58 protein-coding genes and 2 tRNA genes (2 of these 60 cut by a window edge) are annotated in these 55,022 nt (G+C 59.3%); 25 read left to right on the top strand and 35 right to left on the bottom strand.

Annotated elements, in window-relative coordinates:
- The 8 genes in view from QMZ29_RS22265 to phnP are tightly spaced (at most 16 nt apart) and all read left to right on the top strand, a layout consistent with a single transcriptional unit that may run on beyond the window.
- Positions 1-959: the 3' portion of a carbon-phosphorus lyase complex subunit gene (locus tag QMZ29_RS22265; protein WP_060419620.1), read on the top strand. 127 nt of this gene lie to the left of the window's left edge; only the last 959 of its 1,086 coding nucleotides appear in the window; the start codon falls outside the window, past its left edge; its stop codon occupies positions 957-959.
- Complete coding sequence (locus QMZ29_RS22260) at positions 952-1,812, top strand: alpha-D-ribose 1-methylphosphonate 5-phosphate C-P-lyase PhnJ (protein WP_019453317.1); 861 nt, start codon at positions 952-954, stop codon at positions 1,810-1,812. Before QMZ29_RS22265 ends, QMZ29_RS22260 begins: the two co-directional genes overlap by 8 nt.
- Positions 1,812-2,600, top strand: coding sequence for a phosphonate C-P lyase system protein PhnK (gene phnK / locus QMZ29_RS22255; protein ID WP_147823148.1), 789 nt, complete (start codon positions 1,812-1,814; stop codon positions 2,598-2,600). Before QMZ29_RS22260 ends, phnK begins: the two co-directional genes overlap by 1 nt.
- A gap of 16 nt (positions 2,601-2,616) precedes the next feature.
- On the top strand, positions 2,617-3,321 hold the full coding sequence (gene phnL / locus QMZ29_RS22250; RefSeq protein WP_261425358.1) for a phosphonate C-P lyase system protein PhnL: 705 nt from the start codon (positions 2,617-2,619) through the stop codon (positions 3,319-3,321).
- Entirely contained in the window at positions 3,321-4,457 is a 1,137-nt protein-coding gene (gene phnM, locus QMZ29_RS22245) for an alpha-D-ribose 1-methylphosphonate 5-triphosphate diphosphatase (protein ID WP_261425361.1), read from the top strand. Before phnL ends, phnM begins: the two co-directional genes overlap by 1 nt.
- Positions 4,457-5,026 carry a ribose 1,5-bisphosphokinase gene (phnN, locus tag QMZ29_RS22240; protein ID WP_049294738.1) on the top strand — a complete coding sequence of 190 codons (570 nt, stop codon included), beginning with the start codon at positions 4,457-4,459 and terminating at the stop codon, positions 5,024-5,026. Before phnM ends, phnN begins: the two co-directional genes overlap by 1 nt.
- Positions 5,023-5,625, top strand: coding sequence for a DapH/DapD/GlmU-related protein (locus tag QMZ29_RS22235; protein WP_049294737.1), 603 nt, complete (start codon positions 5,023-5,025; stop codon positions 5,623-5,625). Before phnN ends, QMZ29_RS22235 begins: the two co-directional genes overlap by 4 nt.
- A gap of 14 nt (positions 5,626-5,639) precedes the next feature.
- The gene (gene phnP, locus QMZ29_RS22230) at positions 5,640-6,422 is read left to right on the top strand and encodes a phosphonate metabolism protein PhnP (RefSeq protein ID WP_089181578.1); all 783 of its coding nucleotides are present in this window, start codon (positions 5,640-5,642) and stop codon (positions 6,420-6,422) included.
- Here phnP and QMZ29_RS22225 read toward each other — a convergent pair.
- Both QMZ29_RS22225 and QMZ29_RS22220 read right to left on the bottom strand, forming a co-directional pair.
- A complete protein-coding gene (locus tag QMZ29_RS22225; protein ID WP_099817052.1) occupies positions 6,379-7,011 on the bottom strand; it encodes an NAD(P)H-binding protein in 633 nt (210 codons plus the stop codon). The genes phnP and QMZ29_RS22225 overlap by 44 nt on opposite strands.
- Before the next feature lie 30 nt (positions 7,012-7,041).
- Positions 7,042-7,482 (bottom strand): YhbP family protein, encoded by a 441-nt coding sequence (locus tag QMZ29_RS22220; protein WP_025305087.1) that lies wholly within the window; start codon positions 7,480-7,482, stop codon positions 7,042-7,044.
- Between the two features lie 433 nt (positions 7,483-7,915).
- On the opposite strand from QMZ29_RS22220, the gene speFL reads away from it, so the two are divergent.
- The 4 genes from speFL (at position 7,916) to QMZ29_RS22200 (ending at position 12,226) form a co-directional block, all read left to right on the top strand.
- On the top strand, positions 7,916-8,020 hold the full coding sequence (speFL, locus tag QMZ29_RS22215) for a leader peptide SpeFL (RefSeq protein ID WP_004933443.1): 105 nt from the start codon (positions 7,916-7,918) through the stop codon (positions 8,018-8,020).
- A 272-nt stretch (positions 8,021-8,292) separates the two neighbouring features.
- Positions 8,293-10,455, top strand: coding sequence for an ornithine decarboxylase SpeF (gene speF, locus QMZ29_RS22210; RefSeq protein ID WP_060448244.1), 2,163 nt, complete (start codon positions 8,293-8,295; stop codon positions 10,453-10,455).
- A gap of 62 nt (positions 10,456-10,517) precedes the next feature.
- Positions 10,518-11,834 carry a putrescine-ornithine antiporter gene (gene potE / locus QMZ29_RS22205; RefSeq protein WP_025305085.1) on the top strand — a complete coding sequence of 439 codons (1,317 nt, stop codon included), beginning with the start codon at positions 10,518-10,520 and terminating at the stop codon, positions 11,832-11,834.
- A gap of 86 nt (positions 11,835-11,920) precedes the next feature.
- Positions 11,921-12,226 (top strand): GIY-YIG nuclease family protein, encoded by a 306-nt coding sequence (locus tag QMZ29_RS22200; RefSeq protein ID WP_025305084.1) that lies wholly within the window; start codon positions 11,921-11,923, stop codon positions 12,224-12,226.
- On the opposite strand, the gene QMZ29_RS22195 is transcribed toward QMZ29_RS22200, so the two are convergent.
- Both QMZ29_RS22195 and ubiT read right to left on the bottom strand, forming a co-directional pair.
- Entirely contained in the window at positions 12,213-12,716 is a 504-nt protein-coding gene (locus tag QMZ29_RS22195; protein WP_043139248.1) for a GNAT family N-acetyltransferase, read from the bottom strand. The genes QMZ29_RS22200 and QMZ29_RS22195 overlap by 14 nt on opposite strands.
- The gene (ubiT, locus tag QMZ29_RS22190) at positions 12,710-13,231 is read right to left on the bottom strand and encodes a ubiquinone anaerobic biosynthesis accessory factor UbiT (protein ID WP_025305082.1); all 522 of its coding nucleotides are present in this window, start codon (positions 13,229-13,231) and stop codon (positions 12,710-12,712) included. Before ubiT ends, QMZ29_RS22195 begins: the two co-directional genes overlap by 7 nt.
- A gap of 258 nt (positions 13,232-13,489) precedes the next feature.
- Between ubiT and ubiU the strand changes: the two genes are divergently transcribed.
- Positions 13,490-14,485 carry a ubiquinone anaerobic biosynthesis protein UbiU gene (ubiU, locus tag QMZ29_RS22185; RefSeq protein ID WP_015376422.1) on the top strand — a complete coding sequence of 332 codons (996 nt, stop codon included), beginning with the start codon at positions 13,490-13,492 and terminating at the stop codon, positions 14,483-14,485.
- An 11-nt stretch (positions 14,486-14,496) separates the two neighbouring features.
- A complete protein-coding gene (locus tag QMZ29_RS22180; protein WP_099817053.1) occupies positions 14,497-15,375 on the top strand; it encodes a U32 family peptidase in 879 nt (292 codons plus the stop codon).
- Positions 15,376-15,410: 35 nt separating this feature from the next.
- On the opposite strand, the gene QMZ29_RS22175 is transcribed toward QMZ29_RS22180, so the two are convergent.
- The 3 genes from QMZ29_RS22175 to QMZ29_RS22165 are packed head-to-tail and all read right to left on the bottom strand — an operon-like array spanning position 15,411 to position 18,657.
- Positions 15,411-16,553 carry an ABC transporter permease gene (locus tag QMZ29_RS22175; RefSeq protein ID WP_143779113.1) on the bottom strand — a complete coding sequence of 381 codons (1,143 nt, stop codon included), beginning with the start codon at positions 16,551-16,553 and terminating at the stop codon, positions 15,411-15,413.
- Positions 16,550-17,704: an ABC transporter permease gene (locus tag QMZ29_RS22170; protein ID WP_147823151.1), complete on the bottom strand. Its 1,155-nt coding sequence runs from the start codon at positions 17,702-17,704 to the stop codon at positions 16,550-16,552. The genes QMZ29_RS22175 and QMZ29_RS22170 overlap by 4 nt, the downstream gene beginning before the upstream one ends.
- Positions 17,686-18,657, bottom strand: coding sequence for an HlyD family secretion protein (locus QMZ29_RS22165; protein WP_025305060.1), 972 nt, complete (start codon positions 18,655-18,657; stop codon positions 17,686-17,688). Before QMZ29_RS22165 ends, QMZ29_RS22170 begins: the two co-directional genes overlap by 19 nt.
- 231 nt (positions 18,658-18,888) lie before the next feature.
- Between QMZ29_RS22165 and QMZ29_RS22160 the strand changes: the two genes are divergently transcribed.
- The gene (locus QMZ29_RS22160; RefSeq protein WP_060434461.1) at positions 18,889-19,902 is read left to right on the top strand and encodes a luciferase-like monooxygenase; all 1,014 of its coding nucleotides are present in this window, start codon (positions 18,889-18,891) and stop codon (positions 19,900-19,902) included.
- 38 nt (positions 19,903-19,940) lie between these two features.
- Here QMZ29_RS22160 and yedF read toward each other — a convergent pair whose 3' ends face one another.
- The 19 genes from yedF to rlmE form a co-directional block, all read right to left on the bottom strand.
- The gene (gene yedF, locus QMZ29_RS22155) at positions 19,941-20,180 is read right to left on the bottom strand and encodes a sulfurtransferase-like selenium metabolism protein YedF (RefSeq protein ID WP_033641662.1); all 240 of its coding nucleotides are present in this window, start codon (positions 20,178-20,180) and stop codon (positions 19,941-19,943) included.
- Positions 20,177-21,391 (bottom strand): selenium metabolism membrane protein YedE/FdhT, encoded by a 1,215-nt coding sequence (gene yedE, locus QMZ29_RS22150; protein ID WP_049208590.1) that lies wholly within the window; start codon positions 21,389-21,391, stop codon positions 20,177-20,179. The genes yedF and yedE overlap by 4 nt, the downstream gene beginning before the upstream one ends.
- 146 nt (positions 21,392-21,537) lie before the next feature.
- Positions 21,538-23,466, bottom strand: a complete 1,929-nt coding sequence (locus QMZ29_RS22145) for a DEAD/DEAH family ATP-dependent RNA helicase (protein WP_049208592.1) — start codon at positions 23,464-23,466, stop codon at positions 21,538-21,540.
- Positions 23,456-23,530, bottom strand: a complete 75-nt coding sequence (gene yrbN / locus QMZ29_RS25865; RefSeq protein ID WP_223182019.1) for a protein YrbN — start codon at positions 23,528-23,530, stop codon at positions 23,456-23,458. Before yrbN ends, QMZ29_RS22145 begins: the two co-directional genes overlap by 11 nt.
- A 122-nt stretch (positions 23,531-23,652) precedes the next feature.
- The gene (gene nlpI / locus QMZ29_RS22140) at positions 23,653-24,537 is read right to left on the bottom strand and encodes a lipoprotein NlpI (protein WP_025305056.1); all 885 of its coding nucleotides are present in this window, start codon (positions 24,535-24,537) and stop codon (positions 23,653-23,655) included.
- A gap of 128 nt (positions 24,538-24,665) precedes the next feature.
- On the bottom strand, positions 24,666-26,783 hold the full coding sequence (gene pnp, locus QMZ29_RS22135) for a polyribonucleotide nucleotidyltransferase (protein WP_025305055.1): 2,118 nt from the start codon (positions 26,781-26,783) through the stop codon (positions 24,666-24,668).
- A 256-nt stretch (positions 26,784-27,039) separates the two neighbouring features.
- A complete protein-coding gene (gene rpsO / locus QMZ29_RS22130; RefSeq protein WP_004933502.1) occupies positions 27,040-27,309 on the bottom strand; it encodes a 30S ribosomal protein S15 in 270 nt (89 codons plus the stop codon).
- 124 nt (positions 27,310-27,433) lie between these two features.
- Positions 27,434-28,378, bottom strand: coding sequence for a tRNA pseudouridine(55) synthase TruB (gene truB, locus QMZ29_RS22125; protein WP_039567792.1), 945 nt, complete (start codon positions 28,376-28,378; stop codon positions 27,434-27,436).
- Positions 28,378-28,788 carry a 30S ribosome-binding factor RbfA gene (rbfA, locus tag QMZ29_RS22120; RefSeq protein WP_004933508.1) on the bottom strand — a complete coding sequence of 137 codons (411 nt, stop codon included), beginning with the start codon at positions 28,786-28,788 and terminating at the stop codon, positions 28,378-28,380. Before rbfA ends, truB begins: the two co-directional genes overlap by 1 nt.
- 70 nt (positions 28,789-28,858) lie before the next feature.
- Positions 28,859-31,546: a translation initiation factor IF-2 gene (infB, locus tag QMZ29_RS22115; protein ID WP_004933511.1), complete on the bottom strand. Its 2,688-nt coding sequence runs from the start codon at positions 31,544-31,546 to the stop codon at positions 28,859-28,861.
- 23 nt (positions 31,547-31,569) lie between these two features.
- Positions 31,570-33,078 (bottom strand): transcription termination factor NusA, encoded by a 1,509-nt coding sequence (gene nusA, locus QMZ29_RS22110; protein ID WP_019453340.1) that lies wholly within the window; start codon positions 33,076-33,078, stop codon positions 31,570-31,572.
- 21 nt (positions 33,079-33,099) lie between these two features.
- Entirely contained in the window at positions 33,100-33,552 is a 453-nt protein-coding gene (rimP, locus tag QMZ29_RS22105; RefSeq protein ID WP_004933515.1) for a ribosome maturation factor RimP, read from the bottom strand.
- A gap of 217 nt (positions 33,553-33,769) precedes the next feature.
- Positions 33,770-33,846, bottom strand: a tRNA-Met gene (locus QMZ29_RS22100).
- A 59-nt stretch (positions 33,847-33,905) separates the two neighbouring features.
- Positions 33,906-33,992 (bottom strand) — tRNA-Leu (locus tag QMZ29_RS22095).
- A gap of 69 nt (positions 33,993-34,061) precedes the next feature.
- Positions 34,062-34,397, bottom strand: coding sequence for a preprotein translocase subunit SecG (gene secG, locus QMZ29_RS22090; RefSeq protein ID WP_004933519.1), 336 nt, complete (start codon positions 34,395-34,397; stop codon positions 34,062-34,064).
- Positions 34,398-34,617: 220 nt separating this feature from the next.
- A complete protein-coding gene (gene glmM / locus QMZ29_RS22085) occupies positions 34,618-35,955 on the bottom strand; it encodes a phosphoglucosamine mutase (RefSeq protein ID WP_025305053.1) in 1,338 nt (445 codons plus the stop codon).
- A 4-nt stretch (positions 35,956-35,959) separates the two neighbouring features.
- Entirely contained in the window at positions 35,960-36,796 is an 837-nt protein-coding gene (gene folP / locus QMZ29_RS22080; RefSeq protein ID WP_025305052.1) for a dihydropteroate synthase, read from the bottom strand.
- 92 nt (positions 36,797-36,888) lie between these two features.
- Positions 36,889-38,820 (bottom strand): ATP-dependent zinc metalloprotease FtsH, encoded by a 1,932-nt coding sequence (ftsH, locus tag QMZ29_RS22075; protein ID WP_004933529.1) that lies wholly within the window; start codon positions 38,818-38,820, stop codon positions 36,889-36,891.
- A gap of 56 nt (positions 38,821-38,876) precedes the next feature.
- Positions 38,877-39,506, bottom strand: coding sequence for a 23S rRNA (uridine(2552)-2'-O)-methyltransferase RlmE (gene rlmE / locus QMZ29_RS22070; protein ID WP_004933533.1), 630 nt, complete (start codon positions 39,504-39,506; stop codon positions 38,877-38,879).
- A gap of 143 nt (positions 39,507-39,649) precedes the next feature.
- On the opposite strand from rlmE, the gene yhbY reads away from it, so the two are divergent.
- Positions 39,650-39,943 (top strand): ribosome assembly RNA-binding protein YhbY, encoded by a 294-nt coding sequence (gene yhbY, locus QMZ29_RS22065; RefSeq protein ID WP_004933536.1) that lies wholly within the window; start codon positions 39,650-39,652, stop codon positions 39,941-39,943.
- 112 nt (positions 39,944-40,055) lie between these two features.
- On the opposite strand, the gene greA is transcribed toward yhbY, so the two are convergent.
- A complete protein-coding gene (gene greA / locus QMZ29_RS22060; RefSeq protein WP_025305051.1) occupies positions 40,056-40,532 on the bottom strand; it encodes a transcription elongation factor GreA in 477 nt (158 codons plus the stop codon).
- 256 nt (positions 40,533-40,788) lie between these two features.
- Between greA and dacB the strand changes: the two genes are divergently transcribed.
- The 3 genes from dacB to pmrB are packed head-to-tail and all read left to right on the top strand — an operon-like array spanning position 40,789 to position 43,951.
- Positions 40,789-42,222: a serine-type D-Ala-D-Ala carboxypeptidase gene (dacB, locus tag QMZ29_RS22055; RefSeq protein ID WP_282981166.1), complete on the top strand. Its 1,434-nt coding sequence runs from the start codon at positions 40,789-40,791 to the stop codon at positions 42,220-42,222.
- Between the two features lie 8 nt (positions 42,223-42,230).
- Complete coding sequence (gene pmrA / locus QMZ29_RS22050; protein WP_019453348.1) at positions 42,231-42,893, top strand: two-component system response regulator PmrA; 663 nt, start codon at positions 42,231-42,233, stop codon at positions 42,891-42,893.
- Complete coding sequence (gene pmrB / locus QMZ29_RS22045) at positions 42,890-43,951, top strand: two-component system sensor histidine kinase PmrB (protein WP_025305048.1); 1,062 nt, start codon at positions 42,890-42,892, stop codon at positions 43,949-43,951. The genes pmrA and pmrB overlap by 4 nt, the downstream gene beginning before the upstream one ends.
- 36 nt (positions 43,952-43,987) lie before the next feature.
- Here the strand turns inward: pmrB and cgtA are convergent, their stop codons facing one another.
- The 4 genes from cgtA to rplU all read right to left on the bottom strand — a co-directional run bounded on the left by cgtA (position 43,988) and on the right by rplU (position 46,840).
- Positions 43,988-45,160 carry an Obg family GTPase CgtA gene (gene cgtA, locus QMZ29_RS22040; RefSeq protein WP_025305047.1) on the bottom strand — a complete coding sequence of 391 codons (1,173 nt, stop codon included), beginning with the start codon at positions 45,158-45,160 and terminating at the stop codon, positions 43,988-43,990.
- Positions 45,161-45,176: 16 nt separating this feature from the next.
- The gene (locus QMZ29_RS22035) at positions 45,177-46,148 is read right to left on the bottom strand and encodes a DMT family transporter (RefSeq protein WP_043139276.1); all 972 of its coding nucleotides are present in this window, start codon (positions 46,146-46,148) and stop codon (positions 45,177-45,179) included.
- 105 nt (positions 46,149-46,253) lie between these two features.
- Positions 46,254-46,511: a 50S ribosomal protein L27 gene (gene rpmA / locus QMZ29_RS22030; protein ID WP_004933559.1), complete on the bottom strand. Its 258-nt coding sequence runs from the start codon at positions 46,509-46,511 to the stop codon at positions 46,254-46,256.
- A 17-nt stretch (positions 46,512-46,528) separates the two neighbouring features.
- Complete coding sequence (rplU, locus tag QMZ29_RS22025) at positions 46,529-46,840, bottom strand: 50S ribosomal protein L21 (protein WP_004933561.1); 312 nt, start codon at positions 46,838-46,840, stop codon at positions 46,529-46,531.
- Positions 46,841-47,110: 270 nt separating this feature from the next.
- Between rplU and ispB the strand changes: the two genes are divergently transcribed.
- Complete coding sequence (ispB, locus tag QMZ29_RS22020; protein ID WP_025305045.1) at positions 47,111-48,082, top strand: octaprenyl diphosphate synthase; 972 nt, start codon at positions 47,111-47,113, stop codon at positions 48,080-48,082.
- Between the two features lie 50 nt (positions 48,083-48,132).
- Here ispB and QMZ29_RS22015 read toward each other — a convergent pair whose 3' ends face one another.
- Positions 48,133-48,489: a DNA-binding protein gene (locus tag QMZ29_RS22015; RefSeq protein ID WP_025305044.1), complete on the bottom strand. Its 357-nt coding sequence runs from the start codon at positions 48,487-48,489 to the stop codon at positions 48,133-48,135.
- Between the two features lie 180 nt (positions 48,490-48,669).
- Here QMZ29_RS22015 and QMZ29_RS22010 point away from each other — a divergent pair, with 180 nt between their 5' ends.
- On the top strand, positions 48,670-48,930 hold the full coding sequence (locus QMZ29_RS22010) for a helix-turn-helix domain-containing protein (protein ID WP_004933567.1): 261 nt from the start codon (positions 48,670-48,672) through the stop codon (positions 48,928-48,930).
- A 67-nt stretch (positions 48,931-48,997) separates the two neighbouring features.
- Here the strand turns inward: QMZ29_RS22010 and mdh are convergent, their stop codons facing one another.
- Positions 48,998-49,936 (bottom strand): malate dehydrogenase, encoded by a 939-nt coding sequence (gene mdh, locus QMZ29_RS22005; RefSeq protein ID WP_004933569.1) that lies wholly within the window; start codon positions 49,934-49,936, stop codon positions 48,998-49,000.
- Between the two features lie 464 nt (positions 49,937-50,400).
- Here mdh and argR point away from each other — a divergent pair, with 464 nt between their 5' ends.
- The 3 genes from argR to yhcN (QMZ29_RS21990) all read left to right on the top strand — a co-directional run bounded on the left by argR (position 50,401) and on the right by yhcN (QMZ29_RS21990) (position 51,922).
- The gene (argR, locus tag QMZ29_RS22000) at positions 50,401-50,871 is read left to right on the top strand and encodes a transcriptional regulator ArgR (RefSeq protein ID WP_016929335.1); all 471 of its coding nucleotides are present in this window, start codon (positions 50,401-50,403) and stop codon (positions 50,869-50,871) included.
- 403 nt (positions 50,872-51,274) lie between these two features.
- Positions 51,275-51,538: a peroxide/acid stress response protein YhcN gene (gene yhcN / locus QMZ29_RS21995; protein WP_025305043.1), complete on the top strand. Its 264-nt coding sequence runs from the start codon at positions 51,275-51,277 to the stop codon at positions 51,536-51,538.
- A 120-nt stretch (positions 51,539-51,658) separates the two neighbouring features.
- Positions 51,659-51,922, top strand: coding sequence for a peroxide/acid stress response protein YhcN (yhcN, locus tag QMZ29_RS21990; RefSeq protein WP_025305042.1), 264 nt, complete (start codon positions 51,659-51,661; stop codon positions 51,920-51,922).
- A 197-nt stretch (positions 51,923-52,119) separates the two neighbouring features.
- On the opposite strand, the gene mpl is transcribed toward yhcN (QMZ29_RS21990), so the two are convergent.
- Positions 52,120-53,499, bottom strand: a complete 1,380-nt coding sequence (mpl, locus tag QMZ29_RS21985; protein WP_033636810.1) for a UDP-N-acetylmuramate:L-alanyl-gamma-D-glutamyl-meso-diaminopimelate ligase — start codon at positions 53,497-53,499, stop codon at positions 52,120-52,122.
- A gap of 169 nt (positions 53,500-53,668) precedes the next feature.
- On the opposite strand from mpl, the gene fbp reads away from it, so the two are divergent.
- The gene (gene fbp, locus QMZ29_RS21980) at positions 53,669-54,673 is read left to right on the top strand and encodes a class 1 fructose-bisphosphatase (protein ID WP_004933587.1); all 1,005 of its coding nucleotides are present in this window, start codon (positions 53,669-53,671) and stop codon (positions 54,671-54,673) included.
- A gap of 45 nt (positions 54,674-54,718) precedes the next feature.
- On the opposite strand, the gene QMZ29_RS21975 is transcribed toward fbp, so the two are convergent.
- Positions 54,719-55,022, bottom strand: partial view of a methyl-accepting chemotaxis protein gene (locus tag QMZ29_RS21975; RefSeq protein ID WP_282981000.1) — the 3' portion only. It continues 1,250 nt past the right edge of the window; only the last 304 of its 1,554 coding nucleotides appear in the window; the start codon falls outside the window, past its right edge — the gene reads right to left on this strand; its stop codon occupies positions 54,719-54,721.

Here is a 55,022-nt window from a genome sequence, read left to right as displayed (position 1 = left end):
TGGCGGTGGATCGGGTGATGACCGAAGGCGGCATCTACGATCGCGAGCTGGCGGCGCTGGCCATCAAACAGGCCAGCGGCGATCTGGTGGAGGCGATCTTCCTGCTGCGCGCCTATCGCACCACCCTGCCGCGCCTGGCGGTCAGCGAGCCGCTGGCCAGCGAAAACATGCGGCTGGAGCGGCGCATCTCGGCGGTTTACAAGGACTTGCCCGGCGGGCAGGTGCTGGGGCCGACCTACGACTACACCCACCGGCTGCTGGACTTCGCGCTGCTGGCGGAAGGCGAGGCGCCGCGCGCGCCGCAGGCCGACGAACCGCTGCCGGACAACTGCAGCCACGTGTTCGATCTATTGTGTCGCCAGCAGCTGGCGCGGGAGGAACAGGACGACGGCAGCGCGCCGGACGACATCACCCGCAACCCGCCGGTCTACCCATGCTCGCGCTCGGCGCGCCTGCAGCAGCTGGTGCGCGGCGACGAAGGTTTTCTGCTGGCGCTCGGCTACGCCACCCAGCGCGGCTACGGCCGCAACCACCCGTTCGCCGGCGAGATCCGCACCGGCCACGTTTCGGTGGAGATCGTGCCTGAAGAGCTCGGTTTCGCCATCGATATCGGCGAAATCCTGCTGACCGAGTGCGAAATGGTCAACGGCTTCGTCGATCCAAAGGACCATCCGCCGCACTTCACCCGCGGCTACGGGCTGGTGTTCGGCCGCGCCGAACGCAAGGCGATGGCAATGGCGTTGGTGGATCGCGCATTGCAAAGCCCCGACTACGGCGAAGGCGTCGCCGGCCCGGCGCAGGACGAAGAGTTCGTGCTGGCCCACGCCGACAACGTCGAGGCCGCCGGCTTCGTCTCCCATCTCAAGCTGCCGCACTACGTCGACTTCCAGGCCGAATTGGAACTGCTCAAGCGGCTGCGGCAGGAATACAGCGAGCGTCAGGAGGCCCGCGATGAGTGAAGTATTGACCGGCTATAACCTCGGTTATCTGGACGAACAGACCAAGCGCATGATCCGCCGCGCCATCCTCAAAGCGGTGGCGATCCCCGGCTATCAGGTGCCGTTCGGCGGCCGCGAGATGCCGATGCCCTACGGCTGGGGCACCGGCGGCATCCAGCTCACCGCCAGCGTTATCGGCCGCGCCGACGTGCTGAAGGTGATCGACCAGGGCGCCGACGACACCACCAACGCGGTGTCGATCCGCCGCTTCTTCCAGCGCGTCGCCGGGGTGGAAACCACCGAACGCACGCCGGAGGCCACGCTGATCCAAACCCGTCACCGCATTCCGGAAACCGCGCTGCGCGAAGACCAGATCCTGATCTATCAGGTGCCGATCCCGGAGCCGCTGCGCTTTATCGAACCGCGCGAAACCGAGACCCGCAAGATGCACGCGCTGGAGGAGTACGGCGTGATGCAGGTGAAGCTGTATGAAGACATCGCGCGCTACGGCCATATCGCCACCACCTACGCCTACCCGGTGAAGGTCAACGATCGCTACGTGATGGATCCGTCGCCGATCCCGAAATTCGACAACCCGAAAATGCACATGATGCCGGCGCTGCAGCTGTTCGGCGCCGGGCGCGAGAAACGCATCTACGCCCTGCCGCCGTTCACCAAGGTGGAAAGCCTGGACTTCGACGACCATCCGTTCAGCGTGCAGCAGTGGGACGAACCCTGCGCGCTGTGCGGCTCGCGCCACAGCTACCTGGACGAGGTGGTGCTCGACGATCAAGGCAACCGCATGTTCGTCTGTTCGGACACCGACTACTGCCGGCAGCAGCTGGCGCAATCTTCGCAAGAGGCGCAGCACTGATGACTTCCACCCCTTTGAGCACCACCCCGCTGCTGTCGGTGAACCGGCTCACCCACCTGTACGCCCCCGGCAAGGGCTTCAGCGACGTGTCGTTCGACATCTACCCCGGTGAAGTGCTGGGCATCGTCGGCGAATCCGGCTCCGGCAAAACCACGCTGCTGAAGTCGATCTCCGCGCGGCTGGCGCCGCAGCGCGGGCAGATCCTTTACCGCCCGCAGGCGGACCGGGAACAGGATCTGTACGCCATGGCGGAGAGCGATCGCCGCCGCCTGCTGCGCACCGACTGGGGCGTGGTGCACCAGCACCCGCTCGACGGGCTGCGGCCGCAGGTCTCCGCCGGCGGCAACATCGGCGAGCGGCTGATGGCCATCGGCCAGCGCCACTATGGCGACATTCGCCGCCAGGCTGGCCAATGGCTGGAAGACGTCGAAATCCCGCTGTCGCGCCTCGACGATCTGCCGACCACCTTCTCCGGCGGCATGCAGCAGCGGCTGCAGATCGCCCGCAATCTGGTCACCCACCCCAAGCTGGTGTTTATGGACGAGCCGACCGGCGGGCTGGACGTATCGGTGCAGGCGCGCCTGCTCGATCTGCTGCGCAATCTGGTGGTGGAAATGCAGCTGGCGGCGGTGATCGTCACCCACGATCTCGGCGTGGCGCGGCTGCTGGCCCACCGCCTGCTGGTGATGAAACAGGGCGAAGTGGTGGAGAGCGGCCTGACCGATCGGGTGCTCGACGATCCGCACCATCCTTACACCCAGCTGCTGGTTTCTTCGGTGCTGTCGTAACCCAAGGCGATAACAGATGACTATGCAAATCCGAGTTGAACATCTCAGTAAAACCTTTGTGCTGCATCAGCAGTACGGCACCCGCCTACCGGTGCTGCACGACGCCAACCTGACGGTCCACGGCGGCGAATGCGTGGTGCTGCATGGCCACTCCGGCAGCGGCAAATCCACCCTGCTGCGCTCGCTGTACGCCAACTACCTGCCGGACAGCGGCCATATCTGGATCCACCACCAGGGCGACTGGCTGGACATGGTCAGCGCCGATGCGCGCCAGATTCTGGCGGTGCGCCGCCATACGCTGGGCTGGGTCAGCCAGTTCCTGCGGGTGATCCCACGCATCAGCGCGCTGGAGGTGGTGATGCAGCCGCTGCTGGAACAGGGCGTCGAGCGCGCCGAGTGCCGCGACCGCGCCGAAGCGCTGCTCGCAACGCTCAACGTGCCGCAGCGCCTGTGGCCGCTGGCGCCGTCCACCTTCTCCGGCGGCGAGCAGCAGCGGGTGAACATCGCGCGCGGCTTTATCGTCGATTACCCCATTCTGTTGCTGGACGAACCGACCGCCTCGCTCGACAGCCGCAACAGCGCGGCGGTGGTGCAGCTTATCGAATGCGCCAAGGCGCGCGGCGCGGCGATCGTCGGCATTTTCCACGATGAAGGCGTTCGCCAACAGGTCGCCGACCGGCTTTATGACATGCAGGCGCCGCAGGCGCTGGAGGCCCTCTGATGATCGTCAATAACGTTAAGCTGGTGCTGGATGACCAGGTGGTGCAAGGCTCGCTGGAGATGCAGGACGGCGTGATCCGCAGCTTCGCCGACGGCCCGAGCCGGCTGCCGCAGGCGCTGGACGGCGACGGCGGCTGGCTGCTGCCGGGGCTGATCGAGCTGCATACCGACAACCTGGACAAGTTCTTCACCCCGCGCCCGAACGTCGACTGGCCGGCCCATTCGGCGATGAGCAGCCACGATGCGCTGATGGTGGCCAACGGCATCACCACGGTGCTGGACGCGGTGGCGATCGGCGACGTGCGCGACGGCGGCCACCGGCTGGAAAACCTGCAGAAGATGATCGACGCGGTGATCCACAGCCAGCGCGCCGGGGTGAACCGCGCCGAGCACCGGCTGCATCTGCGCTGCGAGCTGCCGCACGAGAGCACCCTGTCGCTGTTCGAACAGCTGATGGACAAGCCGGGCGTGTCGCTGGTGTCGCTGATGGACCATTCGCCGGGCCAGCGCCAGTTCGCCTCGCGCGAAAAATACCGCGAATATTATCAGGGCAAATACCACCTCAACGACCAGCAGATGAGCGAGTACGAGGAGCAGCAGGTCGCCCTGTCCGCCCGCTGGGCCGCGCCGAACCGCGAGGCGATCGCCGCCCACTGTCGCGCGCGCCGCATCTCGCTGGCCAGCCATGACGACGCCACCGCCGCGCATGTGGCCGAATCCTGCGCGCTGGGCAGCGCCATTGCCGAGTTCCCCACCACCGAGGCGGCCGCCCGCGCCTCGCACCAGCAGGGCCTGCAGGTGCTGATGGGCGCGCCGAACATCGTGCGCGGCGGTTCCCACTCCGGCAACGTGGCGGCGCACCACCTGGCGGCGCTGGGGGTGTTGGACATTCTCTCTTCCGATTATTACCCGGCCAGCCTGCTGGATGCGGCGTTTCGCCTCGCGGCGGACGAACGCAACGCCTACGATCTGCCCCAGGCGGTGCGCATGATCACCCGCAACCCGGCGCGGGCGCTGGATCTGCAGGATCGCGGCACCCTCGCCGAAGGGCTGCGGGCGGATCTGGTGCTGGCACGGCCGCACGGCGAGCACGTTTATGTGCAGAACGTGTGGCGCCAGGGCAGGCAGGTGTTCTGATGGCGCGGCTCATCTACCTGATGGGGCCTTCCGGCGCAGGCAAGGACAGCCTGCTGGCCGCACTGCGGGCCGACGCCGACCGCGCGCCGCTGGTGGCGCACCGTTACATCACCCGGCCGGCGGACGCCGGCTGCGAGAATCACATCGCGCTGAGCGAACCGGAATTTCTGCGCCGCCGCGCCAAGGGGCTGTTCGCGCTCGACTGGCAGGCCCACCAGCAGCGCTACGCGTTCGGGATCGAAGTGGATCTTTGGTTGCTGCAGGGGATCGACGTGGCGGTCAACGGTTCGCGCGCCCACCTGCCGCAGGCGCAGCAGCGCTACGGTGCGCAGCTGCTGCCGGTGTGCCTGCAGGTCAACGCCGCGATCCTGCGCCGGCGCCTGCAGGATCGGGGGCGAGAAAGCGCCGAACAGATCGAGCAGCGGCTGGCGCGGGCGGCGGAATATCAGCAGAGTCTGCCCGCCGGCTGCCGGGTGCTGCACAACGACGGCCTACTCGACGATACCCTGGCGGCGCTGCTGGCGCTGCTGCCCACCCCTACCCGACAAGCTCAGGATGCGACGCCATGAACGACTTTGCCCAGCCGAAAATCGGCGACAACGTGACCCTTAACCGCACCCGGCTCGGCCAGTATGTGCACCTGGCCGACGATGCGATCCTGGAAGAGGTGGAGATGGGGGATTACTCCTACACCGCCGGGCACAACCAGATCTTTTACGCCACTATCGGCAAGTTCGTCTCCATCGCCTCCTATGCGCGCATCAATCCCGGCAACCACCCGACCTACCAGCGCATTGCGCAGCACCACTTCACCTATCGCGCTTCCGAATACGGGCTGGGGGAAGACGACGCAGCATTCTTCGACTGGCGGCGCGAGCACCACGTCACCGTCGGCCACGACGTGTGGATCGGCCATAACGCCATTCTGATGCCGGGCGTCAGCGTCGGCAACGGCGCAGTGATCGGCAGCGCGGCGGTGGTCACCAAGGACGTGGAACCTTACAGCATCGTCGCCGGCGTGGCGGCCAAAAAGATCGGCATGCGCTTCGACGATGCGCTGATCGAGCGTATCGAACGCAGCCAGTGGTGGCACTGGGATCACGCTACGCTGCAGGCGCGGCTGGCGGATTTTCGCGACATCCACCGCTTTGCGCAGAAGTACCTTTAATGGAGAGGGAAGCGATGCAACTGACCTTTCTCGGCACCGGCGGCGCGCAGCAGGTGCCGGTGTTCGGCTGCGACTGCCTGAGCTGCCAACGGGCGCGGCGCGAGCCGGCATTTCGGCGGCGAGCGTGCAGCGCCATGCTCAACTATCAGGGGGAAACGACCTTATTGGATGCGGGATTGCCGGCTTTGGAGCGGCGATTTTCGGCGGGGCAAATTCAACGTTTTTTACTGACACATTACCACATGGATCACGTTCAGGGGTTATTTCCTTTGCGTTGGGGGTGCGGAAATTCCATTCCGGTGTATGGCCCACCGGATGAACAGGGCTGCGACGACCTGTTCAAACACCCGGGCATTCTGGCGTTTCAGCCGCCGCTGGCGCCCTTCGCCACCGTCGAACTGGGCGGCATGCGCATCACCCCGCTGCCGCTGCAACACTCCAAACTGACCCACGGCTACCTGATCCAGGCGGCGGGCGCTGCGCTGGCCTACCTGACCGACACCGTCGGCCTGCCGCCGGCCACCGCCGACTATCTGCAGAACGTGGCGCTGGATCTGCTGGTGCTCGATTGCAGCCTGCCGCCTCAGCCGCAGGCGCCGCGCAACCACAACGACCTGACCCGCGCGCAGGAGACGCAGCAGTTGCTGCAGCCCAAGCGCACGCTGCTGACGCACATCAGCCATCATCTCGATCTGTGGCTGCTGGACAACGAGCTGCCCGCCGGGCTGGAGCTGGCGTTCGACCACCTCAGCGTCAGTCTCGGTAGCAGTGCAGCCGATCCGACTCCAGCACCCTGACCCCTTCGCCCGGCGTGAACGCCTGCTGCAGCAGCGTCTGCGCCACGTCTTTGGCGGAGACGGCGCGCCATTTGCCGGGCAACAGCCTGAACAGCGGCAGCGTGAGGCGCTCCATCAGGCGCGGCGCAGGGCGCTCCCCTACCAGCATGGAAGGCCGCACCAGCGTCAGGCGCGGCCAGCGCTGTTCGCGCAGCGCTTGCTCCATTTCGCCTTTGGTGCGGTTATACAGGAAGGTGGAATCCGCGTTGGCGCCCAACGCACTCACCACCAGACAGTGCTGTGCCCCCAACCGGCGGCCGGTCAGCGCGCTCTCCACCACCAGTTGGTAATCGACGTAGCGGAAGGCATCGGCGCTGCCCGCCGCCTGGCGGGTGGTGCCCAGGCAGCAGAACACCAGATCGACCGGCTGCTGCAGGCCGCTCAGCAGCTCGAACAGCGCATCGCCGACCGGGTTGGTCAGCTTGCCGTGCGGCGGCAGCGGCGCACGCGTCGGCGCCACGATGGCCGTTATCTGCGGATCGCTTTGCAACAGCTGCAGCAACTCGCGCCCCACCAGCCCGGTTGCGCCGACTAACAGTGCTCGCGCCATGCAATCTCCCGTTGTAATCAATAGGTCGACTTAAAGTATAGACCGCGCCCAGTGCAGCTTCTTGCCGAAGCCGAGGGTGTTGTCGGTCATCTTCACCTCGTGCAGATCCAGCCGCCATACCGAGGCCTTCATCGCCCTGGCGATCGGGAAGCGCTTGCAGTAACGCGCGCGCGCCGCCTCGGCTTCTTCACCGCTCAGCAGCACCGCCTCGGCGCGGTATTGCACGCCGCGGATCAGCGCGATGCTTTTCGGTTTCGGCGCGATGGTGCCGACCACCCGGCCGTTGTTCAGCATCAGCCCGCCGTGGCGGGTGTGCGGTTCGGTCATCAGCCACAGCGCCATCGTCGCGGCGTCGAACACGTAAAAACAGTTGGCGCACCACATGTCGAGGCCGTCGCCAGCGCACAGCGTTAAGACATGTTGCTTGCCGATGAAATCCGCAATCTGTTGCCGTTGTTCTGAGGTATTCAAGGTTACTCGCCTCCCGGTTCACTCACTTCATCTTACCCTGCGTTGTTGAGGCGAGTCACAAATAACGATAATCATCAAAAATCACACATGAATATAAACACAACAATAATGAATTTTTATTTATTTTTGCATAAAGCAGATTGATAACATAAAAAACACAAGGCGGATTTATTTGATCGTCATGTAGCCGGTTATTTGACCGCTTTTTTTATTCCTTTCCGAGCGCCATTGAAATTAAGCGCTTAAGGGCCGCGAGCATTAGCAATTCATTTACATGCCAACCTCTGGACCCGGATGATACTTATGCAATTCATTGCATAACAGGTGAATAGTTATTTATAAACACCGGCATTTATGTGACTTTAATCACGATTTTTAGCCCACCTTGCGTTAAAATAGCGCCATCTTTTCACTCAGCAAGGTGGATTAGAAAATGGAAAACAATAACCGAAAAATGGCGCACATCAGGCGCACAACCCATATTATGATGATGGCTCATCGCAGCTGCTTTAGTTTCGCATTCTTCAACTACAGATAACCCTCCCCCTCGCTCTTACGCCGTTGATAAGAGTGTCATTGCGTTTTATTTATTCTCCGCACGCCGGTGATAATATCTCTTTCTCGCTAACCGGGAAGGACACGCAATTGATTTTTAATTTCGGCCAAGCGCATCCAAGCTAAATAAAACAGCGAACACAGTTAATGCCTTTCGGCATCACTGGGTTCTCGCACACATTTATTTTCGTGAAGGCGTTAACGGCAAATGGAATTATTTGCCGGCGGAATGCCTTTGCCTGAAGAATGAGAAAAATGAAAAAATTAAAAATTGCCGCCAACACCCAAACCCTCGGCTGCTTTGAAACCGAACGCGACATCGTCGATGTGCACCACAGCGATTTCAATGACGTCGCCGCCATTGTGCTGTCGGTAGACGACGTCACGCAAGGCATGGTGGCGCGCATAGAAGAACACGGCCTGAACATTCCGCTGTTCGTCGCCGTCTGCTGCGAAGAAGAGCTGGATAACGCCGTCTTGCCGGCGCTGCACGGTGTGTTTGAGCTGTGCGGCAAGAATACCCAGTTCTACGGCAAACAGCTGGAGGCCGCCGCCGCCAAGTATGAAAGCGAGCTGCTGCCGCCGTTCTTCAACACGCTGACGCAATACGTAGAAATGGGCAACGCCACCTTCGCCTGCCCCGGCCACCAGGGCGGCGAGTTCTTCCGCAAACATCCGGCGGGCCGCCAGTTCTTCGACTTCTACGGCGAAACGCTTTTCCGCTCCGACATGTGCAACGCCGACGTCAAACTGGGCGATCTGTTGATCCACGAAGGCGCGCCTTGCGCGGCGCAGCAGCACGCCGCCAAGGTGTTCAACGCCGACAAGACCTACTTCGTGCTCAACGGCACCTCGGCCTCGAACAAGGTGGCGACCAATGCCCTGCTGACGCGCGGCGATCTGGTGCTGTTTGACCGCAACAACCATAAATCCAACCACCACGGCGCGTTGATCCAGGCCGGCGCCACGCCGGTGTATCTGGAAACTGCCCGCAACCCGTTCGGCTTTATCGGCGGCATCGACGCGCACTGCTTCGACGAACGCTACCTGCGCCAACAGATCCGCGAAGTGGCGCCGGAACGCGCCAACGAAGCCCGCCCGTTCCGCCTGGCGATCATCCAGCTCGGCACCTACGACGGCACCATCTACAACGCCCGCCAGGTGGTCGACAAGATTGGCCACCTGTGCGATTACATCCTGTTCGACTCCGCCTGGGTGGGCTATGAGCAGTTCATTCCGATGATGAAAGACTGCTCGCCGCTGCTGCTGGAGCTGAACGAGAACGATCCCGGCATCATCGTCACCCAGTCGGTGCACAAACAGCAGGCCGGCTTCTCGCAAACCTCGCAGATCCACAAAAAAGACAAGCATATCAAGGGGCAGAGCCGCTACTGCAACCACAAGCGCTTCAACAACGCCTTTATGCTGCACGCCTCCACCAGCCCGTTCTATCCGCTGTTCGCCGCGCTGGACGTCAACGCCAAGATGCACGAGGGCAAGAGCGGCCAGCGCCTGTGGCAAGAATGTGTGCGCGTGGGCATCGAAGCGCGCAAAATGCTGCTGGACACCTGCACGATGATCAAACCGTTCGTGCCGGATCAGATCGACGGCAAGCCGTGGCAGGCCTATGACACCGCGGCGATGGCCAACGATCTGCGCTTCTTCAACTTCGTGCCCGGCGAGAAGTGGCACGCCTTTGAGGGCTATGCCGAGTCGCAGTACTTCGTCGATCCGTGCAAGCTGCTGCTCACCACGCCGGGTATCGATACCGCCACCGGCAGCTACAGCGAGTTCGGCATCCCGGCGACCATTCTGGCCAACTACCTGCGCGAAAACGGCATCGTGCCGGAAAAATGCGATCTCAACTCGATCCTGTTCCTGCTGACGCCGGCGGAAGACATCGCCAAGATGCAGCACCTGGTGGCCCTGATCGCCCGCTTCGAGAAGCACATCGAGCAAAACTCCCTGCTCAGCGAGGTGCTGCCTGCGGTCTATAAAAACCACCAGCAGCGCTACAAAAACTACACCATCCGCCAGCTGTGCCAGGAAATGCACGATCTTTACGTCAGCTATGACGTTAAAGAACTGCAAAAAGAGATGTTCCGCAAAAGTTATTTCCCGCGCGTGGTAATGAATCCGCAGGATGCCAATACCGAGTTCGTGCGCGGCAATGTGGAATTGGTGTCGCTGGCCAAGGCCGAGGGCCGCATCGCCGCCGAAGGCGCCCTGCCTTACCCACCAGGCGTGCTGTGCGTGGTGCCCGGTGAAATTTGGGGCGGCGCCGCGCAGCGTTATTTCCTGGCACTGGAAGAAGGCATCAATTTATTGCCAGGATTCGCGCCGGAATTACAGGGCGTTTATATCCAACAGGATGAGGACGGCTGGAACCGTGCTTACGGCTACGTCATGAAAAATTAATCACCTTACGGGGCGGCGATGATTCCCGCCGCCCGGATCGCATCCTAAAAGAGAAAATGATCATGAGTAAGTCCAATAATAAAATGGGGGTCGTGCAATTAACGATCCTGACCGCCGTGAATATGATGGGTTCCGGCATAATTATGCTGCCGACCAAGCTGGCCGAAGTGGGCACGATTTCGATCGTTTCCTGGCTGGTGACCGCTGTCGGCTCGATGGCGCTGGCCTACGCCTTCGCCAAATGCGGCATGTTCAGCCGTAAATCCGGCGGCATGGGCGGCTACGCCGAATACGCCTTCGGTAAATCCGGCAACTTCATGGCGAACTACACCTACGGCGTTTCGCTGCTGATCGCCAACATCGCCATCGCCATTTCCGCCGTCGGCTACGGCACCGAGCTGTTCGACACCACGCTCAGCCCGCTCGGGATCTGTATCGCCACCATCGGCGTGCTGTGGCTGGCGACCGTCGCCAACTTCGGTGGCGCGCGTATCACCGGCAAAATTAGCGGCATCACCGTCTGGGGCGTGATCATTCCGGTGGTGGGCATCTCGGTCATCGGCTGGTACTGGTTCAGCGGCAGCGCCTACGTCGCCGCCTGGAACCCACATCAGGTGCCGACCTTCGAAGCCATCGGCGCCTCGATCTCAATGACCCTGTGGGCGTTCCTGGGGCTGGAATCCGCCTGCGCCAACACCGACGTGGTGGAAAACCCGGAGCGCAACGTGCCGATCGCCGTACTGGGCGGCACCCTCAGCGCGGCGGTGATCTATATCATTTCGACCAACGTGATCGCCGGCATCGTGCCGAACATGGATCTGGCCAACTCCACCGCCCCGTTCGGGCTGGCGTTCTCCCACATGTTCAACCCGACGGTCGGCAAGATCATCATGGCGTTGATGGTCATGTCCTGCGTCGGCTCGCTGCTCGGCTGGCAGTTCACCATCGCTCAGGTGTTCAAATCCTCCGCCGACAGCGGCTTCTTCCCGAAAATTTTCTCCAAGCTGAGCAAGGCCGACGCGCCGGTTAAAGGCATGCTGACCATCGTCGTCATCCAGAGCGGTTTGTCGCTGATGACCATCAGCCCGTCGCTGAACAAGCAGTTCAACGTGCTGGTGAACCTGGCGGTGGTGACCAACATCATCCCTTACATCCTGTCGATGGCGGCGCTGGTCATTATTCAGAAAGTGGCGAAGGTGCCGGACAACAAGGCGCGCATCGCCAATATCATCGCCGGCATCGGCGCGCTGTACAGCTTCTATGCGCTCTACAGCTCCGGTGAAGAAGCGATGATGTGGGGCGCCATCGCCACCTTCCTCGGCTGGACGCTGTACGGCATCGTCTCGCCGCGCTTCGAGCTGGCGGGAAAAAAGGGGTAAAGCGGTAAGGCTCCGGCGGCCGGGGATGGGATTGTGATGGCGAACATGCCATCATACGCCGACCCTGGCCACCGAAACGGCGTACGATGACCGACACTACCCCCACTCCCTGGCACCTCTATATGCTGCGTTTACCGAGCGGCATGCTGTATACCGGCATCACTACCGACGTGGCGCGCCGCCTGGCACAGCACCAAGCCGGCAAAGGCGCCAAGGCGCTGCGCGGTAAAGGGGAACTGACATTGGCGTTTCACTGCCAGGTGGGGGATCGCTCAACGGCGCTGAAGCTGGAATACCGCGTCAAACAGCTGAGCAAAATACAAAAAGAGCGGCTGGTGAATCACCCGCCGCTGTCGTTGGCGTATCTATTGCCGGTCGTTAAAAGCGATTAAACGGCGCCGAAAAAGCCACTTCGCCGCTGACGCCATTCAGGGCGTCTTCCGCCAGCGGATACACCTGGAACGCGCTTTCCGTGTCCGGCCAGCGGCAGTTCAGGCCATAGGTGGCGGCCGGTTTAAAGCCGAAGCGGCCGTAGTAGGCCGGATCGCCCAGCACCACCACCGCGGCGTAGCTGAATTCGTTCAGCGAATCCAGGCCTTCGTACACCAGCTTTTCAGCCAGCCCCTGGCGGCGCAGGCTTTCGTCTACCGCCAGCGGCGCCAGCGCCACCCATTGGCGGTCTTCGCCGGCCACGTCTACCGGGCTGAACGCGGCGTAACCCACTACCCCGCCTTCGTCGTCAGTGGCGACCACGCCCAGCGTCAGCAGGCCGTCTTCGCGCAGCTGCTGCACCAGATCGGCTTCGTCGTCGCGGCCAAAGGCGCGGCGCAGCAAGGTGTCGATGCCCGCCGCGTCTACCGGGATCTCTACGCGGATCAGCATGATACCGCCACACGGGAAGCCGACGCCGTGCCCTCCTGCAACCCTTTTTCGACAAAATCAGCCAACTGCAACAGCCCCATGCGCAGCGGCGCAGGCATGCTTTCCAGCTCGATGGCGTCCATCAAATTTTTCACATACAGGCCCAATTCGGTATCCCCTTCAATCTGCAGCCGACGCTGAAAGAACAGCGTATCCGGATCTTGCTTGCGCGCCGCGATCAGGATCAGATCGTTGGCATCGCCGCTGAAGCTGACGTCCGCTTCGGCGTGCTGGCTGACCACCAGTTTGTCGTTTTCTACCGTCATAAACCATTGTAGCGCCAGATCGCGAACTTCGATCTTCAGCCAACGCGATTCGAGAAACTCCAGATCCCCATCCGCCAATGCCTGGCGGAACTGCCAGCTCAGCACCTGTTGCAGCAGCTGACGCTGCAGAGCGAACGGCGTGAATTTCAGCGGGATGCGCAGCAGCGACGGCCCCTGGCGCACAAGGCGTGCTCGTAGTTGTTCCAACACGGTCATCCACTCCTTTCAATACGGACTACCGCTATTTTGCCACACTGACGCGCGGCTTCAGCGGTCTATATCAACAAATAGTGCATTTCACCGCCATGTTTATCAATACGCCATAAGCTGCCTCAAATCAAAACCTGTGTGTGCCCCATTGCCTAAAATGACCTCCCCGATTCGCATTTGCCGGCGGAACACCGCCGCCGGCAACCTTTAAAGACAGCGTGCGCCCGGCCGGGCGCACGGCTAAGCCAGGATAAATCTATGGAGCTGCTTTGTCCCGCCGGCAACCTGCCGGCCCTGAAGGCCGCGGTGGATAACGGCGCCGATGCCGTTTACATCGGTCTGAAAGACGATACCAACGCGCGCCACTTCGCCGGCCTTAACTTCACCGAGAAAAAGCTGCAGGAAGCGGTCGATTATGTGCATCGCCACGGCCGCAAACTGCATATCGCCATCAACACCTTCGCCCATCCCGACGGCTATGCCCGCTGGCAGCGCGCGGTGGATATGGCGGCCCAACTGGGCGCCGACGCCCTGATTCTGGCGGATCTGGCGATGCTGGAATACGCCGCCCAACGCTATCCGCAGTTGGAACGCCACGTTTCGGTGCAGGCTTCCGCCACCAACGAGGAAGCGATCCGTTTTTACCAGCGCAACTTCGAGGTCGGCCGGGTGGTGCTGCCGCGCGTGCTGTCGATGCATCAGGTGAAACAGCTGGCACGCACCAGCCCGGTGCCGCTGGAAGTGTTCGCCTTCGGCAGCCTGTGCATCATGGCCGAGGGGCGCTGCTATCTCTCTTCCTACCTGACCGGCGAGTCGCCGAACACCGTCGGCGCCTGTTCGCCGGCGCGTTTCGTGCGCTGGCAGCAAACCCCGCAGGGCATGGAGTCGCGCCTGAACGACGTGCTGATCGACCGCTACCAGGACCATGAAAACGCCGGTTACCCGACGCTGTGCAAGGGCCGCTATCTGGTGGACGACGTGCGCTACCACGCGCTGGAAGAGCCCACCAGCCTCAATACGCTGGAGCTGCTGCCGGAGCTGCTGGCCGCCAACATTGCCTCGGTGAAGATCGAAGGCCGCCAGCGCAGCCCGGCTTACGTCAGCCAGGTGGCGCGCGTCTGGCGCCAGGCGATCGACCGTTGCCAGGCCGATCCGGCCGCCTACCGCGCCGACGCCGCCTGGATGGAGACGCTGGGCGCGATGTCCGAGGGCACCCAGACCACGCTGGGCGCCTATCACCGCAAATGGCAGTAGCCGGAGGAAACATGAAATACGCACTGGGGCCGGTACTCTACTACTGGCCGAAAAACGACATCGCGGCGTTCTATCAGCAGGCGGCGGAGAGTAACGCCGACATCATTTATCTCGGCGAGAGCGTCTGCACCAAGCGGCGCGAGATGAAGGTCGGCGATTGGCTGGCGCTGGCGCGCGACATCGCCCGCAGCGGCAAGCAGGTGGTGATCTCCACGCTGGCGCTGCTGCAGGCGCCGTCCGAACTGAATGAGCTGAAACGCTATGTGGAGAACGGCGAGTTCCTGTTTGAAGCTAACGATCTGGGCGCAGTGAACATGGCGGCGGAACGCGGTCTGCCGTTCGTCGCCGGCCATGCGCTGAACTGCTACAACGCCTATACTCTGCGCCTGCTGCGCCGCCAGGGCATGATGCGCTGGTGCATGCCGGTCGAGCTGTCACGCGATTGGCTGGCCAATCTGCTGACGCAGTGCGACGAGCTGGGCTTCCGCCACGACTTCGAGGTGGAGGTGCTGAGCTACGGCCATCTGCCGCTGGCCTATTCGGCGCGCTGCTTCACCGCCCGCTCGGAAAACCGCGGCAAGGACGAGTGCGAAACCTGCTGCATCAAGTATCCGCAGGGTCGCATGATGCGCTCCCAGGAACAGCAGCAGGTGTTCGTACTCAACGGCATCCAGACCATGAGCGGTTACTGCTACAACCTCGGCAACGAGCTGCCAAGCATGCAGGGGCTGGTGGACATCGTGCGACTGTCGCCGCAGGGCGCCGAGACGCTGGCACAGATCGACGCCTTCCGCGCCAACGAGCGCGGCGAGCAGCCGCTGGCCTTGACCAACCACGTCGACTGCAACGGCTACTGGCGCCGCGTGGCGGGGTTGGAGTTGGTGGGGTGATCCTCGCTCCCCTCCTCACCGAGGGGAGTTTTCAATCAACTCGCCCGCCGTTTCCTGAACATCCCGCGCAGCGCCACGCTGTTGCGCAAGAAGGCCACGCCGAAGCCCAGCAGGGTGTAGACCACGCCGAGTATCAGCATCATCACCACGTCGCCCCACACTTCATTCAGCGACAGCCCCATCTGGTTGACGCCGGCGATCGCCTTGGTGCCCCAGGTGGAGGGAATGCTGTACGAGATGGCGCGCACCCAGGCCGGCATCGACTGCAGCGGCCAGATAGTGCCGGACAGGTAGAAGACCGGCGTCGTGATGAACGCCAGCGTCAGGTAGATCATCTCGACGCTGCGCAGGCACTCGGTCACCAGCTTGCCCAGCCCCAATACCGCCAGCAGGAACGGGAAGGTCAGCAGCAGCAGTTCGGCGATGTTCGCCGTCTGCCGATAGCCCAAGACCCACGGCCACAGCACGAACAGCACGATCGACAGGAACAGCCAGATCGGCAGCAGCGCCGTCAGCCCGCCGAGGTGCGCCGCCAGCGGCGCTTTGCCGCCGGGCATGCTCTTCATGGCGATATTGACGCGGATACAGGCGATCAGCAGCGAGTGCTGCAACAGCATCACCAACAGGCCGGGAAAGATGATCGCCGCGAAGCTGATGCCGGGGTTAAACACGTCCAGCGTTTGCCCCAGTATCGGCGTCAGCAGTATCTGCGCCTGCCGTTCGCTGAAACCGCTGCGCAGCAGCAGCCCGTTGTTGTACTCCGTCAGCAGCTGCTGATAGGCCGCCACCACGTCCTGTTGGATCTGGCCGTTGGCCAGACGGTTGGTGGCGTCGCCGTACACCGGCACCACGATGTTCTGCCCGCTGAGGATCTTCTTCTCCAGATCCACCGGCATGATGATCACCGCAAACAGCTTGCGCCAGCTGAGATCGCGCTGTGCCTGTTCCAGGCTGTCGTAGGTTTCAATCGCTATCTTGGAGGTGGCGTCCAGTTGGCGGATCAGCTGGCGGCTGGCGGTGCTGTGGTCCTGATCGACCACCCCCACCGGCAGATCCCACACCGTGCGGTTGGCGTACACCAGGCTCATGATGCACAGCGACAGGATCAGCATCAGCCACACCGGCCGCTCCAGCATGCCGAGCAACACCTTAACGAAGGTTTGCCAATAGAGCTTCATCCGGCGTTCCCCTCTTTTGCCAGCCGCGCCGGCAGGCGATTGCGCACCAGCAGCGCGGCCACCAGCGGATAGACCGCCAGCAGCGCGCACACGCTGAAGATGGCGCTGGCGTGCACCTGCCGCAGGAACACGTCGAACATCGCGTACAGCGCGTGGGTCAGCGGTTCGATGTTGGAAATGATGCGCGCCGGCAGCGGCATCGACAGCTCAGGCACCGCCATGCCGGAGAAGGTCATCGCGATACTGACCAAAATACCAATCAGGCTGTAGGCGGTGATGGTGCTGCCGGTAAAGGTGTACAGCAGCAGGCCGATGCTCTGCGCCGCCATCACGTAGAACAGGCCGATCATCAGCATAAACAGCGGATTGCCGCTGACGCGGGCGTCAAAGATACCCACCAGCGCCGCGATCTCCACCATCAGCAGGGTGGTGAAACACAGCGTGTACGGTGCCAGCTTGCCGAGCAGCGCCAGGCTGAACGGCTTGGCCTGCAGCAGCGACTTGCTGCGCGCCAGCACGTAGATCATGCAGGTCACCGCGAACAGCTGCAGCAGGTGGATGGTGGCGGCGAACTGCTGGTAATAGATATAGCTGCCGCTGGCGTTGAACAGGCTGCCGTAGGAGAGCGTCACGTCCGCCAACGGCGGCAGCGTTTTACCCATCTCGGTGGCGATGATGCTGCGGGTGCTGGCGTTGATTTCGTTCATCAGGCCGCCAAAGTCCTGGGTGGAGTACAGCCCGGCACCGTAGAACAACGCATTGTAGTACATCACTACGCTAGGCTGTTTGCCCGACAGCGCGTTGGCCTCAAAGTCCGGCGGGATATACAGCAACGCGTAATCCTGCGCGCTGCGCAGGCGGCTCAGCGACTCCGGCAGCCCGCCGCCATATGCCTCGACGTGGGCGTGCGAGCCGGCGTCCAGCCGCCGCGTCAGCGATTTGGACAGCGGGCTGTGATCGCTGTCCACCACCGAGACCGGCAGATCGAGCAGCGTGCCTTCGGAGAAGTTGCTGCTGATCAGCACAAACAGGATCAGCGGAAAGATCCAGCTCAGCCAGTGCACCACCGGGCTGCGAAAGGCGACGCGACACTCTTTGTCGAACGCGTGACTGAAGCAGCGCCAGCCGGCCCTTACTCTTTCCATTGCCATAAGGTGCTCATCCCCGGACGCAGGCCGTCCACCGGCTGTGACGGATACAGGCGCACTTCGAAGGTTTTCAGGTCGAAGTCGCCAGTGGCGCGGGTGGCGCGTTTGGTGGCGTAATCCCCCAGCGGCGCGATGTAGCGCACCTCGGTGTCGATCATTTTGTCCTTCAGCGCCGGCACCCGCAGCGTGACCTTGTCGCCTTTGCGCACGTGGGCCAGGATGTCTTCACGCAGGTTAAACACGAAGTAGGCGTCCGGCACCCGGATCAACGTCACCAGCGGGCTGCCGGCGTTCAGCAATTCGCCCACTTCGGCCGGGATCGGCCCCACTTCGCCGTCCACCGGCGCTTTCACCTGCAGATCGTCGCTCTGCGCCTGGATCTGCAGCAGATTCTCTTCCGCCGCCCGCAGCGCCGCCGCATATTGCTGCCGCTGCTCGACGCGGTCGCCGTTAATGCCTTCATCCAGATTGGCCTTGGCGGCCTGCACCTGTTGGAAGGCGGTGTCGCGCGACCGGCGCGAAGCGTCCAGCTCGGACTTCGAGATATAGCCCTTGCCGGCCACGCTCAGGTTCCGGTTGTAGTCGTTTTGCGCATTGCGGTACTGCGCCTCGGCCTGCGCCAGGTTGGCGCGCAGGTTGCGGATGCTCTCTTCACGGGTGCCGTGCAGCGACAGCTCAAGCTGCGCCTTGGCCTCGTCGCGCGTCGCCTGTGCGGAACGCAGCTGCGCCATCAGTTCGGGGCTATCGAGTTGAATGATCAGTTGGCCGCTTTTCACGTCGTCGCCGCGTTCGATCAGGCGTTCAACGACCCGGCCTTTCGCCTTGGATGCGACGATCACTTCGGGGGCATCCACTTCACCCTGCAGCAACAGATCCTGATTGTGCGCGCGGAACAGGATCGCCAATGCGATCGCCGCCAACATCAGCAACAGGGTAAACAGCGTCTTTTTTTTCATTATGTCAGCTCCCGGAACGGTAAGCGGCGGGCGGGGATCATCATTTCCATGTCTCAAATTGCTCCAAAAAACACCATTGCTCTCATGAGGATATCACAAGCACATATCTCCTCTTTTATAACTATAAATTGGATTATGCTTTTAACACTAAAAAGCATCTTTTTTCGGCTTTTTGGTATGCAGACTCCTGCAATCGCCCTTTAAGCGATCCACTCTCTGATGGACGATGTCATGACTGAACACACTGCGGTACCGCTGTCGGTACTGGATTTATCGCCAATCCCGCAAGGGGCCAAAGCGCGCGACGCTTTCCACTGTTCGCTGGACTTAGCGCAGCACGCCGAACGCTGGGGCTACCAGCGCTACTGGCTGGCCGAGCACCACAACATGACCGGCATCGGCAGCGCCGCCACCTCGGTGCTGCTGGGCTATCTGGCCGCCGGCACCCAGAGCATTCGCCTCGGCTCCGGCGGCGTGATGCTGCCGAACCATGCGCCGCTGGTGATCGCCGAGCAGTTCGGCACGCTGGAGTCGCTCTACCCGGGGCGCATCGACCTGGGGTTGGGCCGCGCGCCCGGCACCGACCAGCGCACCATGATGGCGCTGCGCCGCCACCTGTCCGGCGACGTGGATACCTTCCCGCGCGACGTGCAGGAACTGCAAAACTATTTCTGCGACGCGCAGCCCGGCCAGCCGGTGCAGGCGGTGCCGGGCCAGGGGCTGCATGTGCCGCTCTGGCTGCTCGGTTCCAGCCTCTATAGCGCGCAGCTGGCGGCGCAGCTCGGCCTGCCGTTCGCCTTCGCTTCGCACTTCGCCCCGGATATGCTGTTCCAGGCGCTGCAGCTGTACCGCGAGAACTTCAAACCGTCCAAACAGCTGGCGCAGCCGCACGCCATGGTGTGCGTCAACGTGATCGCCGCCGACAGCGACCGCGATGCGCGCTTCCTGTTCAGCTCGATGCAGCAGCAATTCATCAATCTGCGCCGCGGTTCGCCCGGTCCGCTGCCGCCGCCAGTGGATAACATCCACGCGCTGTGGACCGCCGGTGAACAATACGGCGTCGAACAGGCGCTGCGGATGTCGATCGTCGGCGATGAAAAAACGGTGCGCCACGGGCTGCAAACGCTGCTGCGTGAAACCGATGCCGACGAGATCATGGTCAACGGCCAGATTTTCGATCACCAGGCGCGGCTGCGTTCGTTCAAGATTGTTGCCGGCGTGAAGGGCGACATCGTGAAGGGATAAAAAGCGAAAAGGCGGTGGGGAACCCCACCGCCTCGGCGTTAACGCTGGATCAGGTAGCGGATGGTCGGCCCGTCCTGCTGGATATCCAGCACCTTGTAGCCGTGGTTGCGCGCATCAAGCGGGATGTTGTTGATCGACTGCGGGCAATCGCTGATCACCTCCAGGATCTCCCCCGGTTTCAACTGCGGCATCGCCTCCAGCGTCGCCACCGCCGGGTACGGGCAAGGCTCGCCCAGCATGTCCAGCCGGTAGTCCGGCACTATCGTCGTCGCTTTCATGGCATGCTCCTCAAATTCACCACCTGCGCCTCAGGCCGGGCGCGGAAAAAGCGTTTCTCCCACCACAGCATGGCGGCGAAGGCCAGCGCCAGCAGCAGGTAAGTCACCAGCAGGCCGCCGATCGGGCCGAAGGTGTCGAGCAGGTTGATCTTGTCGTAGTCGGTCGCCAGCGCCGGCGCCAGATCGTCCCAGTAATAGGCCAGCAGCGTAGCGCCGATGATGTTGCCCAGCCCCACCCACCAGTAGTGCACCTGCCCTTCCACCGCGCGGTACATCCAGCCGGTTTCGCAACCGCCAGCCAGCACGATGCCGAAGCCGAACAGCAAGCCGCCCAGCACCGCATTCGGGCCGGCCCACATGATCTTCGGCGCCACGCCGAGCTGCACGTAGCTGAAGATGCCGATGGCGCTCACCGCCATGCCGATGATGATGGCTTTCGCCATGTGAGTGCGGCCGGTGATCCACAGATCGCGGAACGCCGAGGTGAAGCAGATCTGCGCGCGTTCGATCAGCAAACCGAAGCCGATACCGAACAGCATGGCGATACCGAGCTTCGGCGCATCGAACAGCGTCCACAACGACCAGGCCACCGCTAGGCCGAAGACCGCCATGCCCAGCCGGAAGCGGCGGCGCGCCTGCTCAGGCTTCTGCGTCAACGGCGCGGCGGACTTCACCTTTTGCAATTTGACCGGGATGCGGAACATCGGCAACAGCGTGAATTTGGCGCCGAAGTAGGAGCCGGCGGCGGTCGCCAGCGCGAAGAACCAGGCATGCAGCGAGAACTGCGGGATGCCGGTGAAAAACGCTGCCAGGTTACAGCCCATCGCCAGGCGCGCGCCGAAACCGGCGATGATGCCGCCCAGCAGCGCCTGCACGATGCGAATGCGGTGCTGCGGCTGGCGCAGCTTGATGTTGTTGGCCCACAGCGCGGCGGCGATGCAGCCGGCGAACATGCCGATGATCATGCGCCCGTCGATGCGTTCCAGCGGCGTGCCCTGCAGGCCGATAACCTTGAAATAGCCCCACTGCTCGGGGTGCAGGCCGAACCACTGCAGCACATGGCCGCCCCAGCGGGTGAATTCCCCGGTCACCGCCCAGAAGGTGCCGGTCATGCCGAAGTAGTAGGTAGAAAGGATCCCGGCAGCGATCACCGCCGGCAGCGGCGCCCAAAAGCGCACCAGGTATTGAGATTTGAACTGCTGCCAACTCATGGCATCTCCCGTGCATATCATCCATAAGAAAAAACCTTATGAATGATACGCCATTCAGGGGCGTTTGACGGCAATTTTCAGGCATAAAAAAACCAGCCCGCAGGCTGGTTTTTCAGAGTGCTTCACCGCGAACGGTGAATCAGCGATTACGCGTCGCCGAAACGACGACGTGGTGCTGCCGGTGCGCTGTCATCACGGCGTGGCGCCGGCTTGCCGTCACGGTTGTAGTTACCGCCACGACGCTCGCCGCCGTTACCGCCTTCGCGACGTTCACCGAAGGAACGACGTGGGCCGCCTTCGCGACGTTCGCCGTTGAACGGACGGCCGTTACCGTTGCCACGACGCTCGCCACCGTTGCCACCGTCACGACGCTCGCGACGTTCGAACGGCTGTGCATCACCCAACAGCTGCATGTTCATCGGCTTGTTCAGGATGCGAGTGCGAGTGAAGTGATTCAGGATCTCGCCCGGCATGCCTTTTGGCAGCTCGATGGTGGAGTGGGAAGCGAACAGCTTGATGTTACCGATGTAACGGCTGCTGATGTCGCCTTCGTTAGCGATAGCACCAACGATATGACGGACTTCAACGCCATCGTCACGGCCCACTTCGATGCGGTACAGCTGCATTTCGCCAACGTCACGACGTTCACGACGCGGACGGTCGCCGTCACGGCTATCGCGACGGTCGCCACGATCACCGCGGCGATCGTCACGGTCGTTGAACTCACGGCGCTGGCGCGGTTTGAAGACCGGATCCGGCGGCAGGATCAGCGGACGTTCGCCCTGAGCCATTTTCAGCAGCGCTGCGGCCAGGGTTTCCATATCCAGCTCTTCTTCCGGCTGCAGTTTGGTCAGCAGTGCGCGGTACAGATCCAGATCGCTGCTTTCCAGCTGCTGCTGAACTTTCGCGGCGAACTTGGCCAGACGACGCTCGCCCAGCAGTTCTGCGTTTGGCAGCTCCACTTCAGGGATGGTCAGCTTCATGGTGCGTTCGATGTTGCGCAGCAGGCGGCGTTCGCGGTTTTCCACGAACAGCAGCGCACGGCCGGCGCGACCCGCACGGCCGGTACGGCCGATACGGTGAACGTAGGACTCGGAGTCCATCGGGATGTCATAGTTGACAACCAGGCTGATGCGCTCAACGTCCAGGCCGCGGGCCGCAACGTCGGTCGCGATCAGGATATCCAGACGACCGTCTTTCAGGCGCTCCAGGGTCTGCTCACGCAGCGCCTGGTTCATGTCGCCGTTCAGCGCGGCGCTGCTGTAACCGCTGCGCTCCAGCGCTTCGGCCACTTCCAGGGTCGCGTTCTTGGTACGAACGAAGATGATCGCCGCGTCAAAGTCTTCGGCTTCCAGGAAACGTACCAGCGCTTCGTTTTTACGCATGCCGTAGACCGACCAGTAGCTCTGGCTGATGTCCGGACGGGTAGTCACGCTGGACTGGATGCGCACTTCCTGCGGCTCTTTCATGAAGCGGCGGGTAATGCGACGGATCGCTTCCGGCATGGTGGCGGAGAACAGCGCGGTCTGATGTTCAGCCGGGATCTCAGCCATGATGGTTTCTACGTCTTCGATAAAGCCCATGCGCAGCATTTCGTCGGCTTCATCCAGCACCAGACCGCTCAGGTTAGAGAGGTTCAGGGTGCCGCGCTTCAGGTGGTCCAGTAGACGACCTGGGGTACCCACAACGATTTGCGGGCCCTGGCGCAGAGCGCGCAGCTGTACGTCGTAACGCTGGCCGCCGTACAGGGCTACCACGTTGACGCCGTTCATGTGTTTGGAGAAATCGGTCATCGCTTCGGCAACCTGAACCGCCAGTTCGCGGGTCGGTGCCAGCACCAGGATCTGAGGTGCTTTCAGGTCTGCCTGCAGGTTGTGCAGCAGCGGCAGCGAGAACGCTGCAGTTTTACCACTACCGGTCTGTGCCATGCCCAGCACGTCGCGGCCGTTCAACAGGTGAGGAATACACTCAGCCTGGATCGGAGATGGTTTTTCATAGCCCAGATCGTTCAGGGCGGAAATGATTGGAGCAGACAGCCCCAGATCAGCAAAAGAGGTTTCAAACTCAGTCGTCATGTACACGTGCCTCATTAATAATGGCAGCCAGTCTACATAACTCGTCGAGAAAATTTTCAGTCATTTTCATTGAAAAGTGTGAACCGGCTCAAATTAGATTATAAAACGAACAAAAAAGCCCTCGCCCGTTAAGGCGATAACTTTGGTTAAAAACCAATGTTCATCAGGCTGATAGGTGTTCGTCAGCTATTGCTGGTCCGATTCCGATAGGTCGTCTTGCTCTTGGCCCAAAAGCGCCAATTCCAACAATGCATAGCGGTGCTCAACGAAGTTGTGAACGTTGTTAGACACCGTCAGTTTGAACAGCGCCGAAGCGGTGTCCTTGTCCCCCAGACTCAGGTAGTGTTTACCCAAATAGAAGTCAGTTTCACTGAGATGCTCAGCGAGCGAAGTGTTATCCGTTGCATCTGCCTTGAGGCGTTCCATCAGCGTTTTTTCGCTGATCTTGCCCAGGTAGAATTCGACAATATTCCATCCCCATTGCCCTCTGTCCGATTTGTCATAGCGCTGCTGAAGCGCTACTTCGGCCTTCTTGGGATCGATTTCTCGCTCCACCAGATACAGCCATAACGAACGGAAGGGATCGTTTGGGTCGTCTTGATAAAACGCCTGCAGATCATCCTGCGCCAACGGGAAGCGGCCGCCATAATACAGTGCGATGCCCCGGTTTAAACGCGCGTAATTGTAAGTTGGATCAAGCTCTAGTACAGAATCAAACGCTTCATAGGCAGCATCAAAATTGCCTGCCTGCGTTAAGTAAATGCCCAGGTAGTTGAAAACTTCCGGCATGTCGGGACGTATCGCCAGCGCCTGCGAGAAATCATTGCGCGCTAATGCACGTAACCCGAGGCTATCATACAGCACACCGCGCTCATATAAAAGCTGTGCGCGTTCGTCATCCGTCAGTGCCCGGCTGGCAAGAATTTGTTCCATGCGCGCCAGGATCACTTCCTGCTGCAACGTAGGCTGCAACGGGATTGCCAAAACTTCGTCTTTACGCCAATCATGGTTGCTGCATCCTGCCAGCATGAGTGCTGTCGCAACGTAACACCAGCGCAAGAAAGGCTTCATTTCCCACTCCCGAAGACAAACATTGGATGAACGTCCTGTCCTCCGTTTGCTAAAACGCGGGTATCCTACCCGCGCGATACGAACAGCTCCCAACCCCATGGCGGGGAGCTGTAAAACTATCTATACAGTTATTCTGCTTCAGGCGCAGGTGAACCTGCTTCCGGCGCCATCGCTTCTTTGATGCTCAGACGCACGCGGCCCTGACGGTCAACTTCCAGTACCTTAACCGGCACTTCCTGACCCATCTGCAGATAGTCGGTCACTTTCTCAACGCGCTTGTCGGCGATCTGAGAAATGTGCACCAGACCTTCTTTACCACCGCCGATAGCGACGAATGCGCCGAAATCAACGATACGGGTCACTTTACCCTGGTAGATACGACCCACTTCGATCTCTGCCGTGATCTCTTCGATACGACGGATAGCGAATTTCGCCTTCTCACCGTCGGTCGCAGCGATTTTAACTGTACCATCATCTTCAATTTCGATGGTAGTGCCAGTCTCTTCGGTCAGTGCGCGGATAACGGAACCGCCCTTACCGATCACGTCTTTGATTTTATCCGGGTTGATGCGGATAGTATGAATACGCGGTGCGAATTCGGAGATATCGCCGCGTGGGGAGCTGATAGCCTGTTCCATCACGCCCAGGATGTGCAGACGCGCGCCCTTGGCCTGGTTCAGAGCCACCTGCATGATCTCGCGGGTGATGCCTTCGATTTTGATGTCCATCTGCAGCGCGGTGATACCGTCGCGGCTACCGGCCACTTTGAAGTCCATGTCGCCCAGGTGATCTTCGTCACCCAGAATGTCGGACAGAACCACAAAGTTATCGGCTTCTTTCACCAGGCCCATCGCGATACCCGCAACGGCAGCCTTGATTGGCACGCCGGCGTCCATCAGCGCCAGAGATGCGCCGCACACGGAAGCCATGGAAGAAGAACCGTTGGATTCGGTGATTTCAGACACGACGCGAACCGTGTACGGGAAATCTTCCGGTTTAGGCATCATAGCCAATACGCCGCGTTTCGCCAGGCGACCGTGACCGATTTCACGACGCTTAGGAGAACCGACCATGCCGGTTTCGCCTACGGAGTACGGAGGGAAGTTGTAGTGGAACAGGAAGCTGTCGGTCTTCTCGCCCATCAGCTCGTCCAGGTTCTGTGCGTCGCGCGCGGTACCCAGGGTCGCGGTAACCAGCGCCTGAGTTTCGCCACGGGTGAACAGCGCGGAACCGTGGGTGCGCGGCAGTACGCCGGTGCGCACGTCCAGGCCACGGATCATGTCTTTTTCACGGCCGTCGATACGCGGCTCGCCACGCAGTACGCGGCTACGCACCACGTTCTTCTCGACGTTGCCCAGGATGTCCTGGATTTCGCCGGCGTCCAGCGTTTCGTCCTGCGCCAGCAGGGTTTCAACCACGCTGTCTTTGATCGCGTCAACCTGAGCGTAACGCTCTTGTTTTTCGGTGATGTGGTAAGCGTCGCCCAGGCGAGCTTCGGCCAGTTCAGCCACGCGCGCGTGCAGCGCTTCGTTGACCGCAGGGGCCTGCCAATCCCACTTCGGCTTGCCGGCTTCGGCAACCAGGGAGTTGATGTTTTCGATAACCACTTGCTGCTGGTCGTGGCCGAACACCACGGCGCCCAGCATCTGATCTTCGCTCAGCACTTCCGCTTCGGATTCAACCATCAGCACCGCGCCTGCAGTACCGGCAACCACCAGATCCAGACGGCTTTCTTTCAGCTCGTCAGTTGTCGGGTTCAGCACATACTGATCGTTGATGTAACCTACGCGCGCTGCGCCGATTGGGCCGTTGAACGGAATACCGGACAGGCTCAGGGCGGCAGAGGCGCCGATCATCGCGACGATGTCCGGGTTCACCTGCGGGTTAACGGAAACCACGGTCGCGATCACCTGAACTTCGTTCAGGAAGCTGTCCGGGAACAGTGGACGGATCGGACGGTCGATCAGACGGGAAGTCAGGGTCTCGCCTTCGCTCGGACGGCCTTCGCGACGGAAGAAGCTGCCCGGGATGCGGCCGGCGGCGTAAGTACGCTCTTGGTAGTTAACGGTCAGCGGGAAGAAGCTCTGGCCCGGCTTGGCTTTTTTCTGGCCAACGACGGTAACGAATACGGCGGTGTCATCCATGCTCACCATAACGGCGGCGGTGGCCTGACGAGCCATCATACCGGTTTCGATGGTGACGGTATGCTGGCCATACTGGAATTTGCGAATGATCGGTGTCAGCAAAATTATATCCTTGATTAGCGGCGCGCAATCGCATTGACGACTCGACACGCCTGTGACTCGATTTGCCTTCTCACTACATCCTCGCGACTAATGACAATCCTTATCTCAGGCAGGAGATAAAGCCTCTCATTAGCCGCGCGAACCTCTGTAACGGAAGAACCTGTTTGGAAACATCAGTAATACATTAACCTGATTTGCTTATGCTTCCTAGAAGAAAGGGGCCAAAATAGGCCCCTTTCCACTGAAACTTGCTAGATTAGCGACGCAGACCCAGACGCTCGATCAGGCTGGTGTAACGTGCTACATCTTTACGCTTCAGGTAGTCCAGCAGCTTACGACGCTGAGAAACCATACGCAGCAGACCACGACGGCTGTGGTGATCTTTTTTGTGCTCGGAGAAGTGGCCTTGCAGATGGTTGATCTGCGCAGTCAGCAGGGCAACCTGAACTTCGGTAGAACCGCTGTCGTTAGTACCACGACCGAAATCAGCTACGATTTGAGCTTTAGCTTCAACACTTAGAGACATTGTAATACTCCAGATTATAGATAATAAAAACAGGCGCCGATCTCTAATTCAGCAACCCAATGCATAAGCTGCGCCATTCTACTCTTAGCGCAGTGCGATCGCAAGGCGACGCAGTGCCCCGCCGTCAGTCGAAATGCTCGACCACCAGGCGGCGCGGCGCCACGCGACCATCTTCGGCGATGTCGCCAACGCCGATGAATTTTCGCTCTTCACCCTCGGTGATACGCACCAGGCCGGAAGCCGGCGCGCCGGCCACTTGCACCGGTTGCCCCTGCTTGACGTAACCCGCGACCACCGGCAGCAAATTCACTTCCGGATAGTTCTCAACCGGGCTGTCCATCGGCATCAGCAGCGGATCGAGCAGCTCGCCGGGCGCGATCGCTTGTTCCTGCGCCTGAGCCAGCAAGGCGTTCAGCTGTTCCAGCGTCACCATGCGCGCGATCGGATAAGTCGCCACCTGCAGGCGGCGCAGATAGATCACGTGCGCGCCGCAGCCCAGCAGCTCGCCGAGATCGTCGGTGATGGTGCGGATGTAGGTGCCTTTCGAGCAGTGGATCTCCAGCTCCAGCTCATCCCCTTCCCAGCGGATAAACTGCAGCTCGTACACCGTGATGCTGCGCGCTTCGCGCGGCACTTCAATCCCCTGGCGCGCATACTCGTAGAGTTTCTTGCCCTGGTATTTCAGCGCCGAATACATCGACGGCACCTGCTGGATGTCGCCGCGGAAGGTGTCCAGCGCCGCGTCGAGCTGCGCCTGGGTGAAGTTCACCGGGCGTTCCTGCACGATCTGACCGTCGGCGTCGGAAGTATCGGTACGCTGCCCCAGCTTGGCGATCACCCGATAGCGCTTGTCGGAATCGAGCAGGTATTGCGAAAACTTGGTCGCTTCGCCCAGGCAAATAGGCAGCATGCCGGTCGCCAACGGATCGAGCGCGCCGGTATGGCCCGCTCGGTTGGCGTTGTACAGACGTTTTACTTTTTGCAGCGCATCGTTGGACGACAACCCCTGCGGCTTGTCCAGCAACAGCACGCCGTGGATGTCACGGCCGCGGCGACGAGGGCGACTCATTAATCCTCCTTGTCATCGCCTGAGGCGGAACGGCGCTCGGCGTCGTTCTTCACCACGTTGGTCACCAGGTTGGACATGCGCATGCCTTCCACCAGGGAGTTGTCGTAAGCGAAGGTCAGCTCCGGCACCACGCGCAGGCGCATCGCTTTGCCCAGCAGGGTACGGATATAGCCGGAAGCGTCCTGCAACGCTTTGATGCCGTTGGTGACCAGATCCGGATCGTGGTTCTCGGTCAATACGTTCAGGAAGGTGACGTAAACCTTGGCATACGCCAGGTCGCGGGACACTTCCACGCCGGAAACGGTCGCCATGCCGACGCGCGGATCTTTAACTTCACGCTGCAGAATGATCGCAATCTCTTTCTGCATCTCTTGCGCCACGCGTTGACCGCGGCTGAATTCTTTTGCCATTTTGGATTCTCCAGACAAATCGGGGGGCACAAAGGCCCCCCGTAAACAGATATAAGCAGATGTGCAATCGTTAAGCGATGGTGCGTTGGATCTCAATGATTTCGAACACTTCGATCATGTCGCCGACGCGCACGTCGTTATAGTTCTTAACGCCGATACCACATTCCATGCCGTTACGGACTTCGTTAACGTCATCTTTGAAGCGGCGCAGGGATTCCAGCTCGCCTTCATAGATAACCACGTTGTCGCGCAGTACGCGGATTGGGTTGTGACGCTTGATGGTCCCTTCGGTAACCATACAGCCGGCGATAGCGCCGAACTTAGGCGATTTGAACACGTCGCGCACTTCGGCCAGGCCGATGATCTGCTGCTTGTATTCCGGCGCCAGCATACCGCTCATCGCCTGCTTCACTTCGTCGATCAGGTTATAGATCACGGAGTAGTAACGCAGATCCAGGCTTTCCGCTTCGATCACGCGGCGCGCAGAAGCGTCGGCACGCACGTTGAAGCCCAGGATGATGGCGTTGGAAGCCGCAGCCAGCGTCGCGTCGGTTTCGGTGATCCCACCTACGCCGGAGCCGACAATCTTCACCTTCACTTCGTCGGTAGAGAGTTTCAGCAGCGAGTCGCTGATCGCTTCGCAAGAACCCTGCACATCGGACTTCAGTACGATGTTCAGCTCAGACACTTCGCCGTCGGTCATGTTAGCGAACATGTTTTCCAGCTTGGACTTCTGCTGACGCGCCAGTTTGACTTCGCGGAACTTGCCCTGACGATACAGCGCCACTTCACGCGCTTTCTTCTCGTCGCGCACCACGGTCGCTTCGTCACCCGCTGCAGGCACGCTGGACAGACCCAGGATTTCCACAGGGATAGACGGACCGGCAGAGGTCACTTCACGGCCCAGCTCGTCACGCATCGCACGCACACGGCCGTATTCGAAGCCGCACAGGACGATGTCGCCCTTGTTCAGCGTACCTTCCTGAACCAGTACGGTAGCCACTGGGCCACGGCCTTTATCCAGGAAGGACTCGATCACTACGCCGCTCGCCATGCCGCTGCGTACCGCTTTCAGTTCCAGAACTTCGGCCTGCAGCAGGATAGCCTGCAGCAGCTCGTCGATACCGGTACCGGCTTTCGCGGACACGTGAACGAACTGCGCTTCGCCGCCCCACTCTTCCGGCATAACGCCGTACTGAGACAGTTCCTGCTTAACGCGGTCCGGATCGGCTTCCGGCTTGTCGATTTTGTTCACCGCAACCACCAACGGCACCTGCGCCGCTTTCGCGTGCTGGATAGCTTCGATGGTCTGTGGCATCACGCCGTCGTCGGCCGCCACCACCAGAACCACGATGTCAGTCGCCTGAGCACCACGAGCACGCATCGAGGTAAACGCGGCGTGGCCCGGGGTATCCAGGAAGGTGATCATGCCGTTCTCGGTTTCTACGTGGTAGGCACCGATGTGCTGGGTAATGCCGCCGGCTTCGCCCGCCGCCACTTTGGTGGAGCGGATGTAGTCCAGCAGAGAGGTTTTACCGTGGTCAACGTGGCCCATGATGGTCACGACCGGCGCGCGCGGCTCAGCCGCAGCGCCCGTATCACGGTCGCTCATCAGCGCTTCTTCCAGCTCGTTTTCACGACGCAGAATAACTTTGTGGCCCATCTCTTCGGCAACCAGCTGTGCGGTTTCCTGGTCGATAACCTGGTTGATGGTGGCCATAGCGCCCAGCTTCATCATCACTTTGATGACCTGAGAACCTTTTACCGCCATCTTGTTGGCCAGCTCGGCCACGGTGATGGTTTCACCGATCACCACGTCACGGTTAACCACCTGCGCCGGCTTGTTGAAGCCCTGCTGCAGAGCGCTAGGCTTGCGTTTGCCTTTACCGCCACGGGTAACGGCACGCGCTTCTTCGCGATCCGCTTTGGATTCGGACAGCTTGTTGCCTTTCTTCTGCTTGGTCGCTTTGCCGCCGCGGGTGCGGCTACGACGATCGCCTTCAACTTTGGCGTCGTTTTCGTCTTCTGCGGCACGCGCATGCTGAGAGGTGGTCACGTGATAGTCGGCACTTTCAACCGCAGCGCTTGCCGCGTCGGCCTGGGCCCACTTCTCGCCGTTCTCTTCGGCCATGCGACGGGCTTCTTCCGCCACGCGCTTGGCTTCCTCTTCAACCTTGCGGCGCACTTCCTCTTCCGCTTTACGTTTCAGTTCAGCGGCTTCGGCTTCACGGCGTGCTTTTTCCGCCTGAGCTGGCTTGGTCATTTCGTCGGTATGTTGATTGGTCACTTTTTCTTTTTCCGCTGAATTACGCTTAGCAATCTCCGCGGCCTCACGTTTGGCTTGCTCTTCGGCTGCGCGCTTCGCTTCCGCTTCGCGTTTTGCGAGCTCTTCCGCTTCGCGCCGTGCCTGCTCTTCCGCTTCACGCTGTGCCTGCTCTGCCGCTTCAGCCAACTGGGCTTCCTGCGTATCGCGATTTACATAAGTGCGTTTCTTGCGGACCTCAATTTGCACCGATTTACTTTTACCGCCGGTGCTCGGGATATTCAAGGTGCTGCGCGTTTTGCGCTGCAAAGTGAGTTTACCTGGCGCGCTGCCGTGTTCACGGTTCAGGTGCGCCAGCAATGTTTCTTTTTCTTGCTGGGTAACAGAGTCCGACTCGGACTTGTTGATCCCTGCATCAGCAAACTGCTGTACCAGGCGATCAACCGGAGTCTGAATCTCTGCTGCCAGCGATTTTACGGTTACATCTGTCGTCATGCTGTTCCTTCCTGCTACAGTTATTACGCGTTGTCGCCAAACCAACAGATATTGCGTGCAGCCATGATCAGCTCACCGGCTTGCTCATCGCTAAGCCCTTCAATATCAGCCAGATCGTCAACACCCTGCTCGGCAAGATCTTCCAGCGTACAAACCCCACGCGCGGCCAGTTTAAAGGCCATGCTGCGCTCAAGACCCGGCAGGTTGAGCAAATCGTCGGCCGGTTTGTTGTCGCCCAGGCTTTCTTCTTGTGCCAGGGCCAGCGTGGTCAATGCAGCTTTGGCGCGTTCGCGCAATGCTTCAACCGTATCTTCATCCAGACCGTCGATTTCCAACAGCTCTTTGATCGGCACGTAGGCCAGCTCTTCCAGCGTGGAGAAGCCTTCTTCAACCAGTACGGTGGCGAAATCTTCGTCGATATCAAGATACTTGGTGAAGGTATCAATAGCGGCATGAGCCTCGGCCTGGTGCTTGGCCTGCAGGTCGTCCGCCGTCATCACGTTCAGTTCCCAACGATCGTCGCCGCGGTGTTGTTTCAGCAGCTGGGAAGCCAAACGCACGTTTTGGCCGTTACGGCCGATCGCCTGTGCCAGGTTGCTGGCTTCAACGGCGATATCCATGGTGCAGTTATCTTCGTCTACCACGATCGACGCGACGTCGGCCGGCGCCATGGCGTTGATGACGAATTGCGCGGGATTATCATCCCACAGGATGATGTCGATGCGTTCGCCGCCGAGCTCGCTCGACACGGCCTGAACGCGCGCACCGCGCATACCTACGCAGGCGCCGACCGGGTCGATGCGCTTATCGTTGGTTTTCACTGCAATTTTCGCGCGAGAGCCTGGATCGCGGGCTGCCGCTTTAATTTCGATCACTTCTTCGCCGATTTCCGGCACTTCGATGCGGAACAGTTCTTTCAGCATTTCCGAGCTGGAACGGCTGACGAACAGCTGCGCGCCGCGAGCTTCGGGACGTACGGCATACAATACGCCGCGAATGCGGTCGCCCGGACGGAAGTTTTCGCGCGGCAGCATGTCTTCACGGCCAATGACCGCTTCGGCGTTGTTGCCCAGATCCAGCGCGATGCTGTCACGGTTCACTTTCTTCACCACGCCGGTGACGATCTCACCTTCGTGTTCACGGAAAGCGTCGACCACCATCGCACGCTCGGCTTCACGTACTTTCTGCACGATAACCTGCTTGGCGGTTTGGGTGGTGATACGGTCAAAGGTCACAGATTCGATCTGATCTTCGACGTAGCCGCCGAGCTCGATGCTCGGATCTTCAAACTGAGCGGCTTCCAGCGTGATTTCACGCGTCGGCTGAGTCACTTCGTCTACGGCGACCCAACGGCGGAAGGTGTCGAAATCGCCGGTTCTACGGTCAATGCTGACGCGCACGTCGATTTCCTGCTCGTATTTTTTCTTGGTTGCGGTGGCTAATGCAGTTTCCAGCGCTTCGAAAATCTTCTCGCGCGGAAGGGATTTTTCATTGGAAACTGCTTCAACAACAGCCAGAATCTCTTTGTTCATCCTAGTTGCCTCTTCCAAACTTTAAAAGTGGGGTACCAGGTTCGCTTTCTGGATGTTGCTCAGCGCGAACACTTCATCTTTCCCTTCCACAGTAACCGTGATCATCTCGCCTTCGACAGACTTGATAATACCCTGCCACTTGCGACGGTTCTGTACCGCCATGCGCAGGACCAGGCTGACTTCTTCACCGAGGTAACGCGTATAGTGTTCTGCGGTGAACATCGGGCGATCAAGGCCAGGAGAGGAGACTTCCAAGTTGTAAGCGACCGTGATTGGATCTTCGACGTCCAATACAGCGCTGACCTGGTGGCTGACATCAGCGCAATCATCAACATTGATGCCGTTATCACTATCAATATAGATGCGGAGCGTCGATTGGCGCGCACGAATGAATTCGATGCCTACAAGCTCAAAGCCCAACGCTTCTACGGGTGCCGAAAGCATCTCTGTTAACTGTTGCTCTAATGTGGACAAGCCCACCCCCAAGACATAAAAAAAGGGCTAAATAGCCCAGTGATTCTGTTGCCAAATAACAAAAAACCCCGAAAAATCGGGGCTTTATGCAACTGGACCCTGTTTGCCGCTAGGCGGCCTCGGTACAACTTTCGAGCAAGTGTCATTTTCAAATGTTGATCGAGAAAAGCGGATTTCAATCGAAAAGTGTATTTGAAAATAAACACTTAAAGGAAAGTGGTTGCGGGGGCCGGATTTGAACCGACGACCTTCGGGTTATGAGCCCGACGAGCTACCAGGCTGCTCCACCCCGCGCCGAAAACGTGGCAAATACTACGCCGATAATCGCAAAATTGCAAGTTATCTCTGGGATTTGGTACCGAGGATGGGACTCGAACCCACAAGCCCGTTAGGGCACTACCACCTCAAGGTAGCGTGTCTACCAATTCCACCACCTCGGTACTGATTCTTACTGCTAACGGCCGTTGTTCCTTCGAGTTCACAACCACCGTTTACAAACTTTTTGCGGCTTACTGCGGGATGTCGCTGCTCGGCTTAGCTGGTGCTGCCGGCGCGGTCGTCTGCTCAGTTTTCACTGGCTGACCCAGGTTTTCCCACTCACTGCCTTTCTTGCTTTGGTTGCTGCTGAGGTTGCCCAGAATCAGGCTGATGACGAAGAACAGCGTCGCCAGCACAGCAGTCATGCGGGTCATAAAGTTACCGGAACCACTCGAACCGAACAATGTGCCTGATGCACCTGCTCCGAAAGAGGCTCCCATATCAGCGCCTTTACCTTGCTGTAGCATAATCAGAGCAACCAGCCCGATTGAGATCAGCAGGAAAATTACCAGAAGAGCTTCGTACATAGTAGTACCCGTATCCTTGCGGCCTCACCGCATGCCAAATGCTTCACACTCATCAAGCAGGCGTTTTTACAAACTGCCTACTGAAGCGGGTGTGAATACTAACCAAAGCCGCCAACCCACGCAAGGGCAATTTGCTGCCGCCGGCGCGTTTGCGGAAAAAAACGCCAACAATCATCTATTCGGGCTCAGCGATGCCAAGCCCGATGGCTAACTGTCTGTTTTAACCTGCTGATTTCACCGCATCGGCGATGCGATGCGCCAGCGCGGTCACCTGCTGCTCGTCCTCGCCTTCCACCATCACGCGGATCAGCGGCTCGGTGCCCGATTTACGCAGCAGCACCCGGCCACGGCCGGCCAACTCGGTTTCCACCTGCTCGGTGACCTTACGCACCGCTTCAGATTCCAGCGGATTATGCTCGCCGGCGAAGCGGACGTTGACCAGGATCTGCGGCAGCAGCTTCATGCCGCTGCACAGGTCATGCAGGCTCATGTGGTTGCGCACCATGGCAGTCAGCACCTGCAGCCCGGCCACGATGCCGTCGCCGGTGGTGGTTTTGTCCAGCAGGATCACATGGCCGGAGTTTTCCGCACCGATGCGCCAGCCCAGTTCCTGCAGTTTCTCCAGCACGTAACGGTCGCCCACTTTGGCGCGAGCGAACGGAATACCCAGCTGTTTCAGCGCCAGCTCCAGCCCCATATTACTCATCAGGGTACCGACCGCGCCGCCGCGCAGCTGCCCCTGACGCAGGCCTTCGCGGGCGATGATGTACAGGATCTGATCGCCATCCACCTTGTTGCCGAGGTGATCCACCATCATCACGCGGTCGCCGTCGCCGTCAAACGCCAGGCCAACGTGCGCTTTTTCCTGCAGCACGCGCTCCTGCAGCTGACGCACGTCGGTAGCACCGCATTTTTCGTTGATATTCATACCGTCCGGCTCAACACCGATGGCGATCACCGTGGCGCCCAGTTCGCGCAGCACGCTCGGCGCAATGTGGTAAGTCGCCCCGTTGGCGCAGTCGACCACGATTTTCAGCCCCTTCAGGCTCAGCTCGCTCGGGAAGGTACCTTTGCAGAATTCGATGTAACGGCCGGCGGCGTCGATGATACGGCTGGCTTTACCCAGCTCGGCGGACTCCACGCAGGTCAGCGGTTTTTCCATCTCGGCTTCAATTGCCTCTTCGACGTTGTCCGGCAGTTTGGCGCCGTCGATTGAGAAGAACTTGATACCGTTGTCATAGAACGGGTTATGCGAAGCGGAAATGACAATGCCTGCTTCGGCACGGAAGGTACGCGTCAGGTAGGCCACCGCCGGCGTGGGCATCGGCCCGGTGAAGGAGGCGGACAATCCAGCGGCCGCCAGACCGGCTTCCAGAGCGGACTCCAGCATATAGCCGGAGATGCGCGTATCCTTACCGATGATGATCTTGCGGGAACCGTGACGCGCCAGCACTTTACCGGCCGCCCAGCCCAGCTTCAGCACGAAGTCCGGCGTGATGGGGCTGTCCCCGACCTTGCCACGGATGCCGTCGGTGCCAAAATATTTGCGCTCGCTCATGTCTCTACTGTCCCTTAGCTGAAAGTGTTGCCTCGACGACACGCATCGCCTCGACGGTTTCTTTAACGTCATGCACTCTGACAATCTGCGCACCCTGCATCGCCGCGATTACCGCGCAGGCCACGCTGCCGATAACCCGTTGATCCGGCGGCACGTTCAGCAGTTGCCCAATCATCGATTTACGCGACATGCCGACCAATAGCGGCAAACCGAAACGATGAAACTCCGACAATCGTGCCAGAAGCTGATAGTTGTGCGCCAAATTTTTACCGAAACCGAAGCCTGGGTCGAGCAGCAATTTCTGATTTGTTATCCCCGCCTCGTTACAGCGCTGAATATGATGCTCGAAAAACGCCTGAACATCGGTAATCAGGTCATCGTAATGCGGCGCCTGCTGCATGGTGCGCGGCTGCCCTTGCATATGCATCAGACAGACCGGCAGACCGCTTTCCGCCGCCGCCGCCAGGGCACCCGGCTCCTGCAGCGAACGAATGTCGTTAATCAGATGTGCGCCTGCATGCGCCGATTCGCGGATCACGCCCGCTTTCGAGGTATCGACCGAGATGAAGACTTCGAAGCGCTGCGCCAGCGCTTCCACCACCGGCACGACCCGTTCCAATTCTTCCTCTTCACTCACCTCAGCTGCCCCCGGCCTTGTCGATTCGCCGCCGATATCGATCATCGTGGCACCGGCCGAAATCAGCGCATGCGCGTGGAGCAGCGCCTGGTTCAGGGTGTTGTGACGGCCGCCGTCGGAAAACGAATCCGGCGTCACATTGAGGATACCCATCACCTGCGGATAGGAGAGGTTGAGCGTCATGTCGCGCACGGTTAACTGCATGGTTGGTCCACCTTACTGTTGCCTGGTTCACTGCCCGCCGGGCAAAAAAAAACCCCGGCGTACCGGGGTTTGATGTTATTACACAGCCGCTGTTACTTGTCGAGCTGTTCGGACATGGTGTTGCCCGGCGTTGGGGTGCGCGGCTCATCTACCGGCGTCGGGGCTTTCGGAGTGCCACCGTTGTCGGAGCTGTTGCCTTTGTTCGCATCGTCCCAGCCCGCCGGCGGACGCACGTCTTTGCGGTTCATCAGATCGTCGATCTGCGGCGCATCGATAGTTTCATACTTCATCAGCGCATCCTTCATCGAATGCAGGATGTCCATATTTTCCATCAACAGCGAACGAGCACGCGTGTAGTTACGTTCGATCAGCGACTTCACTTCCTGGTCGATGATACGCGCGGTTTCATCCGACATGTGCTTCGCCTTGGCCACGGAACGGCCCAGGAACACTTCACCCTCTTCTTCCGCATACAGCAGCGGCCCCAGCTTCTCGGAGAAGCCCCATTGGGTCACCATGTTGCGGGCAATGGAGGTCGCCACTTTAATGTCGTTCGACGCACCGGTAGAGACTTTTTCCGGCCCGTAGATGATCTCTTCCGCCAGACGACCGCCGTACAGGGTGGAGATTTGGCTCTCCAGCTTCTGACGGCTGGCGCTGATCGCATCCCCTTCCGGCAGGAAGAAGGTCACACCGAGCGCCCGACCACGAGGAATGATGGTGACCTTGTGTACCGGATCGTGTTCAGGAACCAGGCGGCCAATGATGGCGTGGCCCGCTTCGTGATACGCGGTCGACTCTTTCTGCGCTTCGGTCATCACCATGGAGCGACGTTCCGCACCCATCATGATCTTGTCTTTGGCTTTTTCAAACTCCACCATCGACACCACGCGCTTGTTGCCGCGGGCGGCGAACAGCGCCGCTTCGTTGACCAGGTTGGCCAGGTCGGCACCGGAGAAGCCCGGCGTACCGCGCGCAATGACGGAGGCGTCGATGTCGGCAGCCAACGGCACGCGGCGCATGTGCACCTTCAGGATCTGCTCACGGCCACGCACATCCGGCAGCCCGACCACGACCTGACGGTCGAAACGGCCCGGGCGCAGCAGCGCAGGGTCAAGCACGTCTGGACGGTTGGTCGCCGCGATGACGATGATGCCCTCGTTGCCTTCGAAACCGTCCATCTCAACCAGCATCTGGTTCAGGGTCTGCTCACGCTCATCGTGACCGCCACCCAGGCCGGCGCCACGCTGGCGACCGACGGCGTCGATTTCATCGATGAAGATGATGCACGGCGCAGCTTTCTTCGCTTGTTCGAACATGTCGCGCACGCGGGATGCACCCACGCCGACGAACATTTCGACGAAGTCGGAACCGGAAATGGTGAAGAACGGTACCTTCGCTTCGCCGGCGATCGCTTTCGCCAACAGCGTTTTACCGGTCCCCGGCGGGCCAACCATCAGCACGCCTTTCGGGATCTTGCCGCCCAGCTTCTGGAAACGGCTCGGTTCGCGCAGGTATTCCACCAGTTCGCTCACCTCTTCTTTCGCTTCGTCACAACCGGCGACATCGGCGAAAGTGGTCTTGATCTGGTCTTCCGTCAGCATGCGGGCCTTGCTCTTGCCGAAGGACATCGCGCCCTTGCCGCCGCCGCCCTGCATTTGCCGCATAAAGAAGATCCAGACCCCGATCAGCAACAGCATCGGGAACCAAGAGATAAAGATAGAAGCCAGCAGGCTCGGCTCTTCAGGCGGCTCGCCGACAACTTTCACATTCTTCGTTAACAACGTATCCAGCAACTTAGGATCGTTGACAGGGATGTAGGTCGTGTATTTGTTACTGTCTTTCTTGGTAACGTTAATTTCACGTCCGTTGATTCGCGCTTCGCGAACCTGGTCCTGGGTCAGTTCGGACATGAAGGTAGAGTAATCCACCCTACGGCCATTCGACTCGCTGGGCCCAAAGCTCTGGAATACAGACATCAACACTACCGCGATGACTAACCAGAGAATTAGGTTTTTCGCCATGTCACTCAAGGGATTAACCTCATCTTACAACTGTGTTAACAAACAGCGTTAGGGTACTACAGTTTGCGCCCTGTCGCTACAATGTACACTTCGCGCGAACGGGCGCGGGAAGCGTCTGGCTTACGAATCTTAACCTTCGTAAACAGGGAGCGAATTTCCCGTAGGTACTCGTCAAAGCCATCTCCCTGGAACACCTTCACCAGGAAACTTCCGCCTGGTGCGAGGACATCACGACACATATCCAGCGCCAACTCCACCAGATACATCGACCTTGGAATATCGACCGCCGGGGTGCCACTCATATTCGGGGCCATATCGGACATGACCACCTGAACCTTACTCTCGCCTACTCGTTCCAACAGCGCCTTCAGCACCAGTTCATCACGAAAATCGCCCTGAAGGAAATCGACGCCAACGATAGGATCCATTGGCAAAATATCACAGGCGATGATGCGCCCGGTACCGCCGATTTGGGTGACCACATACTGCGACCAGCCGCCCGGTGCGGCGCCCAGATCAACCACGGTCATTCCCGGTTTGAACAGTTTGTCGCTCTGCTGTATTTCATCAAGTTTAAACCAGGCACGGGAACGCAGTCCCTTTTTCTGCGCCTGCTGCACATATTTATCGCTAAAGTGTTCTTGTAACCAGCGACTGGAGCTAGCCGAACGCTTTTTATTAGCCATCTCGTTTTCCAACTATCATAAAAAGAGTCTTATGTCAGGGTCGCTGCTCACGTAGACTCACACCGGTGAAGACCGATTTGGTGATATACATGAGATGGCGGTAGAATGTACCGTTTTCAATCCCAACTTAAGCAAAAAAGACAATGAATCTGAATAATAAACAAAAACAGCACCTGAAAGGCCTGGCGCATCCGTTAAAACCGGTGGTAATGCTGGGCAATAACGGTCTTACCGAAGGGGTGCTGGCTGAAATTGAACAGGCTCTGGAGCATCATGAGCTGATCAAGGTAAAAATCGCCGCTGAAGATCGCGAAACCAAAACCCTGATCGCCGACGCTATCGTGCGTGAAACGGGCGCCTGCAATGTACAAGTTATCGGCAGTACGCTTATTCTTTACCGCCCGTCGAAAGAGCGCAAGATCAGTCTACCGCGTTAATAACCATCAGGTTAACGAAAAGGTGCCATGCGCCTGACGAAGATAAAAGGCCGCTTGCGGCCTTTTTCCTATCTTTACAAAACGTTGGCGCATTAATGACCAACGGCCTCGATCAGAGATACTCGACCTTCAGGATCTCGTATTCCACGTCGCCGCCGGGGGTTTTGATCACCACCACGTCGTCTTGCTCTTTGCCGATCAGGCCGCGCGCCATCGGCGAGTTTACCGAAATCAGATTTTTCTTGAAATCGGCCTCATCGTCGCCAACGATGCGGTAAGTCACTTCTTCTTCACTGTCCAGATTCATCACCGATACGGTGGCGCCGAAGATCACCCGGCCGGTGTTCGGCATCTTGGTGATATCGATCACCTGAGCATTGGACAGCTTGGCTTCGATCTCCTGAATGCGGCCTTCGCAGAAACCCTGCTGTTCACGGGCGGCATGGTACTCGGCATTCTCTTTCAAATCGCCGTGCTCACGGGCGTCAGCGATATCCGCAATGATTTTCGGGCGGCGCACGCTTTTCAGATATTCGAGCTCTTCGCGCAGTTTTTCAGCGCCAAACAAGGTCATCGGAATTTGGTTCATCGTATAAATACCTCTAAATCTTTCCTGTTCAAATAACCGTCATCCTGACGTATTCGTATGAAAACACGGTTGGCATACCGCCACCCGCCTCCAGGCGACAAACAAAAGAAACCTGACTCGGAACGAGGCCCAAGCCAAGATTGGTTTTGCATTTTGATACGCATTTTAGCCTAGAGTTCCTTGAGGGTCATCGTTTACTTTTTCCCTGATTGCACCGTAGTATGACGGCACGTTATCCAGCTGTTATCCCGAGATTATGCGTTTTTCACGAATTGTCAGTGCATTGGCTTGCGCATTTGTTCTGAATGCGAATGCGGCCCCGGTTGAAGAGTACACACAATATCTGCCTGATGGGGCCAACCTTGCCCTGGTCGTTCAGAAAATCGGTGCCGGCGCGCCGACGATCGATTATCACTCTCAGCAGATGGCGCTGCCGGCCAGTACCCAAAAAGTGCTGACCGCGCTGGCGGCCTTGCTGCAACTCGGGCCCGATTACCGTTTCACCACCACGCTGGAGAGCCAGGGCGATATCCGCGATGGCGTGCTGCGCGGCAACCTGATCGCCCGCTTCAGCGGCGATCCGACCTTCAAGCGCCAGAGCCTGCGCAATATGATGGCCGTCCTGAAGAAACAGGGCGTGCGCCAAATCAGCGGCGACGTGCTGGTCGATACCTCGGTCTTCGCCAGCCATGACAAGGCGCCCGGCTGGCCGTGGAACGATCTGACGCAGTGCTTCAGCGCGCCGCCGGCCGCCGCCATCGTCGATCGCAACTGTTTCTCGGTCTCGCTGTACAGCGCGCCGAATCCGGGCGACATGGCGTTTATCCGCGTCGCCTCCTATTATCCAGTCAATATGTTTAGCCAGGTGCGCACCCTGGCGCGCGGCTCAGCAGACGCGCAGTACTGCGAGCTGGACGTGGTGCCGGGCGAACTGAACCGCTTTACCCTGACCGGCTGCCTGACGCAACGCAGCGAACCGCTGCCGCTGGCCTTCGCCATCCAGGACGGCGCCAGCTATGCGGGCGCAATCCTGAAAGACGAACTGACCCAGGCCGGTATCCAGATCGACGGGCACTTGAAACGCCAGACGCGTCCCGGCATCACCGGCACGGTGATCGCGCAAACTCAGTCGGCGCCGCTGCACGATCTGTTGAAGATCATGCTGAAGAAATCGGACAACATGATCGCCGATACCGTCTTCCGCACCATCGGCCACGAGCGCTTCGGCGTACCGGGCACCTGGCGAGCGGGCTCCGATGCAGTGCGGCAGGTGCTGCGCCAGAAGGCCGGCATCGATCTGGGCAATACCATTATCGCCGACGGTTCCGGCCTGTCGCGCCACAACCTGCTGGCGCCGGCGACTATGATGCAGGCGCTGCAGTACATCGCTCAGCACGACAACGAGCTGAACTTCATCTCGATGCTGCCGCTGTCCGGCTATGATGGCACCCTGCGCTACCGCGGCGGCCTGCACGAAGCCGGCGTCGACGGCAAGGTGTCGGCCAAGACCGGTGCACTGCAGGGCGTCTACAACCTGGCGGGCTTCATCACGACCGCCAGCGGCCAGCGCATGGCCTTCGTGCAGTATCTCTCCGGCTACGCCGTGCCGCCAGAAGATCAGAAACAGCGCCGAGCGCCGCTGGTGCGCTTCGAAAGCCGCCTGTATCGGGACATTTACCAAAACAACTGAGGATCGTCATGAAGCTGCTGGTCGTTGAGGATGATGAACTGTTGCAACAGGGGCTGGCACTGGCGCTGACCGGCGAAGGTTACGTCTGCGACTGCGCCGCCACGGCGGCGGAGGCCAACAGCCTGCTCATCACCAGCCAATACAGCATGGTGATCCTGGATCTCGGTCTGCCGGACATGGACGGCGCCGCACTGCTGCGGCAGTGGCGCCGCCAGCAGATCGATCTGCCGGTGCTGATCCTGACCGCCCGTGATGCCCTGGAAGATCGCGTCGACGGGCTGGATGCCGGCGCCGATGACTACCTGGTCAAACCCTTCGCGCTGGTTGAGCTGCAGGCGCGCGTGCGCGCCCTTCTGCGGCGCTACCAGGGCCACAGCGACAATCTGATGCAGGTGGATGACCTGCAGTTGAACCTCTCCAGCCAGCAGGTCTACCTGCAGCAACAGCCGGTGGAGGTTACGCCGAAAGAGTTTGCCATTCTGGCGCGCCTGATTATGCGTGCCGGGCAGACGGTCAATCGTGAACTCCTGCAGCAGGATCTCTACACCTGGCAGGACGACCTGGGTTCCAACACGCTGGAAGTGCACATCCACAACCTGCGCCGCAAACTAGGCAAGGATCGCATCCGCACCGTGCGCGGCATCGGCTATCGCCTGGAACCCTCGTCATGATCAGCATGCGCCGCCGCCTGCTGCTGATGCTGGCGCTGATCCTGCTGGTCACGCAACTCATCAGCGCCTTCTGGCTGTGGCACGAAAGCCAGGAGCAGATCAGTTTCCTGGTGGATGAAACCCTGTCCGCCAAAGTGCGTACCGAGCGCGTCGATACCGAGATCGCCGAGGCCATCGCGTCGCTGCTGGCGCCTTCGCTGATCATGATGGTCGTCACGCTGCTGGCGTCGTTTTGGGCCATCAGCTGGATCATCCGCCCGCTAAACCAATTGCAGCAGCGGCTGGAAAAGCGCTCTGCCGATAACCTGACGCCGCTGCCAATCACCAGCGACAGCCAGGAAATGGTAGCGGTCACCAATGCACTCAATCAGCTGTTCTCACGGCTGGATAACACCATTCAACAGGAACGCCTGTTCACTGCCGACGCCGCCCACGAGCTGCGCACGCCGCTGGCCGGCATCCGCCTGCACCTGGAACTGATGGAAAAACAGGGCGTCAAGGGCAGCCAGGCGCTGATCGCCCGCATCGATCAACTGATGCACACCGTCGAGCAGTTGCTGATGCTGTCGCGCGCCGGGCAAGACTTCGCCAGCGGCCATTATCAGCATTTCGATTGGGTGGCCGATGTGATCCAACCGCTGCGCGAAGAACTCGACGAAATGACCGCCCAACGCGGGCAGACGCTGGATTGGCAATTGCCGGCCGTCGCCGCGGTGAACGGCGATCCGGTGCTGCTGCGGTTGCTGCTGCGCAACCTGGTCGAAAATGCCCACCGTTACGGCCCGGAAGGCGGCGCGATACAGGTGCGATTAACGCCGCAAGACAGCGGCTATCTGCTGCAGGTCATCGACGATGGCCCGGGTATCAAGGAAGAGATGGTTGGGGAGCTGACGCAGGCGTTTCGCCGCATGGATCAACGCTACGGCGGCAGCGGACTGGGCCTGAATATCGTGATCCGCATCGCGCAACTGCACCAGGGGCGATTGACGCTGGAAAACCGCCGCGATGCGCGCGGCCTGAACGCCCAGTGCTGGTTGCCGGAAAAGGCGCTCAAATAACAAGGGCCCAGTGTTGCTGAGCCCTTTATCACCGAATTACTTCTGGTAAATGATTTCGACGCCTTCGTCGTCGTCTTCGTCCCAGTCGTCATCCCAGTCATCTTCCGCTTCGGCTTCCACCTCCGCGATTTGCTCGCGGTGGTAGTCATCCCACATGAATTCGACTTTTTCCGGCGCGCTTTCTTCAATCGCCATCGCTTTCGGCTGAGTGTTGATGAAGTTCATCACGTCCCAGCACAGCGCGTTGACGCCTTCGCGGTTGGCGGCGGAGATCATGTAGTACTTCCCTTCCCAACCCATGCCTTCCACAATCGCTTTGGCGCGTTCGGCGGCTTCTTCCTCACCAATCACATCAATTTTGTTGAACACCAGCCACCGCGGCTTCTGCGCCAGATTTTCGCTGTATTGGTTCAACTCGTTGATGATCACTTTGGCGTTTTCCACCGGATCGGTTTCGTCGATCGGCGCGATGTCCACCAGGTGCAGCAGCACGCGGCAACGCTCCAGGTGTTTCAGGAAGCGAATACCCAGGCCCGCCCCTTCGGAGGCCCCCTCGATCAACCCCGGAATGTCGGCAACCACAAAGCTCTGCTCGTGGTCCATACGCACCACGCCCAGGCTCGGTACCAGCGTGGTGAACGGATAATCGGCCACCTTAGGTTTGGCAGCAGACACCGCGCGGATGAAGGTCGATTTACCGGCGTTCGGCAGCCCCAGCATGCCCACATCGGCCAGCAGCAACAGCTCCAGCAACAGGTCACGCGCTTCGCCCGCGGTACCCAGCGTCTTCTGACGCGGCGCGCGGTTGACCGAAGATTTGAAACGGGTGTTGCCCAGACCGTGCCAGCCGCCTTTGGCGACCATCAGCTTCTGCTCGTGACGCGTCATGTCGCCGAGGATCTCGCCGGTGCCCTGATCCTTCACGCGCGTGCCGACCGGCACCTTGATGATGACGTCTTTACCGCGTTTGCCAGTACAGTCGCGGCTCTGGCCATTCTGGCCGCGCTCGGCGCGGAAAGACTTCTCAAAGCGGTAGTCGATCAGGGTGTTGAGGTTCTCATCCGCCAGCAGGTAAACGTCGCCGCCGTCACCGCCGTCACCGCCGTCAGGCCCACCGTTCGGGATATATTTTTCGCGGCGGAAGCTGACGCACCCGTTGCCGCCGTCGCCTGCAACGACCAGAATCGCTGCTTCATCTACAAACTTCATTTACCGTCTCCGTAAATCATTCACCGGGCTGCTTCAAAGGAGCAACCAGGGGGGGTTCTGCCCGTCGCGGCCACCACCGGTGACCAATTGCGGAAAACATGGCGCCCGCCACAACCACAAACGCACCCACATAGCCGACGATGTTCAGCGTCGGCGCAGCGAATGCCTGGGGCCAGGCCAGCGCCAATAAATCTGAAAACAGCAGGGTAAACAGCGGGGTCAGCGTCACCAACGCGCTCACCTGCGCCGCCTGCCAGCGCGCCATCGCTTCCGCCAACGCGCCGTAACCGATCAGCGTGTTGGCGCCGCAAAATAGCAGACACGCCAATTGCCAGCCGCTCAGCTGGAAAATCACCTCGGGTTTGGCCAGAGGGAACAACGCTATCGCACATAAAGTGTACAACATAACCAGGATCTGCGGCGAAGCCAGTCGGCGCAGCAACACCTTCTGCGCCACGCCGTAGCTCACCCAAACCATCGCCGCGCACACGCCCAGCATAACGCCCAGCGTGTAGTCCGTCAGCCGGGTGAAGATCTCTATCAAACTGACGTTGAAAAACAGCATCAGTCCGCAAATCAGCATCAGGGCGCCAATAACCTGGGTGATGCGCATACGTTCTTTTAAAATCAGCACGCTGGCGAACATCATGCCCACCGGCGACAGCTGGCCAATCACCTGCGACGCCGTCGGGCTCAGGTATTGCAGCGAGGAGCTGAAGAACACAAAGTTGCCTAGCAGCCCCGCCGTCGCGATCGCCAACAGCAGCAGCCAACGCGGCTGGCGGAACATCGTCAGCCGCGGCAGCTTGCCGCGTACCGCGAGGATCACGCCCAAACCGATGGCGGCCATGGTAAAGCGATACCAGACAACGGTAAACGGCTCCATCACGACCAACACTTCTTTCATCGCGATCGGCAACGCGCCCCAGCAAACCGCCGTGGTTAACGCCAGAGAAATGCCAACGCCGACCTGCTGCTTCGTATCCATATCACCTTCGCCAACGCTGACGGGCCTGCCCTCAGGCAACCCATAAATGTAAAAAGCCCCGCAACGAATTGCGGGGCTTACATCTATTTCGTAAGGCTCGAAAAATTATTCAGCTTCGATGCTGATGAATTTACGATTGCTCGGGCCTTTAACTTCGAATTTGACTTTACCGTCTTTCAAAGCAAACAGAGTGTGGTCTTTGCCGCAACCCACGTTGGTACCAGCGTGGAATTTGGTGCCGCGCTGACGAACGATGATGCTGCCTGCCAGTACTGCTTCGCCGCCAAAGCGTTTTACGCCCAGACGTTTAGCTTCTGAATCGCGACCGTTACGAGTCGAGCCGCCAGCCTTTTTGTGTGCCATTAATCCGCTCTCCTAACTTAAGCGCTGATGCCGGTGATTTTAACGTCAGTGAACCACTGACGGTGGCCCTGCTGCTTACGGTGGTGTTTACGACGACGAAACTTAACAATTTTAATTTTCTCGCCACGACCGTGAGCAACAACTTCAGCTTTGATCTTGCCGCCATCGACGAAAGGAACGCCGATTTTGATATCTTCGCCATTAGCGATCATCAGAATCTGGTCAAACTCAACCGCTTCACCAGTTGCGATGTCCAGCTTTTCCAAGCGAACGGTCTGACCTTCGCTTACTCGGTGTTGTTTACCACCACTTTGGAAAACCGCGTACATATAAAACTCCGCTTTCCGCGTGCCCGACTGTGTTAGTTCAGAGCGCGCTATAAATATTCACAATAGGGCGCGAATTCTACGCAAAAAAGCAGCGTATGACAAGAGCAGAATAAGACCAGAACAAGAAAAAAGAAGAAAAAAAGCGCAGTTTCTTTCGTGGCGTTTATCTGAACCGTTTTTCAAGTACAATCATAGGGACAGTTACCGCCATGTACCGATGTGAGCAGCGATCTCAACGCGGTGAAGAGAAACACAGCTGAAAAAAACACAATGAACCTAGAGCAAATTACCGAGTTAACCGCGCAAGATATGGCGGCCGTGAACGCAACAATTCTCGAACAGCTGAATTCCGATGTCACGCTCATCAATCAGCTTGGCTATTACATTATCAGCGGTGGCGGTAAGCGCATCCGGCCGATGATCGCCGTCCTGGCGGCGCGGGCGTTGGGCTATGAAGGCAACAAGCACGTCACCGTCGCCGCCCTGATCGAATTCATTCATACCGCCACGCTGCTGCATGACGACGTCGTCGACGAATCGGACATGCGCCGCGGCAAAGCCACCGCCAACGCGGCGTTCGGCAACGCCGCCAGCGTGCTGGTCGGCGACTTTATCTATACCCGCGCCTTCCAGATGATGACCAGCCTGGAATCCCTGCGCGTGCTGGCGCTGATGTCGGAGGCGGTCAACGTCATCGCCGAAGGCGAAGTGCTGCAGTTGATGAATGTGCACGATCCCGACATCAGCGAAGAAAGCTATATGCGGGTGATCTACAGCAAAACCGCCCGTCTGTTTGAGGCGGCGGCGCAATCGTCGGCGATCCTGTCCGGCGCCAGCGCCGAACAAGAGAAGGCGCTGCAAGATTATGGCCGCTACCTCGGCACCGCTTTCCAGCTGATCGACGATCTGCTCGACTACAGCGCCGACGGCAGCACCCTGGGCAAAAACACCGGCGACGATCTGAACGAAGGGAAGCCGACCCTGCCGCTGCTGCACGCGATGCACAACGGCGACGACGCCCAGCGTGACATGATCCGTGGCGCAATTGAGCAAGGCAACGGCCGTCATTTGTTGGAGCCGGTACTGCAGGCGATGCAGCAATGCGGTTCGCTGGAATACACCCGCCAACGCGCCGAGGAAGAGGCCGACAAGGCGATCGCCGCGCTGCAGGTGTTGCCGGCATCGGAGCACCGCACGGCGCTGGAAGGCCTGGCCCATTTAGCGGTGCAACGCGATTTTTAAGAAATCGTGATTTCGCAATACACTCATCAGGCCCGCGTACGCGGGCCTGCTTAGGTATTGCTCTCTTCGTCGATACGCGCCAGCAGGCCGCCAATCCCTTCCCGCATCAGGAAAGCCACCATTTTCTCGCGCTCGCTCTCCGTCAAATGGTAGTAATACTCGATCCAGACCGCCAACGGATCCTGGCGTTCTACGTCATAGGCCGCCCCGTCTTCCTTCAGCACCAGCAGGTTACGCACACCTGAAGGCAGGCTATCGATATGGTATTCCAACGCTTTTCCCTGCACGCCTTTACGCCTGCGGCTGATCCAGCCTTCGCGCCGGGCCATCAAATTGATTCCCTGTGGTGAGGAGGGTAATCCTGCGATGCCTGTCAGTTCCTTGGCGGCAAACCACTCGTTTTTCATGGCCATCATCTCTGGGCAATAGTGGGCAACGTCATTTTTGGAAATTACCTGGGTATTTTTTAGGAAATTTAATGGTATTCTGGTTTCCGAATAAACGTTTCACGTTGTTCAAACGCTTAACTTTGACTCGTTAGTTATACCACTAACGCAACTTTGGCTAATCAGAAAAGGAATGTAAACATGAATTCAAGGAACCCAGATTGGCACCCGGCAGATATCATCGCGGCGCTACGCAAGCAGGGCACCACGCTGGCGGCGGTATCGCGCAAGGCCGGATTGAGCTCATCGACGCTGGCCAATGCGCTGTCGCGCCCGTGGCCGAAGGGGGAATGGCTGATCGCCGAAGCGATAGGCATTCACCCATCGGAGATCTGGCCAAGCCGTTATTACGATCCGCACAGCGATTGCCTGCTGGATCGCAAAGCACGCATCAAGTCGTGAACGCGGAACAAAAAAAAACCGCCGGAACAGCGTCCGGCGGCGTTTATCGGCTGACTCTCGGTATCGATCAGTTATTGATGAACTTCTCGCCCAGTTCGATATCTTTGTGCAGCACGTCCAGCATCTCGTTCAGCGCTTTCTGCTCGAAGGCGCTCAGGGTGCCGATATCTTTACGCTCTTCAACGCCGTTCTTGCCCAGCACCAGCGGCTGCGCGAAGAAGCGAGCGTATTTGCCGTCGCCTTCAACGTAAGCGCATTCCACAACGCCTTTTTCGCCCTGCAGCGCACGCACCAGAGACAGACCGAAACGTGCGGCCGCCTGGCCCATGGACAGCGTTGCAGACCCGCCGCCGGCTTTGGCTTCTACCACTTCGGTACCGGCGTTCTGAATGCGTTTGGTCAGATCCGCCACTTCCTGATCGGTGAAGCTCACACCAGGGATCTGCGACAGCAGAGGCAGAATGGTCACGCCAGAGTGGCCGCCGATAACCGGCACGTTCAGCTCTTCCGGCTGCTTGCCTTTCAGCTCGGCCACGAAGGTGTTGGAACGGATGATATCCAGCGAAGTCACGCCGAACAGTTTGTTCTTGTCGTAAACGCCGGCTTTTTTCAGCACTTCCGCCGCGATGGCGACCGTGGTGTTAACCGGGTTGGTGATGATGCCGATGCAGGCTTTCGGGCAGGTTTTCGCCACTTGCTCAATCAGGTTACGCACGATGCCGGCGTTAACGTTGAACAGATCAGAGCGATCCATGCCTGGCTTACGGGCCACGCCGGCGGAAATCAGCACCACGTCCGCACCGTGCAGAGCCGGGGTCGCGTCTTCGCCGCTGAAGCCTTTAATTTTAACTGCGGTTGGGATGTGGCTTAAGTCGACGGCAACGCCTGGGGTAACGGGGGCAATGTCGTAGAGAGAGAGTTCAGAACCTGAAGGAAGCTGGGTTTTGAGTAGAAGGGCGAGGGCCTGGCCGATACCGCCAGCAGCACCGAGAACTGCAACTTTCATCCTATACTCCTTTATTATCTTAAATATATAAAGCGCCGTGAATGTGTTGGTTACGGACCTTGAGTCATTACACCTTTTAAAACAATAAATTAGCCAATTCTTGCCTGCAGGTGTAATAAAACGGCCGCTGTCGCGCCCATTTTAGATTAAATCGCTTGCGCATGAAGGGCATAGCGCACACTAATCAAAAATAGTGCGAGGTTATTCACGAGCAAGTTAACCGGCCGTTACATTACACCCTTACGCAACATCAGAACAACATCATTTTAATAACATTTTATTTACCACCATAGGCCGATTTTCCGTCGTCAAAAGGGCATATTCATCGCGGCCGGATTTTGTTAAAATGCCGCCCTTTCCTCGCCGCCCGGTCTTTTTTATTTTCTTTGGGGCGGCCTTTGTTGCATAAAAATTCATCTATATGCATAATCATGACTTCCACTATCAACATTCCACGGTGCAAAATGCGTAATCCCGCAAAACAGGAAGATCTGATCAAGACGTTCAAAGCGTTATTGAAAGAAGAAAAATTCAGTTCTCAAGGCGAGATCGTTTTGGCGCTGCAAGAAGAAGGCTTCGAAAACATTAACCAATCCAAAGTATCGCGCATGCTGACCAAGTTCGGCGCGGTACGTACGCGCAATGCCAAAATGGAAATGGTGTATTGCCTTCCTGCCGAACTCGGCGTGCCGACCACCACCAGCCCGTTGAAGAATCTGGTGCTGGACGTCGACCATAACGACGCCGTCGTGGTGATCCATACCAGCCCGGGCGCCGCGCAGCTGATCGCCCGCCTGCTCGACTCACTGGGTAAATCCCAGGGCATCCTCGGCACGATTGCCGGCGACGATACCATTTTCGTCACCCCGTCCAGCGGCTTTACCGCTCAGAAGCTGCATGAAGCGATCCTGGGCGTGTTTGAGCAAGAGCTGTGAAACCTGGCGCTAACAAAGTGCGGCTACCTTCCGCATTTTGTTAGCGCTTCTTTAACCCTCGCGTTACCTCCCCGGCCTTTAACCGCGTTTAACACTGCTTTTTTATCCCGCAACAACACATTTCCATGACATCGCCATGTAACCAGCAGTACCCACTGTGATCTTCCGCACTTTTGGTTAAAAGCACTTACCTTATTGAAATTACATAAATTTAACATCAAAAGATCGTTTTATGAGCGTTTTTTATTCCTTACAGTTATAAAAAATAAGGATCATAAGGTTAAAGTTTCACTAGCAACTGTTAGCGAACTATTAATTTTTCGCGTTACTAGCTGTATACTCATTTTCGTGAACTGAATCACAGTTCGTTGGAACTGATAAAAGAATACGATGAGGTGAGATAATGAAAATTAAAGCTACCGTTGCAACCCTGAGCGTTCTGTCCATGCTTTCATTTGGTGCATTCGCAGCACAATCTGTTGATGCAACCCAGGCCGCACAACTGCAACCCGCCGGTGTGATCACCGTGAGTGGCGTCGCCGCTGCGCCTTCCGACATCCGCCAGGCACTGTCTGACAAAGCTGACGCCAAAGGGGCGACCGCTTACCGCGTGATCGAAGCGCGTAACGACGGCAACTTCCACGCGACCGCTGAAATCTACAAATAAGTAACGACATTACCCGGCAACGGGCAATACATCTCTGGAATCAAACGCTGTCATAACGGCCTTCAAGAATAAAAATCGCTGCCAAGCCCTTCCAGGCTGTTATGACCAAGGATCGCTATCATGAACATGAAAACTACTCTTGCTGCACTCGGTCTGCTGTCCGTCATCTCCTTCGGCGCATCTGCCGCCCAGTTGGTGACTAACGATCAGACCGCCAATCTGCAATCTATCGGCACCATTACCGTCAGCGGTATCGACGGCGCACCGACCGACATTCGCCAGGCGCTGTCGGAGAAAGCCGACGCTAAAGGCGCGACCGCCTACCGCGTGATCGAAGCGCGTAACGAAGGCAACTACCACGCCACCGCCGAGATTTACAAATAACAACTCTGGGAACGGCTTTGCAGAGCTGATTACCCTCGTCACTGCCACTGCCGAGTTCTGACGCAAACGCCGATTTCCCAGAGACCCTCTCGTCGTCCTATCCGACGAACCCCGTTGCCCTCGCTCGCGAGGGCTTTTTTATGGGCGTAAAAAAGGCCGCAAATGCGGCCCTTAGAGTGGCTTATGCTACTGAACAATCAGTAGGTCACCTTCGGTTCCTGCTTTTTCGCCAGCGCGTCCAGCAGGCGATCGTGAATGCCGCCAAAACCGCCGTTGCTCATCACCAGAATGTGGTCGCCCGGCTGTGCGGTTTTCACCACCATGTCCACCAGCGTGTCGAGATCCGCGCTCCAGTGCGCCGGCTGCACACAGGCATCAGCCACTTCCGCTACCTGCCATGGAATGTGATGCGGCTGGAACAGGAACACTTCGTCGGCGCGGCCGAGCGAAGGCGCCAGATCGTTTTTGCTGATGCCCATTTTCATGGTGTTGGATCGCGGTTCCAACACCGCCAGAATGCGCGCCGTGCCGCCGACCTTGCCGCGCAACGCGGCCAGGGTGGCCAGGATCGCGGTCGGGTGGTGCGCGAAGTCGTCGTAAACCGTGACGCCGTTGGCTTCGCCACGCAGCTCCAGGCGGCGGCGGGCGTTGATGAAATCGCCCAACGCGCGGCAGGCGTCCGCCGGCTGCACGCCGACGTGGCGAGTCGCGGCGATGGCCATCAGGCCGTTATGCATGTTGTGCTCGCCCACCAGCGCCCAGTTCACTTCGCCAACCTGCTCGCCGTCGAGGAACACCGCGTAATGACTGGCGTCCGGCGTCAGCTTCTGCGCACGCCAGGTCCCCTCTTCGCCCACCAGCTCCTGTTCGCTCCAGCAGCCCATCGCCATCACCTGCTTCAGGTGGCTGTCGTTGTCCGGCAGGATGATCTTGCCTTTGCCCGGCACCAGGCGCACCAAGTGGTGGAACTGTTTCTGGATGGCTTTCAGATCGTCGAAGATATCGGCGTGGTCGAACTCCAGGTTGTTCATGATCAGCGTGCGCGGGCTGTAGTGCACGAACTTGGAGCGCTTGTCGAAGAACGCGCAGTCATACTCGTCGGCCTCGATCACGAAGAACGGGCTGCCGCCGAGGCGCGCCGAGACGTCGAAGTTGCCCGGCACGCCGCCGATGACGAAGCCCGGCTGGTAGCCGCAGGCTTCGAGGATCCAGGTCGCCATGCCGGCGGTGGTAGTTTTACCGTGGGTGCCGGCGACCGCCAGTACCCAGCGATCGCGCAACACGGCGTCGTGCAGCCACTGCGGGCCGGAAACGTAAGGGATGCCACGCTCCAGCACCGCCTCCACGCACGGGTTGCCGCGCGTCATGGCGTTGCCGATGATCACCAGATCCGGCGCCGGATCCAACTGGGCTGGATCATAACCCTGAATAAGATCGATCCCCTGGTTCTCCAGCAGCGTGCTCATCGGCGGATAGACGTTGGCGTCCGAACCGGTGACGTCATGCCCCAGTGAACGCGCCAGCATCGCCAGCCCGCCCATAAAGGTGCCACAGATCCCAAGAATGTGAATGCGCATAGGTTTCTCATGTGAGTGCATCGAATGTCGGCATATTCTAACGCTCAGAATCGTCCAGAAGAAATGGATTTGCCTATGAATGGCGCGCATCTTTGGGCTACACTGCTCGCGAAAACGTTGGCGGTTTGTTAACAGGCCGCTATCCATCCGTAGATTCAGGGATTGTGTCATGAAAACGTTAGGCGAATTTATCGTCGAGAAACAGCACGACTTCTCGCACGCCACCGGCGAGCTGACCGCGTTACTTTCTGCCATTAAACTGGGCGCCAAAATCATCCACCGCGACATCAACAAGGCTGGCCTGGTTGATATTCTGGGGACCAGCGGGGTGTCCAACGTACAGGGCGAAGTTCAGATGAAACTGGACCTGTACGCGAACGAAAAACTGAAAGCGGCGTTGAAAGCGCGTGGTGAAGTTGCGGGTATCGCTTCCGAAGAAGAAGATGAAATCGTGATATTCGACGGCGAGCGAGCTGAAAATGCCAAGTATGTCGTATTGATGGATCCGTTGGACGGTTCGTCCAACATCGATGTCAACGTCTCGGTCGGTACGATTTTCTCTATCTACCGTCGCATCACGCCGGTCGGCACACCGGTGACCGAAGAAGACTTCCTGCAGCCGGGCAGCGCCCAGGTCGCAGCGGGTTACGTGGTTTACGGTTCGTCCACCATGCTGGTGTACACCACTGGTTACGGTGTCCACGCCTTTACTTACGACCCGTCTCTGGGCGTGTTCTGCCTCTCCCACGAGAAAGTACGCTTCCCGGCGAGCGGCAACATGTATTCCATCAACGAAGGCAACTACATCAAGTTCCCTCTCGGCGTGAAGAAATACATCAAGTACTGCCAAGAGCAGGATGAAGCGACGCAGCGCCCTTACACCTCGCGCTACATCGGTTCTCTGGTGGCGGACTTCCACCGCAACCTGCTGAAAGGCGGCATCTACATCTACCCAAGCACCGCCAGCCATCCGCAAGGCAAGCTGCGCCTGCTGTACGAATGCAACCCGATGGCGTTCCTGGCCGAACAGGCCGGCGGTAAAGCCAGCGACGGCAAAAACCGCATTCTGGACATCACGCCGGTGAAACTGCACCAGCGCGCGCCATTCTTCGTCGGCACCAAGTCGATGGTAGAAGACGCAGAACGCTTCATCGCCGAAAACCCGGACGAGTAACGCGTTTCTGGCAAGGGTTCGGCACCGCGCCGAACCCTTATCGCCTTACAGCTTGAACGCCGCCATGCTCTGCGCCAGCAGCTGAGCCTGATCTTCCAGCGAGCGCGTTGCCGCCGCAGACTCTTCCACCAGCGCCGCATTCTGCTGCGCCACCTGATCCATCTGCGCCACCGCCAGGTTTACCTGTTCGATACCGCTGCTTTGTTCGCGCGTCGCCGCCGAGATCTCACGCATCAACGCCGTCACCCGGCCCACTTCACCGGTGATGCCGCTCATGGTCTGCGCGGCCGACTCCACCATCTGTTCGCCTTCCTGCACCCGGTTCTGCGACGCTTCAATCAGCCCTTTA

Source organism: Serratia sp. PF-27, from assembly GCF_030053255.1.
Lineage (GTDB): Bacteria > Pseudomonadota > Gammaproteobacteria > Enterobacterales > Enterobacteriaceae > Serratia > Serratia bockelmannii.
The sequence above is the reverse complement of the archived record's forward strand: the minus strand, read 5'-3'. Positions and strand labels throughout refer to the sequence as shown.

What these genes read in the sequence shown, in the direction of transcription:
- QMZ29_RS22165 (WP_025305060.1), bottom strand. Translation starts at nt 18,657, where the DNA reads ATGAAAAAAAAGACGCTGTTTACCCTGTTGCTGATGTTGGCGGCGATC.
- glmM (WP_025305053.1), bottom strand. Translation starts at nt 35,955, where the DNA reads ATGAGCGAGCGCAAATATTTTGGCACCGACGGCATCCGTGGCAAGGTC.
- fbp (WP_004933587.1), top strand. Translation starts at nt 53,669, where the DNA reads ATGAAAACGTTAGGCGAATTTATCGTCGAGAAACAGCACGACTTCTCG.
- cgtA (WP_025305047.1), bottom strand. Translation starts at nt 45,160, where the DNA reads ATGAAGTTTGTAGATGAAGCAGCGATTCTGGTCGTTGCAGGCGACGGC.
- QMZ29_RS22010 (WP_004933567.1), top strand. Translation starts at nt 48,670, where the DNA reads ATGAATTCAAGGAACCCAGATTGGCACCCGGCAGATATCATCGCGGCG.
- QMZ29_RS22235 (WP_049294737.1), top strand. Translation starts at nt 5,023, where the DNA reads ATGAACGACTTTGCCCAGCCGAAAATCGGCGACAACGTGACCCTTAAC.
- yedE (WP_049208590.1), bottom strand. Translation starts at nt 21,391, where the DNA reads ATGAGTTGGCAGCAGTTCAAATCTCAATACCTGGTGCGCTTTTGGGCG.
- QMZ29_RS22200 (WP_025305084.1), top strand. Translation starts at nt 11,921, where the DNA reads ATGACCGACACTACCCCCACTCCCTGGCACCTCTATATGCTGCGTTTA.
- mdh (WP_004933569.1), bottom strand. Translation starts at nt 49,936, where the DNA reads ATGAAAGTTGCAGTTCTCGGTGCTGCTGGCGGTATCGGCCAGGCCCTC.
- rbfA (WP_004933508.1), bottom strand. Translation starts at nt 28,788, where the DNA reads ATGGCAAAAGAATTCAGCCGCGGTCAACGCGTGGCGCAAGAGATGCAG.
- rpmA (WP_004933559.1), bottom strand. Translation starts at nt 46,511, where the DNA reads ATGGCACACAAAAAGGCTGGCGGCTCGACTCGTAACGGTCGCGATTCA.
- QMZ29_RS22160 (WP_060434461.1), top strand. Translation starts at nt 18,889, where the DNA reads ATGACTGAACACACTGCGGTACCGCTGTCGGTACTGGATTTATCGCCA.
- phnK (WP_147823148.1), top strand. Translation starts at nt 1,812, where the DNA reads ATGACTTCCACCCCTTTGAGCACCACCCCGCTGCTGTCGGTGAACCGG.
- rlmE (WP_004933533.1), bottom strand. Translation starts at nt 39,506, where the DNA reads ATGGCTAATAAAAAGCGTTCGGCTAGCTCCAGTCGCTGGTTACAAGAA.
- argR (WP_016929335.1), top strand. Translation starts at nt 50,401, where the DNA reads ATGCGTAATCCCGCAAAACAGGAAGATCTGATCAAGACGTTCAAAGCG.
- QMZ29_RS22195 (WP_043139248.1), bottom strand. Translation starts at nt 12,716, where the DNA reads ATGCTGATCCGCGTAGAGATCCCGGTAGACGCGGCGGGCATCGACACC.
- QMZ29_RS22180 (WP_099817053.1), top strand. Translation starts at nt 14,497, where the DNA reads ATGAAATACGCACTGGGGCCGGTACTCTACTACTGGCCGAAAAACGAC.
- phnL (WP_261425358.1), top strand. Translation starts at nt 2,617, where the DNA reads ATGACTATGCAAATCCGAGTTGAACATCTCAGTAAAACCTTTGTGCTG.
- ftsH (WP_004933529.1), bottom strand. Translation starts at nt 38,820, where the DNA reads ATGGCGAAAAACCTAATTCTCTGGTTAGTCATCGCGGTAGTGTTGATG.
- nlpI (WP_025305056.1), bottom strand. Translation starts at nt 24,537, where the DNA reads ATGAAGCCTTTCTTGCGCTGGTGTTACGTTGCGACAGCACTCATGCTG.
- QMZ29_RS22170 (WP_147823151.1), bottom strand. Translation starts at nt 17,704, where the DNA reads ATGGCAATGGAAAGAGTAAGGGCCGGCTGGCGCTGCTTCAGTCACGCG.
- pmrB (WP_025305048.1), top strand. Translation starts at nt 42,890, where the DNA reads ATGATCAGCATGCGCCGCCGCCTGCTGCTGATGCTGGCGCTGATCCTG.
- QMZ29_RS22145 (WP_049208592.1), bottom strand. Translation starts at nt 23,466, where the DNA reads ATGACGACTGAGTTTGAAACCTCTTTTGCTGATCTGGGGCTGTCTGCT.
- greA (WP_025305051.1), bottom strand. Translation starts at nt 40,532, where the DNA reads ATGAACCAAATTCCGATGACCTTGTTTGGCGCTGAAAAACTGCGCGAA.
- yedF (WP_033641662.1), bottom strand. Translation starts at nt 20,180, where the DNA reads ATGAAAGCGACGACGATAGTGCCGGACTACCGGCTGGACATGCTGGGC.
- QMZ29_RS22175 (WP_143779113.1), bottom strand. Translation starts at nt 16,553, where the DNA reads ATGAAGCTCTATTGGCAAACCTTCGTTAAGGTGTTGCTCGGCATGCTG.
- ubiU (WP_015376422.1), top strand. Translation starts at nt 13,490, where the DNA reads ATGGAGCTGCTTTGTCCCGCCGGCAACCTGCCGGCCCTGAAGGCCGCG.
- QMZ29_RS22225 (WP_099817052.1), bottom strand. Translation starts at nt 7,011, where the DNA reads ATGGCGCGAGCACTGTTAGTCGGCGCAACCGGGCTGGTGGGGCGCGAG.
- QMZ29_RS22015 (WP_025305044.1), bottom strand. Translation starts at nt 48,489, where the DNA reads ATGAAAAACGAGTGGTTTGCCGCCAAGGAACTGACAGGCATCGCAGGA.
- phnN (WP_049294738.1), top strand. Translation starts at nt 4,457, where the DNA reads ATGGCGCGGCTCATCTACCTGATGGGGCCTTCCGGCGCAGGCAAGGAC.
- QMZ29_RS22260 (WP_019453317.1), top strand. Translation starts at nt 952, where the DNA reads ATGAGTGAAGTATTGACCGGCTATAACCTCGGTTATCTGGACGAACAG.
- dacB (WP_282981166.1), top strand. Translation starts at nt 40,789, where the DNA reads ATGCGTTTTTCACGAATTGTCAGTGCATTGGCTTGCGCATTTGTTCTG.
- ispB (WP_025305045.1), top strand. Translation starts at nt 47,111, where the DNA reads ATGAACCTAGAGCAAATTACCGAGTTAACCGCGCAAGATATGGCGGCC.
- infB (WP_004933511.1), bottom strand. Translation starts at nt 31,546, where the DNA reads ATGACGACAGATGTAACCGTAAAATCGCTGGCAGCAGAGATTCAGACT.
- phnP (WP_089181578.1), top strand. Translation starts at nt 5,640, where the DNA reads ATGCAACTGACCTTTCTCGGCACCGGCGGCGCGCAGCAGGTGCCGGTG.
- yhcN (WP_025305043.1), top strand. Translation starts at nt 51,275, where the DNA reads ATGAAAATTAAAGCTACCGTTGCAACCCTGAGCGTTCTGTCCATGCTT.
- secG (WP_004933519.1), bottom strand. Translation starts at nt 34,397, where the DNA reads ATGTACGAAGCTCTTCTGGTAATTTTCCTGCTGATCTCAATCGGGCTG.
- mpl (WP_033636810.1), bottom strand. Translation starts at nt 53,499, where the DNA reads ATGCGCATTCACATTCTTGGGATCTGTGGCACCTTTATGGGCGGGCTG.
- yhbY (WP_004933536.1), top strand. Translation starts at nt 39,650, where the DNA reads ATGAATCTGAATAATAAACAAAAACAGCACCTGAAAGGCCTGGCGCAT.
- folP (WP_025305052.1), bottom strand. Translation starts at nt 36,796, where the DNA reads ATGCAGTTAACCGTGCGCGACATGACGCTCAACCTCTCCTATCCGCAG.
- rplU (WP_004933561.1), bottom strand. Translation starts at nt 46,840, where the DNA reads ATGTACGCGGTTTTCCAAAGTGGTGGTAAACAACACCGAGTAAGCGAA.
- potE (WP_025305085.1), top strand. Translation starts at nt 10,518, where the DNA reads ATGAGTAAGTCCAATAATAAAATGGGGGTCGTGCAATTAACGATCCTG.
- rpsO (WP_004933502.1), bottom strand. Translation starts at nt 27,309, where the DNA reads ATGTCTCTAAGTGTTGAAGCTAAAGCTCAAATCGTAGCTGATTTCGGT.
- speF (WP_060448244.1), top strand. Translation starts at nt 8,293, where the DNA reads ATGAAAAAATTAAAAATTGCCGCCAACACCCAAACCCTCGGCTGCTTT.
- phnM (WP_261425361.1), top strand. Translation starts at nt 3,321, where the DNA reads ATGATCGTCAATAACGTTAAGCTGGTGCTGGATGACCAGGTGGTGCAA.
- truB (WP_039567792.1), bottom strand. Translation starts at nt 28,378, where the DNA reads ATGAGTCGCCCTCGTCGCCGCGGCCGTGACATCCACGGCGTGCTGTTG.
- QMZ29_RS22035 (WP_043139276.1), bottom strand. Translation starts at nt 46,148, where the DNA reads ATGGATACGAAGCAGCAGGTCGGCGTTGGCATTTCTCTGGCGTTAACC.
- speFL (WP_004933443.1), top strand. Translation starts at nt 7,916, where the DNA reads ATGGAAAACAATAACCGAAAAATGGCGCACATCAGGCGCACAACCCAT.
- pmrA (WP_019453348.1), top strand. Translation starts at nt 42,231, where the DNA reads ATGAAGCTGCTGGTCGTTGAGGATGATGAACTGTTGCAACAGGGGCTG.
- yhcN (WP_025305042.1), top strand. Translation starts at nt 51,659, where the DNA reads ATGAACATGAAAACTACTCTTGCTGCACTCGGTCTGCTGTCCGTCATC.
- nusA (WP_019453340.1), bottom strand. Translation starts at nt 33,078, where the DNA reads ATGAACAAAGAGATTCTGGCTGTTGTTGAAGCAGTTTCCAATGAAAAA.